52 protein-coding genes (1 of these 52 running past the window's edge) are annotated in these 56,433 nt (G+C 72.5%); 18 read left to right on the plus strand and 34 right to left on the minus strand.

The annotated features are described in order from the left end of the window. Positions 1-199: 199 nt before the first annotated feature. Positions 200-712 (minus strand): Lrp/AsnC family transcriptional regulator, encoded by a 513-nt coding sequence (locus FF100_RS12750; RefSeq protein ID WP_246102048.1) that lies wholly within the window; start codon positions 710-712, stop codon positions 200-202. A 455-nt stretch (positions 713-1,167) separates the two neighbouring features. On the opposite strand from FF100_RS12750, the gene FF100_RS12755 reads away from it, so the two are divergent. The 7 genes from FF100_RS12755 to FF100_RS12785 all read left to right on the plus strand — a co-directional run bounded on the left by FF100_RS12755 (position 1,168) and on the right by FF100_RS12785 (position 9,482). Continuing rightward, positions 1,168-2,415, plus strand: a complete 1,248-nt coding sequence (locus FF100_RS12755) for a 3-methyl-2-oxobutanoate dehydrogenase (2-methylpropanoyl-transferring) subunit alpha (RefSeq protein ID WP_139036048.1) — start codon at positions 1,168-1,170, stop codon at positions 2,413-2,415. 1 nt (position 2,416) lies between these two features. Then, on the plus strand, positions 2,417-3,430 hold the full coding sequence (locus tag FF100_RS12760) for an alpha-ketoacid dehydrogenase subunit beta (protein WP_139036049.1): 1,014 nt from the start codon (positions 2,417-2,419) through the stop codon (positions 3,428-3,430). Between the two features lie 3 nt (positions 3,431-3,433). Continuing rightward, positions 3,434-4,831, plus strand: a complete 1,398-nt coding sequence (locus FF100_RS12765) for a dihydrolipoamide acetyltransferase family protein (RefSeq protein WP_139036050.1) — start codon at positions 3,434-3,436, stop codon at positions 4,829-4,831. 3 nt (positions 4,832-4,834) lie between these two features. Beyond that, the gene (gene lpdA / locus FF100_RS12770) at positions 4,835-6,229 is read left to right on the plus strand and encodes a dihydrolipoyl dehydrogenase (protein WP_139036051.1); all 1,395 of its coding nucleotides are present in this window, start codon (positions 4,835-4,837) and stop codon (positions 6,227-6,229) included. A 513-nt stretch (positions 6,230-6,742) separates the two neighbouring features. Beyond that, a complete protein-coding gene (locus FF100_RS12775) occupies positions 6,743-7,879 on the plus strand; it encodes a helix-turn-helix transcriptional regulator (protein WP_139036052.1) in 1,137 nt (378 codons plus the stop codon). Positions 7,880-7,971: 92 nt separating this feature from the next. Next, complete coding sequence (locus tag FF100_RS12780) at positions 7,972-8,295, plus strand: hypothetical protein (RefSeq protein WP_139036053.1); 324 nt, start codon at positions 7,972-7,974, stop codon at positions 8,293-8,295. 143 nt (positions 8,296-8,438) lie between these two features. Next, positions 8,439-9,482, plus strand: coding sequence for a DUF3616 domain-containing protein (locus FF100_RS12785; RefSeq protein ID WP_139036054.1), 1,044 nt, complete (start codon positions 8,439-8,441; stop codon positions 9,480-9,482). A gap of 426 nt (positions 9,483-9,908) precedes the next feature. Here the strand turns inward: FF100_RS12785 and FF100_RS12790 are convergent, their stop codons facing one another. The 19 genes from FF100_RS12790 to bchF form a co-directional block, all read right to left on the minus strand. Next, entirely contained in the window at positions 9,909-10,988 is a 1,080-nt protein-coding gene (locus FF100_RS12790; RefSeq protein WP_139036055.1) for a phytoene/squalene synthase family protein, read from the minus strand. Next, on the minus strand, positions 10,969-12,495 hold the full coding sequence (gene crtI / locus FF100_RS12795; RefSeq protein ID WP_139036056.1) for a phytoene desaturase family protein: 1,527 nt from the start codon (positions 12,493-12,495) through the stop codon (positions 10,969-10,971). The genes FF100_RS12790 and crtI overlap by 20 nt, the downstream gene beginning before the upstream one ends. Before the next feature lie 86 nt (positions 12,496-12,581). Beyond that, positions 12,582-13,466 (minus strand): alpha/beta fold hydrolase BchO, encoded by an 885-nt coding sequence (bchO, locus tag FF100_RS12800; RefSeq protein ID WP_139036057.1) that lies wholly within the window; start codon positions 13,464-13,466, stop codon positions 12,582-12,584. Positions 13,467-13,471: 5 nt separating this feature from the next. After that, the gene (locus FF100_RS12805; RefSeq protein WP_246102049.1) at positions 13,472-15,202 is read right to left on the minus strand and encodes a magnesium chelatase subunit D; all 1,731 of its coding nucleotides are present in this window, start codon (positions 15,200-15,202) and stop codon (positions 13,472-13,474) included. After that, on the minus strand, positions 15,199-16,236 hold the full coding sequence (gene bchI / locus FF100_RS37580) for a magnesium chelatase ATPase subunit I (protein WP_281287279.1): 1,038 nt from the start codon (positions 16,234-16,236) through the stop codon (positions 15,199-15,201). Before bchI ends, FF100_RS12805 begins: the two co-directional genes overlap by 4 nt. 229 nt (positions 16,237-16,465) lie before the next feature. Then, positions 16,466-17,677: a 5-aminolevulinate synthase gene (gene hemA, locus FF100_RS12815; protein WP_139036060.1), complete on the minus strand. Its 1,212-nt coding sequence runs from the start codon at positions 17,675-17,677 to the stop codon at positions 16,466-16,468. A 44-nt stretch (positions 17,678-17,721) separates the two neighbouring features. Next, a complete protein-coding gene (puhE, locus tag FF100_RS12820; RefSeq protein ID WP_139036061.1) occupies positions 17,722-18,504 on the minus strand; it encodes a putative photosynthetic complex assembly protein PuhE in 783 nt (260 codons plus the stop codon). A gap of 7 nt (positions 18,505-18,511) precedes the next feature. Further along, the gene (acsF, locus tag FF100_RS12825; protein ID WP_139036062.1) at positions 18,512-19,573 is read right to left on the minus strand and encodes a magnesium-protoporphyrin IX monomethyl ester (oxidative) cyclase; all 1,062 of its coding nucleotides are present in this window, start codon (positions 19,571-19,573) and stop codon (positions 18,512-18,514) included. Further along, on the minus strand, positions 19,570-19,869 hold the full coding sequence (locus FF100_RS12830; RefSeq protein ID WP_139036198.1) for a hypothetical protein: 300 nt from the start codon (positions 19,867-19,869) through the stop codon (positions 19,570-19,572). The genes acsF and FF100_RS12830 overlap by 4 nt, the downstream gene beginning before the upstream one ends. Then, the gene (gene puhC, locus FF100_RS12835) at positions 19,869-20,318 is read right to left on the minus strand and encodes a photosynthetic complex assembly protein PuhC (RefSeq protein ID WP_139036063.1); all 450 of its coding nucleotides are present in this window, start codon (positions 20,316-20,318) and stop codon (positions 19,869-19,871) included. The genes FF100_RS12830 and puhC overlap by 1 nt, the downstream gene beginning before the upstream one ends. 10 nt (positions 20,319-20,328) lie before the next feature. Beyond that, positions 20,329-20,952, minus strand: a complete 624-nt coding sequence (gene puhB, locus FF100_RS12840) for a photosynthetic complex putative assembly protein PuhB (RefSeq protein WP_246102050.1) — start codon at positions 20,950-20,952, stop codon at positions 20,329-20,331. 14 nt (positions 20,953-20,966) lie between these two features. Further along, positions 20,967-21,758, minus strand: coding sequence for a photosynthetic reaction center subunit H (gene puhA / locus FF100_RS12845; protein ID WP_139036065.1), 792 nt, complete (start codon positions 21,756-21,758; stop codon positions 20,967-20,969). A gap of 12 nt (positions 21,759-21,770) precedes the next feature. Next, entirely contained in the window at positions 21,771-23,177 is a 1,407-nt protein-coding gene (locus FF100_RS12850; RefSeq protein WP_139036066.1) for a BCD family MFS transporter, read from the minus strand. Next, positions 23,174-23,875, minus strand: a complete 702-nt coding sequence (bchM, locus tag FF100_RS12855) for a magnesium protoporphyrin IX methyltransferase (protein WP_139036067.1) — start codon at positions 23,873-23,875, stop codon at positions 23,174-23,176. The genes FF100_RS12850 and bchM overlap by 4 nt, the downstream gene beginning before the upstream one ends. After that, positions 23,875-24,768, minus strand: coding sequence for a ferredoxin:protochlorophyllide reductase (ATP-dependent) iron-sulfur ATP-binding protein (gene bchL / locus FF100_RS12860; protein ID WP_048427102.1), 894 nt, complete (start codon positions 24,766-24,768; stop codon positions 23,875-23,877). The genes bchM and bchL overlap by 1 nt, the downstream gene beginning before the upstream one ends. Then, on the minus strand, positions 24,765-28,472 hold the full coding sequence (locus FF100_RS12865; RefSeq protein WP_139036068.1) for a magnesium chelatase subunit H: 3,708 nt from the start codon (positions 28,470-28,472) through the stop codon (positions 24,765-24,767). The genes bchL and FF100_RS12865 overlap by 4 nt, the downstream gene beginning before the upstream one ends. Next, entirely contained in the window at positions 28,447-29,982 is a 1,536-nt protein-coding gene (bchB, locus tag FF100_RS12870; protein WP_139036069.1) for a ferredoxin:protochlorophyllide reductase (ATP-dependent) subunit B, read from the minus strand. The genes FF100_RS12865 and bchB overlap by 26 nt, the downstream gene beginning before the upstream one ends. 4 nt (positions 29,983-29,986) lie before the next feature. Continuing rightward, positions 29,987-31,261 carry a ferredoxin:protochlorophyllide reductase (ATP-dependent) subunit N gene (locus FF100_RS12875; protein ID WP_139036070.1) on the minus strand — a complete coding sequence of 425 codons (1,275 nt, stop codon included), beginning with the start codon at positions 31,259-31,261 and terminating at the stop codon, positions 29,987-29,989. After that, complete coding sequence (gene bchF / locus FF100_RS12880) at positions 31,258-31,749, minus strand: 2-vinyl bacteriochlorophyllide hydratase (protein ID WP_139036071.1); 492 nt, start codon at positions 31,747-31,749, stop codon at positions 31,258-31,260. Before bchF ends, FF100_RS12875 begins: the two co-directional genes overlap by 4 nt. Before the next feature lie 268 nt (positions 31,750-32,017). Between bchF and FF100_RS12885 the strand changes: the two genes are divergently transcribed. The 8 genes from FF100_RS12885 (at position 32,018) to FF100_RS12920 (ending at position 40,588) form a co-directional block, all read left to right on the plus strand. Further along, positions 32,018-32,917, plus strand: a complete 900-nt coding sequence (locus tag FF100_RS12885) for a cobalamin B12-binding domain-containing protein (RefSeq protein ID WP_246102051.1) — start codon at positions 32,018-32,020, stop codon at positions 32,915-32,917. 80 nt (positions 32,918-32,997) lie between these two features. Continuing rightward, on the plus strand, positions 32,998-34,410 hold the full coding sequence (gene ppsR, locus FF100_RS12890) for a transcriptional regulator PpsR (RefSeq protein WP_139036072.1): 1,413 nt from the start codon (positions 32,998-33,000) through the stop codon (positions 34,408-34,410). A gap of 197 nt (positions 34,411-34,607) precedes the next feature. Next, entirely contained in the window at positions 34,608-35,420 is an 813-nt protein-coding gene (gene chlG, locus FF100_RS12895; protein ID WP_246102067.1) for a chlorophyll synthase ChlG, read from the plus strand. Then, complete coding sequence (locus tag FF100_RS12900; RefSeq protein ID WP_246102052.1) at positions 35,417-36,769, plus strand: BCD family MFS transporter; 1,353 nt, start codon at positions 35,417-35,419, stop codon at positions 36,767-36,769. Before chlG ends, FF100_RS12900 begins: the two co-directional genes overlap by 4 nt. A gap of 45 nt (positions 36,770-36,814) precedes the next feature. Beyond that, entirely contained in the window at positions 36,815-38,008 is a 1,194-nt protein-coding gene (locus FF100_RS12905) for a geranylgeranyl diphosphate reductase (protein WP_246102053.1), read from the plus strand. Then, positions 38,005-38,493, plus strand: coding sequence for a TspO/MBR family protein (locus FF100_RS12910; protein ID WP_139036074.1), 489 nt, complete (start codon positions 38,005-38,007; stop codon positions 38,491-38,493). Before FF100_RS12905 ends, FF100_RS12910 begins: the two co-directional genes overlap by 4 nt. 234 nt (positions 38,494-38,727) lie before the next feature. Beyond that, complete coding sequence (locus FF100_RS12915; RefSeq protein WP_139036075.1) at positions 38,728-38,997, plus strand: hypothetical protein; 270 nt, start codon at positions 38,728-38,730, stop codon at positions 38,995-38,997. Between the two features lie 31 nt (positions 38,998-39,028). Next, the gene (locus tag FF100_RS12920) at positions 39,029-40,588 is read left to right on the plus strand and encodes a c-type cytochrome (protein ID WP_139036076.1); all 1,560 of its coding nucleotides are present in this window, start codon (positions 39,029-39,031) and stop codon (positions 40,586-40,588) included. 258 nt (positions 40,589-40,846) lie between these two features. Here FF100_RS12920 and FF100_RS37030 read toward each other — a convergent pair whose 3' ends face one another. The 13 genes from FF100_RS37030 to FF100_RS12980 form a co-directional block, all read right to left on the minus strand. Next, a complete protein-coding gene (locus FF100_RS37030) occupies positions 40,847-41,023 on the minus strand; it encodes a hypothetical protein (RefSeq protein ID WP_167450828.1) in 177 nt (58 codons plus the stop codon). Positions 41,024-41,334: 311 nt separating this feature from the next. Next, positions 41,335-42,381, minus strand: coding sequence for a photosynthetic reaction center cytochrome PufC (pufC, locus tag FF100_RS12925; protein ID WP_139036077.1), 1,047 nt, complete (start codon positions 42,379-42,381; stop codon positions 41,335-41,337). Further along, entirely contained in the window at positions 42,378-43,358 is a 981-nt protein-coding gene (gene pufM / locus FF100_RS12930) for a photosynthetic reaction center subunit M (RefSeq protein ID WP_139036078.1), read from the minus strand. Before pufM ends, pufC begins: the two co-directional genes overlap by 4 nt. 60 nt (positions 43,359-43,418) lie before the next feature. Next, the gene (pufL, locus tag FF100_RS12935; RefSeq protein ID WP_139036079.1) at positions 43,419-44,243 is read right to left on the minus strand and encodes a photosynthetic reaction center subunit L; all 825 of its coding nucleotides are present in this window, start codon (positions 44,241-44,243) and stop codon (positions 43,419-43,421) included. A gap of 123 nt (positions 44,244-44,366) precedes the next feature. Continuing rightward, positions 44,367-44,546, minus strand: coding sequence for a light-harvesting antenna LH1, alpha subunit (gene pufA, locus FF100_RS12940; RefSeq protein ID WP_139036202.1), 180 nt, complete (start codon positions 44,544-44,546; stop codon positions 44,367-44,369). 16 nt (positions 44,547-44,562) lie between these two features. Continuing rightward, positions 44,563-44,793 (minus strand): light-harvesting antenna LH1, beta subunit, encoded by a 231-nt coding sequence (gene pufB, locus FF100_RS12945; RefSeq protein ID WP_139036080.1) that lies wholly within the window; start codon positions 44,791-44,793, stop codon positions 44,563-44,565. Between the two features lie 129 nt (positions 44,794-44,922). Further along, positions 44,923-45,147 carry a hypothetical protein gene (locus tag FF100_RS12950; RefSeq protein WP_139036081.1) on the minus strand — a complete coding sequence of 75 codons (225 nt, stop codon included), beginning with the start codon at positions 45,145-45,147 and terminating at the stop codon, positions 44,923-44,925. Between the two features lie 92 nt (positions 45,148-45,239). Next, positions 45,240-46,700 (minus strand): chlorophyllide a reductase subunit Z, encoded by a 1,461-nt coding sequence (gene bchZ / locus FF100_RS12955; RefSeq protein ID WP_139036082.1) that lies wholly within the window; start codon positions 46,698-46,700, stop codon positions 45,240-45,242. Beyond that, positions 46,700-48,232, minus strand: coding sequence for a chlorophyllide a reductase subunit Y (gene bchY / locus FF100_RS12960; protein WP_139036083.1), 1,533 nt, complete (start codon positions 48,230-48,232; stop codon positions 46,700-46,702). Before bchY ends, bchZ begins: the two co-directional genes overlap by 1 nt. Before the next feature lie 2 nt (positions 48,233-48,234). Further along, entirely contained in the window at positions 48,235-49,236 is a 1,002-nt protein-coding gene (locus tag FF100_RS12965; RefSeq protein WP_139036084.1) for a chlorophyllide a reductase iron protein subunit X, read from the minus strand. Then, complete coding sequence (bchC, locus tag FF100_RS12970; RefSeq protein ID WP_139036085.1) at positions 49,233-50,168, minus strand: chlorophyll synthesis pathway protein BchC; 936 nt, start codon at positions 50,166-50,168, stop codon at positions 49,233-49,235. Before bchC ends, FF100_RS12965 begins: the two co-directional genes overlap by 4 nt. Before the next feature lie 115 nt (positions 50,169-50,283). After that, positions 50,284-51,435 carry a methyltransferase gene (locus tag FF100_RS12975; protein ID WP_139036086.1) on the minus strand — a complete coding sequence of 384 codons (1,152 nt, stop codon included), beginning with the start codon at positions 51,433-51,435 and terminating at the stop codon, positions 50,284-50,286. Between the two features lie 208 nt (positions 51,436-51,643). Beyond that, positions 51,644-52,516: a polyprenyl synthetase family protein gene (locus FF100_RS12980; RefSeq protein ID WP_139036087.1), complete on the minus strand. Its 873-nt coding sequence runs from the start codon at positions 52,514-52,516 to the stop codon at positions 51,644-51,646. A gap of 84 nt (positions 52,517-52,600) precedes the next feature. Between FF100_RS12980 and crtD the strand changes: the two genes are divergently transcribed. The 3 genes from crtD to FF100_RS12995 are packed head-to-tail and all read left to right on the plus strand — an operon-like array spanning position 52,601 to position 55,564. Then, a complete protein-coding gene (crtD, locus tag FF100_RS12985) occupies positions 52,601-54,082 on the plus strand; it encodes a 1-hydroxycarotenoid 3,4-desaturase CrtD (RefSeq protein ID WP_139036088.1) in 1,482 nt (493 codons plus the stop codon). Further along, a complete protein-coding gene (locus FF100_RS12990; RefSeq protein WP_139036089.1) occupies positions 54,079-54,978 on the plus strand; it encodes a carotenoid 1,2-hydratase in 900 nt (299 codons plus the stop codon). The genes crtD and FF100_RS12990 overlap by 4 nt, the downstream gene beginning before the upstream one ends. 58 nt (positions 54,979-55,036) lie before the next feature. Continuing rightward, positions 55,037-55,564, plus strand: a complete 528-nt coding sequence (locus FF100_RS12995) for a phosphate-starvation-inducible PsiE family protein (RefSeq protein WP_246102054.1) — start codon at positions 55,037-55,039, stop codon at positions 55,562-55,564. Positions 55,565-56,341: 777 nt separating this feature from the next. Here the strand turns inward: FF100_RS12995 and FF100_RS13000 are convergent. Further along, a protein-coding gene (locus FF100_RS13000; RefSeq protein ID WP_139036090.1) for an alpha/beta fold hydrolase crosses the window boundary here: on the minus strand, positions 56,342-56,433 show its 3' portion. It continues 982 nt past the right edge of the window; only the last 92 of its 1,074 coding nucleotides appear in the window; its start codon lies off the right edge, out of view; the stop codon is at positions 56,342-56,344.

Below are 56,433 nucleotides of genomic sequence, written 5' to 3' on the forward strand. Positions count from 1 at the left end.
CCGCGCGCGGCCCCAGCGTCGGGCTCTGGCGGCCCGTGTCGTGCGCGGCATTGGTGCACTAATATTTTAGCGCGTCAAGCCTGCGATGACTTGAACGAGCAGGGCTGGGGATTGTCCGCTGCAATGAAGCCGGCCTCGTCGCAGAATTCGAGATACAAACCGGAAATCTTGAAGCGATGTCCCGCGCTGACGCTTCGGTCTACGGCCCGTGCCGGCCAATCGCCACCGGATCCACGGAGACCTCCTGCTTGAGGGTGCGGAGCGCGAAGACCGAGCGCGACTGGCGGATGCCGCGGATCCGGTAGAGCTTTTCGCGCAGGAACCGCTCGTAATGCGCGGTGCCGCTGACCGCGACCTTGATCATGTAATCGTACTCGCCGCTCACCAGATGCGCCTCCAGCACCTCCGGGATGCGCAGGATCTCGGCGCCGAAGGCCTCCAGCACCGCATCGTCGTGCTTGTCGAGCGTCACCTCGACGAAGACCACGTCCGGGATGCCGAGCGCCCGGTGGTCGAGCACGGCGACGTAGTCGCGGATCAGCCCCGCCTCCTCCAGGCGCCGCAGCCGCGTCCAGCACGGCGATTGCGACAGGCCGACCCGCTCGGCCAGGCTCGCGATGGTCAGTCGCCCGTCGGCCCGCAGGGCGCCGAGAATCCTCCGGTCGATCTCGTCGAGCCGGTGCGGCTCCGCCCCCCGCTGGGGGGCCTGCACCCGCGCAGAACGCCTGTTCGGTGTATCGCCGTTCGATGCCATCGCGCGTTCTCCGAAAGCCTTCCTTACGCGCGAAAATCGGCGAGGACCATCCGGCCGGACCGGGCTACAGTCGGGTCGAACCAAGCGTCGCGGGAGGACGCGCATGGCTCTCGGCCAGGGGCATCCAGAGCATTGCCCGACGAAGCGGATACCGGTTCGTCGAAGACGATGCGGCACCGTCGAAGGTCGTGCTGCGCGATTGCAGCACCACGGTACACGACACGGGAGGTTGCGCGGCGCGGGAGTACGACCGACGCGCACGAGCTCTCCCCCGCAGAGGGGGAAGGGTTCCCGGCGGCCGACGCTCCCCCGCACAGCCTCCTGTGATGTCGAGGCGCGGGTCGGCGCGTCTCCTGCCTGATCGGCCAGTCATCCTTTCCGTCCGCGCTCCCTCTCCCGCAAGGGCCTCAACCATGCCTCCAGACCCCGTGAGCCCTCCCCCTCCCTTGAGCCTGCACGTCCCCGAGCCGGCCGTCCGCCCCGGCGGCAATCCAAGCTTCTCCGATCTCGACATCCCGGAGGCCGGCGCCGTCCGCCGGCCCGAGGTCGATGTCGCGGCGGCCGAGATCCGCGACCTCGCCTACACGCTGATCCGGGTGCTCGACGCCGACGGCAAGGCGGTCGGCCCCTGGGCCGGCTCGCTCACCGACGACGAGCTGCTCGCCGGGCTTCGCGACATGATGAAGCTGCGCGCCTTCGATGCCCGCATGCTGATGGCCCAGCGCCAGGGCAAGACCTCGTTCTACATGCAGCATCTCGGTGAGGAGGCGGTGAGCACCGCCTTCCGCCGGGCGCTCGAACCCGGCGACATGAACTTCCCGACCTACCGGCAGGCGGGGCTGCTCATCGCCGGCGGCTACCCGCTCGTCGACATGATGTGCCAGATCTACTCGAACGAGGCCGATCCGCTGCACGGCCGGCAATTGCCGGTGATGTACTCGGCGAAGGACCACGGTTTCTTCTCGATCTCCGGCAATCTCGCGACCCAGTACGTCCAGGCGGTCGGCTGGGCGATGGCCTCGGCGATCAAGAACGACACCAAGATCGCCGCCGCCTGGATCGGCGACGGCTCGACCGCCGAGTCGGACTTCCACGCCGCCCTCGTCTTCGCCTCGACCTACCGGGCGCCGGTGGTGCTCAACGTCGTCAACAATCAGTGGGCGATCTCGACCTTCCAGGGCTTCGCCCGCGGCGGCTCCTCGACCTTCGCGGCGCGCGGCCACGGCTTCGGGATCCCGGCTCTGCGCGTCGACGGCAACGACTACCTCGCCGTCCACGCGGTGGCGAAATGGGCGGTGGAGCGGGCCCGGCGCAACCTCGGGCCGACCATCGTCGAATACGTCACGTACCGCGCCGGCGCGCACTCGACCTCCGACGACCCCTCCGCCTACCGGCCGAAAACCGAGTTCGACGCCTGGCCCCTCGGCGATCCGGTGCGGCGGCTGAAGGATCACCTGATCGCCCGCGGCGCCTGGTCGGAAGAGCGCCACCGCCAGGGCGAGGCCGAGATCCTCGACGAGGTGGTGGCGGCCCAGCGCGAGGCCGAGACCCACGGCACGCTGCATGCCGGCGGCAAGCCTTCGCCGCGCGACATGTTCGAGGGAGTCTTCGCCGAGATGCCCCCCCACCTGCGCCGCCAGCGCCAGCAGGCGGGGTACTGAGATGCCGCGCCGCACGATGATCGAGGCCATCCGCGACGCGATGGCCGTTTCGATGGAACGCGACGACAACGTGGTCGTGTTCGGGGAGGATGTCGGCTATTTCGGCGGCGTCTTCCGCTGCACTCAGGGGCTCCAGGCCCGCTTCGGCAAGAGCCGCTGCTTCGACGCGCCGATCAGCGAGCTCGGCATCGTCGGCGCCGCCGTCGGCATGGCGGCCTACGGGCTCAAGCCCTGCGTCGAGATCCAGTTCGCCGACTACATGTACCCGGCCTACGACCAGATCGTGTCCGAGGCCGCGCGCCTGCGCTACCGCTCCGGCGGCCAGTTCACCGCCCCGATGGTGGTGCGGATGCCGACGGGAGGCGGCATCTTCGGCGGCCAGACCCACAGCCAGAGCCCCGAGGCGCTGTTCACCCACGTCGCCGGCCTCAAGACCGTGGTGCCGTCGAACCCCTACGACGCCAAGGGCCTCTTGATCGCCGCGATCGAGGATCCCGACCCGGTGATCTTCCTCGAGCCCAAGCGCCTCTATAACGGCCCGTTCGACGGCCACCACGACCGGCCGGTGACCCCGTGGGCCCGCCACGACCTCGGCGAGGTGCCGGACGGGCACTACACCGTGCCGCTCGGCAAGGCGGCGATCCGGCGCGAGGGCTCGGCCGTCACGGTGCTCGCCTACGGCACCATCGTGCACGTGGCCGAGGCCGCCGCCGCGGAGACCGGGATCGACGCGGAGGTCATCGACCTGCGCACGCTGCTTCCCCTCGACATGGAGACGATCGAGGCCTCGGTGCGCAAGACCGGGCGCTGCGTCATCGCGCATGAGGCGACCCTGACCTCGGGCTTCGGCGCCGAGCTGGCGGCGCTGGTGCAGGAATCCTGCTTCTACCACCTGGAGGCGCCGATCGTCCGGGTCGCGGGCTGGGACACGCCCTACCCGCACGCCCAGGAATGGGCCTACTTCCCGGGCCCCGAGCGCGTCGGCCGGGCCCTTCGCGCCGCGCTGGAGGGCTGATCCATGGGCTTTCGCATCGTCAAGCTCCCGGATATCGGCGAGGGCGTGGCCGAGGCCGAGGTCTCGGCCTGGCACGTCAAGGTCGGCGACGTGGTCCGCGAGGACCAGCCGCTCGCCGACGTGATGACCGACAAGGCGACCGTCGAGATCCCCTCGCCGGTGAGCGGCACGGTCGCGGCGCTCGGCGCCGAGGCCGGCCAGATGCTGGCGGTCGGGGCCGAGCTGGTGCGGCTCGAGGTCGAAGGCGGCGAGACCGCACCCCAGGCCGCGGCGACGCCCGAGGCTGGGGTCGCGGTGACCCCCGAGGTCGCGCAGGCGCAGGACCAGGCCGCCGGGACGCCCGCCGCCGCCCTGGTCCCGGCCGCGGACGGCCTGGAGCCGGCGCCGCCCGCATCCAAGCCCGCCGCGGCGCCCAAACCGCCGGAGCCGCCGAAGCCCGCGCCGGCCAAGCCCGCGCCAGCCGCCGCCCCTCCCCCGCGCCCCGCCGCGGCGGCCCCATCGTCCGGCCCGCCACGTCCCGCCAGCGAGAAGCCGGTCGCCTCTCCCGCCGTGCGCCGCCGGGCGCTCGACGCCGGCATCGACCTGCGCCAGGTCCGCGGCACCGGACCCGCCGGCCGCATCGGCCATGACGACCTCGACGCCTTCCTGAGCGCCCCGCCCGAGGAGGCGGCTCCCGCTCCCGCCGGCCGCGCCCCGCGCACGGGCGTGGAGGAGATCAAGGTCATCGGCCTGCGCCGGCGCATCGCCCAGCGCATGGCCGACGCCAAGCGCCGCGTCGCCCACTTCTCCTACGTCGAGGAGGTGGACGTGACGGCGGTGGAGGAGCTGCGCGCCGCCCTCAACCAGCGCCACGGCGCCAGTCGCCCCAAGCTGACCCTGATCCCGTTCCTGGTCCAGGCCCTGGTGCGTAGCCTCCCGGACTTCCCGCAGATGAACGCCCATTACGACGACGAGGCGGAGGTGATCCATCGCCATGCCGGCATCCATGTCGGCATTGCGACCCAGACCCCGTCGGGCCTGATGGTGCCGGTGCTCCGCCACGCCGAGACCCGGGACGTCTGGAACGCGGCGGCCGAGGTGCGGCGCCTGGCCGACGCCGCCCGCAATGGCCTCGCCGCCCGCGACGAGCTGTCGGGCTCGACCATCACCCTCACGTCGCTCGGCGCCCTCGGCGGCATCGTGACGACGCCGGTGATCAACCGGCCGGAAGTGGCGATCATCGGGGTCAACAAGCAGGTGATGCGCCCGGTCTGGCGCGACGGCGCCTTCGTGCCGCGCCTGACGATGAACCTCTCGGCGTCCTTCGACCACCGGGTGGTCGACGGCTACGACGCGGCCCTGTTCGTGCAGGCGCTGAAGGGCCTGCTCGAGACGCCCGCGACCCTGTTCATGGAGGCCTGATCGTTGAGCGAGATCACCACCAAGCTCCTGGTGCTCGGCGGCGGCCCGGGCGGCTACGTCGCGGCGATCCGGGCCGGCCAGCACGGCATCGACACCGTGCTGGTCGAGGAGAACCGGTTGGGCGGCACCTGCCTCAATGTCGGCTGCATCCCCTCGAAGGCGATGATCCACGCGGCCGAGGCCTATCACGCGGCCGTGCTGCAGGCCGGGGATGCCTCGCCCTTCGGCCTCTCGTCCGGGCCGCCGCAGCTCGACTTCGCCCGCACGCTCGCCTGGAAGGACGGCATCGTCGGGCGGCTCAACACCGGGGTGGCGTCGCTCCTCAAGCGCGGCGGGGTCAAGATCCTGCGCGGGCGCGGGCGGATGGTCGACGGCAAGACCTGCCTCGTCGAGACCGATACCGGCCCCGAGCGGGTGCGGGCCGAGCACGTGATCCTCGCCACCGGCTCGGTCCCGGCAGCGCTCCCCCACCTCCCGTTCGGCGGGCGGGTGATCTCCTCGACCGAGGCCCTGTCGCTGCCAAAGGTCCCGGCCACGATGGCGGTGGTGGGGGCGGGCTATATCGGGCTCGAACTCGGCACCGCCTTCGCCAAGCTCGGCGCCACGGTGACGGTGGTCGAGATGGCGGAGCGGATCCTGCCGGCCTACGACGCCGAGCTGACCCGCCCCGTGGCGCGCCGCTTGAGCGGCCTCGGGATCGAGGTGCTGCTCGGCGCCAAGGCCACCGGCCTGTCGGCCGCCGGCGATGCGCTCGACGTCGAGATCGGCGGCGAAGCCCGGACGATCCCGGCGGAGGTGATCCTGGTCGCGGTCGGCCGCAAGGCACGCACGCACGATTTCGGGCTCGACCGGCTCGACCTCGACATGAGCGGGCCGTTCATCCGCATCGACGAGCGCTGCGCCACCTCGATGCGCAACGTCTGGGCGGTCGGCGACGTCACCGGAGAGCCGATGCTGGCCCACCGCGCCATGGCGCAGGGCGAGATGGTGGCCGACCTCGTGGCGGGCCGCCGCCGCGCCTTCCACAAGGTGGCGGTCCCGGCGGTCTGCTTCACCGATCCGGAGGTGGTCTCGGCCGGGCTCTCGCCGGACGAGGCGAGGGCCGCGGGCCACGAGATCCGCACCGGCCTGTTTCCCTTCGCCGCCAATGGCCGCGCCATGACGCTCGGCGCCGAGGACGGCTTCGTGCGGGTGACGGCGCGGGCCGACAACCACCTGCTGCTCGGCATCCAGGCGGTGGGCGACGGGGTCTCGGAGCTGGCGGCGGGGTTCGGCCTCGCCCTTGAGATGGGCGCGCGGCTGGAGGACGTCGCCGGCACGATCCACGCCCATCCGACCCTCGGCGAAGCGTTTCACGAGGCGAACCTGCGGGCGCTCGGCGAGGCGCTGCACATCTGACGCGGCCGGCGGCCGGCGCCTGCCCGGAGGGGCAGGGCTTCCCCCTATCGCGCGCAGGCGAAGGCCGGATTCTGCCGGAAAGGTGGCCAGATTCCGCTTCGCTTCGCCTCCTCGTAATATCCATCGCATCCTGCAGCATAGCGCGGGTCCGCCCGTGCCACGCAGGCCTGATGGACGTCCTGGCAGCTCCGCATGGCTGCCTGGACTGGACGACCTTGCTGTGCCGATGCATCGGCAGCCGGCAGAACGACCAACATCATCACTACGGATCCGCGGATCATCGCCGCCACCCTCCTCACTCGACCTCATCACCCTAGAGTTAAGCCCCGTTTCCGCATCCCCTATCTGAAGGAAGGGAAGCAAGACGCGTCATCGCCTCCTGGGAACGGCGCCCAGAGGGCCGAATGCATTGTCCGTCGACGTCGTCTGATTGTTCCGCTGCTGCGCGCAACAGCGTAAGGAAGGCCGGACGCCATCCAAACGCCGCCGGGCGGCCATGCATCACGGGCCAGCATGTCGCTCGACGACGATCTCAGCCGCCTGATCCTGCGCATCCACGGGGTGCCCCTGGGCGAGGAATCGTGGATCTCGGTGGCCGGCGCCGTGGCCGAGCGCCTCGGTGCCTATGGGGTCGCGGCGATCCTGCACCGGGCCGACCGCCCCGAGGTCCTGGCCTCCGCGATGACGGGGTATCGCGACCTGCCCTTCGACCGCATCCTGTCCGAGTACGCCGAGCACTATCACACCCGGAACCCCCAGGCCCTGTTCGAACGGGCGCATCCGGGGGCCGACCACTACCTCGACGGCCTCGATCCGGTCTTCACCTCGGAGAACTACCCGGATTTTTCGCGATGGGAGGCCGACCGGATCGGCATCCGCTATCACGCCACCGGTTATTGCCGCCCGGACGAGGGCCTGACCTACGCCTTCGCCTTCTCGGGCTCGGAGCGGACCGGCCCGCTCTCGAGCGAGCAAGTCGTGCTGTTCCACGAACTGATGCGCCACCTGCGCCGCGCCGTGGCGACGGCCCACCGCCTCGGCACGCTCACCGATGCGCCATTGTTGGAGGACGGGCTGGAAGTCCACCTCGAGGGGCTGACCGATCCGGCCGCGATCCTGAACAGCGATGGCGGGCTGGCCTTCGCCAACGCGGCGCTGCTCGCCCTGGCCCGGGCCCGCGACGGATTCGTGGTGACGACGAGCCAGGTGCGGCTGCTGCGTCCGGCCGACCAGCTCCGTTTCGTCCAGCTCTGCGCCGCCACCCGGGCGCTCGCGGCCGTGACCACGGAGGGCGACCGGTTCCTCGTGGTCGCCCGCCCGGATGGCCGGCGGCCCTGCATCGTCACCGTGTCGCCCCTGTCCCACGGACCGGCGCTCCCCGGCGCTCCCCGGCGAATGCTCGTGAGCGTGACCGATCTCGACCGCGGCCGGGACGTCGCGCCCGAGCGTCTCGTGGCGGCCTTCGGCCTCACGCCGGGCGAGGCCGGGTTGGCGTCGCTGCTGTTCGCGCACGGCCATCTCGACGCCGTGGCGGCGTTGCGCGGCGTGACCATCGCGACGGCCCGCAGCCAGCTCAAGAGCGTCTTCGCCAAGACCGGCGTGACGAGCCAGGGCGAGCTGATCACCCTGCTCGCCCGGATCTCGCGCTGACGATACGCTCGGTGGAGCACCGCAAGCGGAGTCGGCAATGCGTGGCTGGATGTGCGAGATCATCGCCCGTCCGTGTCGCGGAGGGACGAGGAGTGAGCGAGACGAAGCGCCGGGCCACGGCCGCGCAGATCCGGGAGCGCGCCTTCCTCGACGTGATGGAATGGCTCGAATACCGCGTCGCGATCTGCCGCGAGGGGCTGGAGCGCCACGCGGCCTCCCGCGGCGCCGACAGCCGGGCCGTCGCGCTGGAGCGCGCCGCGGCCTTCGAGGCCGAGCTGATCCTGCGCGAGATCGGCAAGCTGGCCGGGGTGCCGCCGCGCTCCAAGGCGTTCCGGCAGGCCGCCGAGGCGCGCCGCCGCTTCGTCGCCGAGCAGAGCCGCGACGCCGGCGACGGGGCCACACGGGAGGAGGCCTGACCTGCCGCGGCCGGACGCCCGCTCGCGGTGTTCGCCCGCGTGACGCAAAGAATCTGCACGCTCCGCATTGAAGGATTGCTTGGCCGCGTGAAATACTGCGAAGACGGTCCGCAGCGACGGGCCGCGACATCCGGAGGATCGCCATGACGGGCCTGGGCAATCTGCGCCTGGAGAAACTCGTGTCCGTGCTCGCCCTCTGTCTCGCGGCGCAAGGCGCGCGGGCCGAGGTGAAGGCGGGCCCGGTGCTGATGCATTGGGGCCTGTGCGAGGCCTCCGGCGCCGTCCCCTACCCCGCCGGCAGCTTCGGCGACCGCTTCCTGGTGGTGGACGACGAGGACACCACCCTGCGGCTCTACAAGGCCGACGAATCCGGCCCGCCGCTCGCCCTGAAGGGCGGCGAGCTCGACGCCGCGCTCGCCACCGGACGGCGCGAGGAGCCGGCCAAGGCCGACCTCGAAGCGCTGGCCTGGCTCGGCGGCGACCTGGTGCTGATGGGCTCGCATGCCCGCGACGCGGAGGGCCGCACCCGCGAGGCGTCGCGCCAGATGCTCGCCCTGTCGGTGGGCGGCGATCCGAAAGCGCCCGCCGTGACGCCGAAGGGCAAGGCGTTCCACGGCCTCGCCAAGGCGATCGCCGATCTCGACCCGGCGCTCTCGGAGCGCATCGCCGTCGATCAGGCGTCGAAGCCGAGCCTCAGCCCGCGACGGCGCGGCCTTTCCATCGAGGGCCTGAGCCCGGCCCCGGACGGGCGCGGCCTGCTCGTGGGCCTGCGCAACCCCCTCAATGCCGATAACGACGCCCTGGTGATCCCGTTCGAGAACCCGGCCGAGGTGCTGGCCGGCGGCGCAGGCCCGAAGCTCGCCAAGCCGATCGCCCTCGACCTCAAGGGCCGCGGCATCCGCGACATCGCCTATGCGCCGGGGATCAAGGCCTATTTCGTGATCGCGGGCGGCTCGGGCAGCGGCGGCGAATCGGCCGATCTCTACCGCTGGTCCGGCCAGGCCGGCGAGGCCCCGACCCGGGTCGCCGGCGTCGCCCAGGCGCTCGCGGCGATCCCCGACTTCCAGCCGGAAGGCCTGATCGTCGCGCCCGACGGCAAGAAGGTCCAGATCCTCAGCGACGACGCCGACATCTGCCCGGCACGCAAGCCGCAGGGGTTCCGGAGCGTGGTGCTGGAGCTGGAGTGACGGGCGACCCCGACCCGGCCCGCAGGCATCGGCCCCGCGACGGGGCCGACGGCTCTCCCGCTCTGCGTCATTCCGGGGCCGCGACGGCCGAGCCTGGACCCGGGGGGGCGCGACACGCCATCCCCAGGCACGGGTCCATCGGGACGAGACGGCCAGCGTCCCGCTCGATCGCGCCCCGACCTGAATGTCTGGATCCCGGGTTCCGCTCGCGCGGCCCGGGGACGACCCCGTGTATCGCGAGGCGCCGGGCAAACCGATGCTCTCGCGGCGGAACCAGGGCGGGCGCGCTGCCGTCCTGGCGTCCCGCCAGAACGGCGCTCGCGGCTCCCCGCCTGTCCCGCTGCGACACCCGGCGGTGCCGGACCCCGACGCCCGGCACGGCCCCGAAGGCCAGCCTGCGGTCGATCCGCGCGAACAGCCTTCCGCCTACGACGGAGCCGCGCCACCCAGGCGGTCGCGCTCGCGCAGGATCTCGATGAGGTCGAGGACGCGCACGACCCGCCCACCGAGATTCCACCAGGCGGGCCGCGGCGCGATGGCGGGCACCGGCATCGCCGCGACGGCCTCGAGCAGGAAGGCCGCCTCCGGCAGGGCCGGCCGGCCGGCGCGGCGGATCGCGGGCGTGGCGAGGGCGCGGGCGAGGAGTTGGAGCTTGCGGGAGCCCGGCACCCGCGCGCGGCGGCCGACCGGGTCGAGCCCGGACCGGGTCAGGTCGCGGCCGATCTCGGCGTAGATCAGCCCGGCGGCGCGCACCGCCGGGCGGCAGCCGGCCGGCAGTTGCGCGATGCCGGATTCCGCCCGGGCATAGAGCCCGTCGGCGGCGGCGAGCAGGCGGGCCACCACCCGGGCCAGGGCCGGGCTCGCCTCCGGCCGTGCCAGGAACGCCTCGGGGTCGATCCCGGCCTCGCGCAGCCACGCCTCCGGCAGGTAGAGGCGGCCGGCCCGGGCATCCTCGCCGACGTCGCGGGCGATGTTGGTGAATTGCATGGCGATGCCGAGGTCGCAGGCCCGCGCCAGGGCCTCGGGCGAGCGCACGCCCATCAGGAGCGTCATCATCGCCCCGACCGAGCCGGCGACCCGGGTCGCGTAGGCGGTGAGCGCAGGGAGATCCGGGTAGCGCCGCCCGGCGGCGTCCCAGGCGAGACCTTCGAGGAGCGCCGCCGGCAGCGCCTCCGGGATCGCGTGGCGGGCGACGATCTCGGCGAGTGCCCGGTCGGCGGGGGCGTCGGCCGGGCGGCCGGCATAGGCTGCGGCGAGGCGGGCCCGCAAGGCGGGCACCGCGTCGGCCCGGGCGCCCGCCCCGTCGACCGCATCGTCGGAGAGGCGGCAGAAGGCGTAGAGCCCGTAGGCATCGCGGCGGACGGGGGCCGGAAGCAGCCACGAGGCGGCGTAGAAGCTGCGCGAGCCGGTCCGGATCGCCGCCCGGCAGGCGGTATGGTCGGCGGAGCGGGCCAGGGACGCGGCGAAGGGCGTTCGAGGGCGCGCATCAGGCAAAGACGGCAGCATCCGGCACCACGCGATCGAGGATCTTCGAGGAGGACAAGACGCCCGGCAGCCCGGCCCCCGGATGGGTGCCGGCGCCGACGAGGTAGAGATGGCGCACCGCGCCGCTGCGGTTGTGCGGGCGGAAATACGCGCTCTGGGTCAGGATCGGCTCGAGCCCGAAGCCCGAGCCGCGGGTGGCGAGGAAGTCGTCGGCGAAATCCTGCGGCGTCGTCACCCGCGAGGTGACGAGGGCGTCCGACAGGCCCGGCAGCACGGTCGCCTCCAGCCGTGCGGCGATGCGCTGCCGGAACGGCTCGGCCAAAGCCGTCCAGTCCTGCCCGCCGGCGAGGTTCGGCACCGGGGCGAGCACGTAGAACGCATCGAAGCCCGGCGGGGCGACGCTCGGATCGGTGGCGGTCGGGCGGTGGAGGTAGAGGCTCATGTCCTCGGCCAGCACCTTGCGGGTGAAGATGTCGTCGAGGAGCCCGCGATAGCGCGGCCCGAGCAGGATCGTGTGGTGGGCCAGCTCCGGGTAGCGGCGGCGCGTGCCGAAGTACCAGACGAACAGCCCCATCGAGGAGTGCGCCCGGGAGAGCCGCCGCTCACGCCGGCCCCGCGCCTCCGGCGGCAGTAGGTCGAGCGCCGTGGCGACCGAATCGGCGTTCGACACCACCACGTCGGCCGCGATCGGCGTGCCGTCCGTCAGCGCGACACCCCGGGCAACGCCGTCCCGGACGAGGATGCGGGCGACCTCCGCGCCGCACCGCACCTCGCCGCCCTGGCCCTCGATCAGGTCGACCATCCCGCGCACCAGGGCGCCGGTGCCGCCGAGCGCCGAATGCACGCCCCAGCGCCGCTCCAGGGCGGCGATCAGGCAGTAGAGCGCGCTCGCCCGGAACGGCGAGCCGCCGATCAGCAGCGGGTGGAAGCTGAATGCCGTCCTCAGCTTCTCGTCGCGGAACACCGACGAGACCAAGCTATAGACGCTGCGGTGGCCGCCGAGGCGCAGGAGATCGGGGGCGATGCGGAGCATGTCGGTGACGCGCCCGAACGGCACCGCCCCGAGCTCCTCGAACCCGACCCGGCACAGCGCGTCGGAGAGCGCCATGAAGCGGTCGTAGGCGGGCGCCTCGCCGGGCGACAGGCGCTCCACCTCGGCACGCATCGCCTCGGCCTCGCCGCTCATCGCGAAGGTGGCGCCGTCGTCGAAGCGGATGCGGTAGAACGGCCGCATCGGCACCAGCGTGACGTCGTCGGCGAGGCGACGCCCGCACAGGGCCCACAGCTCCTCGAACAGGAACGGCGCGGTGACGATGGTCGGCCCGGCGTCGAAGGTGAAGCCGTCCTGGCGGTGGACCCGCGCCCGCCCGCCCGGCTGCTCCAGCCGCTCCAGCACGCTGACCCGGTAGCCCCGCGCGCCGAGCCGCAGGGCCGCCGCGAGCCCGCCGAAGCCGCTGCCGATCACCACCGCGCGGGGCCGGCGCCGGGCGGCGGTGACCCGCGGCGGCGCGTCGTCGAGTGTCAACATAAGTTGACACTATCATCGTGGTCGAACCGGGTGGCAAGCGGGAAATCCGGCGGTCGCGCATCGTCCTCGGCAAGGCCCGCGCACGCTCAGACCACCCCCTCCCGCTCCGCCCCGGCCCGGATCAGCCCCGCGACCAGTTCCGGCTTCTCCTCGTGCGCCAGGTGCCCCAGCCCGCGCAGCAGCTCGACCCGCGCCCGACCGCCGAGGCGGTCGGCGAGACCGAAGGAGACATCCGGCGCGATGGTACGGTCCTGGCCGCCGACGATCAGCAGCAGCGGGGTCCTGAGGCGCGGCAAGTCGCGATCGAGGGCGGTGAGGTCCCAGTTCGCCATCATGCCGAGCGCGCCGGCGACGTGGCCGGGGGACTGGAACAGGCGGCGGTAGAGGTCGAGGCCGGTGCGCTCGAGGGTCGACCCGGTGCCGCCGATCAGCCGCTCCACCGCCGCGCGATCGGCCGACCAGGCGAAGACCCGCGGCGTCACCGGGTTGAGGAACAGGGCGCGGGCCATCGCCGGGAAGAGGAAGCCGGCCATGCCGGGAAACGGCTTGAGCGCCGCGTTGAGCCCGACGAGGAGGCGGGGCGCCACGGCGCCGTCGAGGCAGAGCCGCGCCAGGATCGCCGCACCGGCGGAATGACCCACCGCAACGTCGGGCGTCGCGTCGAGGATGCGCAGCAGGTCGGCGAGCGCCCGGGCCATCCGCGGCAGCGACGGCGTCGGCAGCGGATCGGTGAAGCCGTGGCCCGGCAGGTCGGGGGCGATCACCCGGAACTCGCGGGCGAGCCGCGGCAGCAGCCCGCGCCAGGAATGGGTCGCCGCGCCGGTGCCGTGGAGCAGCAGCAGGACCGGGCCGGCGCCGGCCTCCTGCACGTGCCAGGTCAGGCCGCCGGCGGCGACGAAGCGGCTCGCCTCGCGGTTCGGCCAGTCGCGGCCCTCCCGGGCGAAGGCGGGCCTGTCGTCGGAGGGGGGCATCGTGCTCACCCCGGCGGGGCGGCCTCGCGCACGGCCCGGGTCAGGCGCGCGGCGTCGGCCTGCGGCATGGCGAGGTAGCGCGCCGCCATCGCGGCAGCGAGGGCGCGGGCGGCATCCTGCGGGCGGGCGGCGGTGTCGATCACCAGGGCGCGGGTGCCCTCCGCGGCCAGCACCCGGGCGGCCGCCAGGGCGTCCGCGGCGGCGAGCGCGCGGCCCGGCTGGCCGGAGCGGGCGATGTTGGCGCGCCCGTCGGTGAGGAGTAGCACCACGGGGCTCCGCCCGCCGCGGCGCTCGGCGGCGGCGAGTTTGCCCGCCGCCGCGATGCCGGCCGCGAGCGGCGTGCCGCCGCCGCCGGGCAGGGAGGCCAGTGCGCGCTTCGCCCGCACCAGCGAGCGGGTCGGGGCGAGCAGCAGGTCGGCCCCCTTGCCCCGGAAGGCCACGAGGGCGACGCGGTCGCGGCGCACGTAGCAGTCGGCGAGCAGCGATTCGACGGCGCCCTTCGCCTCGGCCAAGCGCTCCAACGCCGCGGAGCCGGAGGCATCGACCGCGAAGATCGTGGTGGTCTCGCGCCGCTGGATCAGGCGGCGGATGCGCAGATCCTCGGGCGTGACGCGAAGCCCGGCCTCGCCTTCCCCCCGGCGCAGGCGCTGCCAGGGCGCGGCGGCCCGCAGGGTCTCGATCAGGGCGAGGCGCCCGCGGCGCGGATCGCCCGGCCGGGCCCCGACCGGGCGGCCGCGTTGCGCCGCGGCGGCGGCTCCGCTGCGGCCGGCGCCGGGGAGGCGGCTGCCGGGCCGCTCCCCTGCGGCGAGGCGAGCGAGAAGGCCGGGGGGGAGGCTCGCTGCCGCGGCGGCGAGGATGCGGTCCGCCTCGCTCGCCGGTCCGGCCGGGCCGGCCGCGTCGCCGTCCGGCGGCGGCGCGGCCGGGCTCTCGTCGGGGGCCCCCGCGTGGTCAGGGGCCCACGCGCAGCCGCGCGGCGCGAGCACCAGGGCGACGGCAGCGCCGAGGTCCGGATCCGCGATCCTCTCCCGGCCGGCGAGGGCGGCGTGCAGCCGCGCCACCCGCAGGGCGAGGAGCGGCGCGCGCAACGAGGCGATGCCGAGCCGGGCCGCGACGGCGCACAGCGTCTCGGCGGCCTCCTCCGGGACGATCGGCCGGACCGCACGGGCCTCCGCGAGGCTCGGCGGCTGCGGCGTGGCGGCGAGCCCGCGCGGCGGGACGGCGTCGAGGTCGAGGTGGATCGCCGCGCGGTCGGCGAGGGGGGCGGGCACGGCTTCGTCCTCGCCCTCCCCTTCGTCGAGGAGCACCAGGCCGACCTGCGCCGGGTGCCGGGCCGAGATCCCATCACGGGCGACCTCGACGGTGCCGGTATCGAGCGCTTGCGCGATCCGCGCCGCGGTCGCGGGGCCGAGGCGCTCGGCCATCGGCGCCACCATCACGCCGCCATGGCTGCGGGCAAGCAGCCCCGCCTGCGCCACCGGCCGGCCGCTGCGCAGGGTCGCCGGCAGGTCGAGCCCGCCGAGGAGCGCGTCGTCCGCGATGCCGGCGGGCAGGCGCGTCACCGGCGCCCCGGCGGGCAGGAGGGCGTGCAGCCGCGCGAGCCAGGCCTCCCGCACCGGACCGGGCCGGGCACGGACCACGATCCCGGTCCCGGCCGGATCGAGGGCGACGAGGGCCGCCGCGAGGCAGGCCCGAGACCAGCCAGCCTCGATCCCGACCGGGTCCGGCGCGGCGCTCACCCGAGAACCTCGGCGAGCGCCCGGGCGATCCGCGCCTCGGATCCGGCCTCGTCGAGCGGGTTGCGCCGCAGGCGATGGCTCAGGCAGCTCGGGGCGACCTCGCGCAGATGGCCGAGGCTGACGGCCCCGGCGCCGTCGAGGCTCGCGAGCGCCCGGGCGGTGCGCATCAGGGTGAGTTCGCCGCGCAGGCCGTCGGTGCCGAGCGCGAGGCAGAGGCGGGCGGCGGCTTCGAGGATCGCGTCCGGCACGTCGACCTCGGGCAGGTGCGCCCGCGCCGCGAGGATCTGCCCGCCGAGCCTCGCCTCCTCGGCGGCCCATTCCGCCGCGAAGGCGGCGGGGTCCCGGTCGTAGGCGTCGCGGCGGCGCACGATCGCCACCCGGGTCGCGAGGTCGGTCGGGGTCGTCACCGTCACGGCGAGGCCGAAACGGTCGAGGAGCTGCGGCCGCAGCTCGCCCTCCTCCGGGTTGCCGCTGCCGACGAGGACGAAGCGCGCCGGGTGGCGCAGGCTCAGGCCCTCGCGCTCGACGGTGTTCACCCCCGAGGCCGCCACGTCGAGGAGCAGGTCGACGAGATGGTCCTCGAGCAGGTTGACCTCGTCGATATAGAGGAAGCCGCGATGGGCGCGGGCGAGCAGCCCCGGCTCGAACGCCTTCTCGCCGGCGCCGAGGGCCCGGCCGAGATCCAGCGCCCCGACGACCCGGTCCTCGGTGGCGCCGAGCGGCAGGTCGACCACCGGGACCGGCACGGTCTTGACCGTGAGGCCCTGGCCCCGGCGGGCAGCGCAGGCGGGGCAGAGCGCGGCGGCGTCCACCGGATCGCAGGAATAGGCGCAGCCCGCCACCGCCCGCATCGGCGGCAGCAAGGCGGCGAGCGCCCGCACGGCGGTGGACTTGCCGGTGCCGCGGTCGCCGAAGACCAGCACCCCGCCCACAGCCGGATCGACCGCCGCGATCAGCAGCGCGCGGCGCATCGCGTCCTGGCCGACGATGGCCGAGAACGGATAGGGCGGCCGGGGCGCCGCCTCGGGAACGATGGCCGGCGTCGCGAAGCCCGGTTTCGGGGCCCGCCGGGACAGGGCCGATGAGGTGGGCGCCACGGAGAATCCTCATGGGTGAGGGGTGGGTGCCAGGATCGGCCGGGGGAGCGGAAATGTCTAACGAAATTGACGACCGACATGGTTGACGATCGCGTCCATCACAGGCTGAAACGGTCGCGCGCATCAACCCTCCCCCGCGGAGGGGGAGGGTTCAGAGCGGTGGGCCCTACGCCGCCCGCGCCAGCCCGATCCGCCCCCAGATCGCCCCGAGCGCCGCCGCCAGATGGTCGATATCGGCGTCGCTGTGGAGCGGCGACGGGGTGATCCGCAGCCGCTCGGTGCCGCGCGCCACGGTGGGGTAGTTGATCGGCTGGACGTAGATCCCGAACTCGTCGAGCAGCGTGTCGCTGATCTGCTTGCACAACACCGGATCGCCGACCATCACCGGCACGATGTGGCTCGGATTATCGAGGAGCGGGATGCCGATGGCGGAGAGGCGCCGGCGCACCGCCGCGACCCGGTCCTGGTGGCGGGCGCGCTCGACCCCGCTCGCCTTGAGGTGGCGGATGCTCGCCGCCGCGCCCGCCGCGATGGCGGGCGGCAGCGAGGTGGTGAAGATGAAGCCGGAGGCGAAGCTGCGGACGAAGTCGCAGAGCGCCGCGGAGGCTGCGATATAGCCGCCGGAGACCGCGAAGGCCTTGCCGAGCGTGCCCTCGATCACGGTGAGGCGGTGCATCAGCCCCTCGCGCTCGGCGATGCCGCCGCCGCGCGGGCCGTAGAGGCCGACCGCATGGACCTCGTCGAGATAGGTCATGGCGCCGTGCGCCTCGGCGACGTCGCAGAGTTCGGCGAGCGGCGCGATGTCGCCGTCCATCGAGTAGACCGACTCGAAGGCGACGAGCTTCGGAAGATCGGGATCGACGAGGCGGAGCTTGCGGTCGAGGTCGGCCGGGTCGTTGTGGCGGAAGATGTGGCGCTCGGCGCGGCTGGAGCGGATGCCCTCGATCATCGAGGCGTGGTTGCCCTCGTCCGAGAACACCACGCAGCCCGGCAGCTTCGAGGCCAGGGTCCCGAGCCCGGCCCAGTTCGAGACGTAGCCCGAGGTGAAGAGAAGCGCCGCCTCCTTGCCGTGCAGGTCGGCAAGTTCCTGCTCCAGGAGGACGTGGTAGTGGTTGGTGCCCGAGATGTTGCGGGTGCCGCCGGCCCCCGCGCCGCAGCGGTCGATCGCCTCGTGCATCGCGCCCGTCACCGCCGGGTGCTGGCCCATGCCGAGATAGTCGTTCGAGCACCACACCGTCACCTCGCGGGTGCCGTGGGCACCGTGCTGCGTGGCGTAGGGGAACCGGCCGGCCTGCCGCTCGAGGTCGGTAAAGACCCGGTAGCGTCCCTCGCGGTGCAGGCCCTGAAGGGCGGCGGAGAACATCGTTTCGTAGTCCATCGAGCGTCCCCTTGTACGATCTTCTTCTGGTCGTGTTCTTGTATTTACGGCGCGGCGTCGGCGCCCGGGCGGCGGGCGGGCAGCCCCCAGCCCCAGAGCGCGGCCGAGGGCAGCGGCAGCATCAGGAACCCATGCTCCAGGATGGCGAGCGCCATCAGGGTCGCCATCATGGTGTGGCCGGAGCGCTTGAAGGCGGACGCGCTCTCGGTGACGGCGGGGTGCAGCAGCACCAGGAGGAAGCCGGTGGCGAGGATCATCGCCACCGGAAACAATGCGTTCATCGGCGCGCGGCGAAAGAAGCTGCCGAGATAGCGCAAGTGCTCGGGGAGAAACTCGGCGTTGAGGTTGCGCACGCCGAGGAACAGGTTGAGCCGGGCGCTGAGGTTCATCCCCCACAGCACCAGGTAGGTCCACAACGCCATCCGGTTCGGGCCGCCCGCAATCAGCCAGGCGATGGCGACGAACCCCAGGATGATCGCTGCCTCGTGCCAGAGGTTGGTCGCCGCCGCTGCGCCGAAGCGGGCGAGGCCCCGGTCGGTGGCCAAGCCCGGGGTGCGCCGGGGACCGGCGAGGTAGCCCATGTAGAAGGCCATCTCCTGCCAGCCCCAGACGATCAGCGCCGCCGTGAAGGCCGCGTAGGCCCCCGCCTCGCTCTCCTGGGTCGCACTCCATGCGATCACCCAAAGGGCACCCGCCAGCGCCAGGGTCGTCGCGCCGAAGCTCCAGGCATGGGTGCGGCGCGGCCGGTGGTTCAGCCAGAGGATCGCCCCGGTCAGGAACCACCAGATCACGACGGCGTAGAGAATCGGCGCGGCGTAGTCGGACATGCGGGCGCTACCAGGCGGGGCTGAGGCGGATCTGGGCGGGCATCGGGTTGGCCTTCGCCGGCATGACCATCAGCCGCCCGAAGGCCAGCGCCGCCCGCGCCGCGTGACCGGCATGCCGGAGCTTGCCGACGATCCCGCCCCGCGCCTTCGCCTCCTCGATGCCGCGGGCGCAAGCCAGCAGGCTTTCGAGGCCGGCCCGAAAGCCCGGATGGTCGATGTCGAGGGTGAGCGGGAACACCTGGCGCGAGATCTCCGAGGTGATGGCGAAGACCTGGAAATCGTATTCCTTCGGGTCGACCCCGAGCGCCTTGTGGAAGGCCGGCCGGCACTGGTCGCGCACGTACATCGTGCAGAACACCGCGAGCAGGAAGAACTTGATCCAGTAGTAGTTGACGCCGGTGAGCAGCTTCGGGTTGGCGCGCATCAAGAGCGCGAAGGCCTCGCCGTGGCGGAACTCGTCGTTGCACCACTTCTCGAACCACTTGAAGATCGGGTGGAAGCGCCTGTCCGGATGGCGCTCGAGGTGGCGGAAGATCGTGATGTAGCGGGCATAGCCGATCTTCTCCGACAGGTAGGTGGCGTAGAAGATGAATTTCGGCCGGAAATGGGTATATTTCTTCGCCTTGGTCAGGAAGCCGAGGTCGATGCCAACGCCAAAGTCCTTCAGCGTGTCGTTGATGAAGCCGGCATGCCGCGCCTCGTCGCGGCTCATGAAGCCGAACAGCTCGCGGATGTCCTTGTTCTTGGCGCGCTTGCGCATCTCGGCGTAGAGCACGCAGCCCGAGAACTCGGCGGTGATCGACGAGACCAGGAAGTCGAGGAACTCCTTGCGCAGTTCCGGGTCGAGGCCGGAGAGATCCAGGTCGAAGTCGGCATTGCGCACGAAATGGCGCTTGTTGGGGTCGGAGCGCATCTCGGCGATGAGCACGTCCCACTCCGCCCGCACCGGCTCGACGTCGGTGCGGTCGAGCTCCTCGAAGTTCGTGGTATAGAAGCGGGGGCTCAGGAAGGTGGTTTCCTGGGCCGACTTCGTGCTCTCGTTCGGGGTCTTCAGGGTCGTCGCGCTCATAGCCGCGTCCTTTCCGAGAAGCTGACTTCGTAGAGTTCGGTGAGCTCGAAATGGCCCGCGATGCGGGTCCACAGGCGCTCGACGGCGCCAGCGCGCACCACGGTCGCGGTACGGCGCACCACGATGCGCTCGCCGTAGGGCACGGAGGTCGGCGCGTCGTGCACCGTCACCTCGTCGCCCGGGGCGATCAGCAGGCCGCCATCGAGGACGACATGGGCGTGCAGGCTCTCGGCGGTCTGCTCGATCTCGACCGTGCACGGCACCTCGATGCGGCGTCGGCCGCCCAACCACTGCATCACGATGCGCCCCTCCCCTGTCCGAGCAGCCGCGCGAAGGCGACCGCGTTGTCGAGCCCGAAGGCTTCGAGGTTGATCCGCCGGCCCGACGCGACGTCGTCGAGCGTGAGCGTGCCGTTGTCCCAGCGGGTGAGCCGGAACGGCGGCGTTCGCGACAGGCCCTGGCGCAGGCGCGCCTGGGCCATCACCCGCAGGGTCGCGCGCAGGAACCCGTCCTCGCCCGGCTGCACCTCGGCGACGAGGCGGCCGCTCTCGGCATCGCGCAGGGACACCCGGCCGTCCGGCCGATCCTCCACCGCGAGGTCGAGCACCTGGACGGCTGAAGCCGGCGGCATCTGGGTGATCCCGACGCCGCTGGAGCGGCCGACCGCCACCGCGGCGAGCGAGAAGGCGACGAGGAGGCCGGCATTGCGCAGGAGCGCGCGGGGGACCGGGATGTCGCGGGCCATGACAATCCCCCTAGTGACCCGCTGCCGCGAGGCGGCCGGGCAGAGCGGGGCTGGCGACGGGGGCCGGCGGCAAGGCCTGAACCGGTTGGCCGTTCGCCTCGGCGAGCGCTGCGGCGATGCGCTTGGCGATGGCTTCGGCCTCCGGCACGCAGCGCAGCATCGGCTCGGGCCGGGTCAGGCGCCAGGGCCGGGCATGCGGCCACAGGTGCAGATAGGCGAGCCGAACGCTGGGCTTGAGCAGCAGGGGCAGGTCGCCGCTGCCGTCACTGAACCTGTGGAAGGCGGCGCCCTCGATCTCGCGCAGCGGCAGGTTCACGTCCATCTGCAGCGCGATGCCGATGCGCAGCATCAGCCGTGCGTCGGTCAGGGTGTAGACCGTGGTGCGGCAGGCGCCCCAGGCGAGCGCGAACAGGATGACGAGCGCCAGGACACCGGCGAGCAGCACCGGCCAGGCCGCCGCGACCCGCCCGGCGGAAACGGTCTGGACGAGGGCGAGGCCGCCGAAATACAGCGCGACGAGATCGACGTGGAAGGCGCGGCGCGCCAAGCTCAAGAGGGCCGGGCGGCCCTGCCACAGCAGGCGCTCGCCCTTCGGGAGAGGGCCGGGCAGCCCATGAGGGAGGAGGTCCGTCACAGCAGCGGCTCCCGTCACAGCAGCGGTTCTTGGCGGCGATCGGTGGCGTAGAGCGTGCCGGCGCCGTAATAGGCGATGACCCGCTCCTCCTCCCGCAGGGTGATGCTGTCGGGATCGCGCGGCTGCGGCACGCCGGCGAACTGGCGCGCGAGCAGGGCCGCGACGACGACCTTCTTGTGCTGGCTGAAGCGCTTCACGTCCGCGAAGGTCACCGGGATCAGCACGGTGCGGTCGCGGGCGCCCTCCAGCTCCATCTCGTAGTAGCGCGGCAGCGACTCGCCGCGGTCGATCCAGATCTCCGTGACGGTGCCGGCGAGCACGCCGTCGGCGCCGTAGACCGGCATGCCGCGCGGGTCGGGGTCGTCGGCCGCGACCGTGAACTCGTCGGCGACGCGCATCGGCACGATGCGGGTCTTGCCCTCCCAGGTCAGGTCCGGCCGCTCGGCGCGCAACGCGTAGGCGCCCGGGCCGACGCCGTCGGCGAGGCGGGAATCGTCGGTCGCCGTCGGGACGATCGGGGCGCCGGGCCAGGGCTCGACCTTGACCGCCTTGAGCTCGCCGACCGGGCCCTCGTGCGGGCGCGGCGCCAGCACCGCCGAGCCGTCGGCGAGCAGGAAGGTCTTGGGCGACGGGATGAACAGCCAGTCCCAGCCTTTCAGGCCGCCATGGACTTCCGATTCGAGGGGATAGCCTTCCCGGCGGTCCTCGCGGCGAAGGTAGAAGATGAGGCCGGCAAAGAAGATCCAGAACGCGTAGAGCACCACTTGCGCGACGTCGAGGTAGCTCGTGAGGGCACCCTTGGGCATGATGGCCTGCTCCTACGATAGGGCCGGACGGGCGGAGAGCGGGGCGCGATCGGGCCGGCGCACCAGCGGCCCGATCGCCACCAGGGTGGCGAAGAGGAGCCCGATCTCGATGTGGTAGACGACGAGGTAGCCGGTCGAGGCCTCGGACAACGCCTCGCCGAGGCGGCCCGAGACCGCGAGCGCCGAGCCGAGATCGCGCAGGATGCCGCTCGCCGCGATGGCCAACCCGGCGGCGCAGGCCTGGACCGCGCCCCAGGCCCCGAGGGCGAGGCCGGTCTGCTCCGGAGCGGCGCCGGCCATCGAGGCGGTGAGCGTGCCGTGGGCGAAGAGCCCGCCGCCCAGCCCGATCAGCGCGACGCCGCAGGCGAACAGGCCGCCGGAGCCGAGGGGCGCGGCGAAGACCACCGCCGAGAAGGCCGCGATGCCGACGACCGCGCCGGCCGCCGCGACCCGGAACGGATCGCCGCCGCGGTTGAGCCAGCGCGCCGCGATGAGCAGCCCCGCTCCACCGCCGATGGCGAGGACGGCCGTGAGCGCCGTCGTCGCGGCGACCGGGAGATGCAGGATCTGGCCGCCATAGGGTTCGAGCAGGATGTCCTGCATGCTGAACCCCGCGGTGCCGAGGCCGGTGGCGATGAGCCGACGGCGCGCCTGCGGCTCGGCGGCGTACGCCCCCCAGGCCTCGCCGAAGCGGCGGGCCGGCACGGATTGGCGGGAGGTGTCGCGCGGCTCCTGCTTCCACAGGGCGATGCCGTTGAGGATGAGGGTCGCGAGCGCAGCGCCCTGGATCACCTGGATCAGCCGGATCGCCGAGAAATGCGCCAGCGCCAGCCCGAACACCACGGCGCTCGCCATCATGCCGGCGAGGAGCATGGCGCAGAGAAGCGCCACCACCTTCGGGCGGGCGTGGGGCGGCGCGAGGTCGGTGGCGAGCGCGAGGCCGACGGTCTGCGTGGTGTGGAGGCCGGCCCCGACGAGCACGAAGGCCAAAGCCGCCGCCGCCTGGCCGATCACGATCGGCCCAGTGGTGTCCCCCGACAGGATCAGCAGCGCGAACGGCATGATGGCGAAGCCGCCGAACTGCAAGAGCGTGCCGAACCACAGGTAGGGCACGCGCCGCCAGCCCAGCACCGAGCGGTGGGTGTCGGAGCGGAAGCCGACCAGCGCCCGGAACGGGGCGGCGAGCAGCGGCAGCGACAGCATCACGGCGACGATCCAGGCCGGCACGTCCAGCTCGACGATCATCACCCGGTTGAGGGTGCCGATCAGCAGCACCGCCGCCATCCCGACCGTGACCTGGAACAGCGACAGGCGCAGCAGCCGGCCGAGGGGCAGCTCGGCGGTCGCGGCATCCGCGAAGGGCAGGTAGCGCGGCCCGAGATCCGCGAGCGCCCGGGCGAGGCGGCGAGCTTGGCTCATCGGCGTGCCAGCTCCAGGGCGTTGGAGAGATAGAAGCCGGAATTGATCCGCCGGCTCCGGGCGAGGGTGAAAGGCTGCAATCCCGGCTCGGCGGCGATGCGGCGGCGAAGGGAGCGCTCGCCGACCGGCTCGATCACCGGTGCCCGGTCGCCGCGGGGAAACAGGCGCCCGGCCATGTGCATGACGGTCAGGAGCGGCGTGCGCGGCGCCACCGTGAACAGCACCGAGGCCTCGGTGCGGCGGCTGAGCCGGTCGAGGGCCCTGACGATGTCGGGGGTGCGGTAATGGATCAGCGAATCCATCGCCACGACGTGGTCGAAGCGGCCCAAACCCTCGTCGAGCATGTCGCCGACCCGGAAATCGAGGCGGCCCGTGAGCCGCAGGCTGGCGGTGCGCTCGCGGGCGAGGCCGACCAGCGTCGGCGATACGTCGACGGCCACGACCTCGGCGCCCCGCCGCGCCGCCTCGACGGCGAGCGCGCCGGTGCCGCAGCCGGCATCGAGCAGGCGGCGCCCGGCGAGGTCGGCGGGCAGCCAGGACAGGAGCTCCGCCCGCATCGCGTCGCGGCCGGCCCGGACCGTGGCGCGGATCCGGCTCACCGGCGCATCCGAGGTCAGCCGCGCCCAGGCCTCGACGGCGGTGCGGTCGAAATAGGTTTCGAGCTGCGCCCGGCGGGCGGCGTAGGTGGGGCTGGTCATCAGTCAAACCCGAGGAACTCGAACAGATCCCGGTCCTTCATCGGCACCGCCGGAAGCGGGTCGACGCCGGCCCACAACTGCTCCGCCAGTTGCAGGTACTCGGCCTGCACCGCCAGCAATTCGGGCGAAGGATCCATCTCGAACAACGTCGCCTTCTTCAGGCGCGAGCGGCGCACCACGTCGAGATCCTGGAAATGCGCCAGGCGCTTCAAGCCGACCGCCGCGTTGAACCGGTCGATCTCGTCGGTCTTGGCCGAGCGGTTGGCGATGACGCCGCCGAGGCGCACGCCGTAATTCTTCGACTTGGCATGGATCGCCGCCACGATGCGGTTCATGGCGAAGATCGAGTCGAAGTCGTTCGCCGTGACGATCAGCGCCCGGTCGGCGTGCTGGAGCGGCGAGGCGAAGCCGCCGCAGACGACGTCGCCGAGCACGTCGAAGATCACCACGTCGGTGTCTTCGAGCAGGTGATGCTCCTTGAGGAGCTTCACCGTCTGGCCGACGACGTAGCCGCCGCAGCCGGTGCCCGCGGGCGGTCCCCCCGCCTCGACGCAGCGCACGCCGTTATAGCCCTCGACCACGAAATCCTCGACGCGCAGCTCCTCCGAGTGGAACTGCACCGCCTCCAGGGCATCGATGACGGTGGGGGCGAGGCGCTTCGTCAGGGTGAAGGTCGAATCGTGCTTCGGGTCGCAGCCGATCTGCAGGACCCGCTTGCCGAGCTTCGAGAACGCGACCGAGAGGTTGGACGAGGTCGTGCTCTTGCCGATGCCGCCCTTGCCGTAGACGGCGAAGACCTTGGCGGTCTCGATGCGGATGTCCGGATCGAGGGCGACCTGGAGGCTCCCCTCTTCCCGGCGCGCCGGCACGGGGTTTCGGATCGCGATGTTCATGCGGCGGCCTCCGCGGTGATGCCTTCGAGCCGGTCCTCCAGGGCCTCCTCGGCCCGGTCGAGGGCGGCACGGGTCTCGGGGTCGGGGGTCCAGAAGCCGCGCCGATGCGCCTCGATCAGGCGATGGGCGACCTTGGCCGAGGCGGCGGGATTGAGCGCCGCCATGCGCTCGCGCATCGCCTCGTCGAGGACGTAGGTCTCGGTGATGCGCTGATAGATCCAGGGCGCGACGCCGTCGGTGGTCGCCGACCAGCCGACCGTGTTGGTGAGGTGCTGGTCGATCTGGCGCACGCCCTCGTAGCCGTGGCCCAGCATCCCCTCGACCCATTTCGGGTTGAGCATCCGGGTGCGGGTCTCCAGCGCCACCTGCTCGGAGAGCGAGCGCACCCGGCCCTCGCCGCGGGTCTGGTCGCTGATATAGACCGGCACCGTGGCGCCCCGGGCCTTCGCCACGGCGCGGGCCATGCCGCCGAGCCCGTCGAAGTAATGGTCGACGCTGGTCACCCCGACCTCGACCGAATCGAGGTTCTGGTAGGCGAGGTCGACCCCCGCCAGCACCGCCTGCATCAGCGCGCGGCGGGGCTCGGGACGGCCGTCCCGGCCATACGCGAAGCTCTTGCGGCGCGAGAAGGTCTCGCACAGCTCGGTCTCGTCCTCCCAGCGTCCGGATTCGACGAGGTGGTTGAGGTTGGCGCCGTAGGCTCCTTCCGCGTTGCTGAAGACCCGGAGCGCCGCCGTCTCGAGGTCGATGCCCTGGGATGCCTGATGCGCCAGCGCGTGCTTGCGCACGAAGTTCATCGCCTCCGGCTCGTCGGCACTGGCCGCGAGGTAGGCGGCTTCCGCGAGCAGCCTTGTCTGGAGCGGCAGGAGATCGCGGAAGATGCCGGACAGGGTCGCGACGACGTCGATGCGCGGCCGCCCGAGGTCTTCGAGCGGGATCAGCACCGCGCCGCAGAGCCGGCCGTAGCCGTCGAAGCGCGGCGCGGCGCCCATCAGCGCCAGCGCCTGGGCCACCGGCGCGCCCTCGCTCTTCAGGTTGTCGCTGCCCCACAGCACGAGCGCGATGCTCTCCGGATAGGCGCCGCCTTCGGCGGCGTGGCGGGCGAGCAGCCGCTCGACCTGGGCGCGGCCGTCGGCCAGCGCGAAGGCGCTCGGGATCCGGTAGGGGTCGAAGCCGTGCAGGTTGCGCCCGGTCGGCAGGATCGCGGGCGCGCGCAGCACGTCGCCGCCGGCGACCGGGGCGATGAAGCGGCCGTCGAGGGCGCGCAGCAGGGCCGGGATCTCGTGGTCCTCGGCGAGCAGCCGGTCGGTCTCGGCCAGCGCCCGGAAGGCCGCGAGGGTCGCGTCGTCGGCGCCGGGCCCCGCCGCCTCTTCCGGCGCGGCGCCGGCGACCAGCCACGCGACCGCGGCGCGGTCCGGCGCGAGGCCGTGAACGGATTCGGCGAGCGCCAGCAGCAGGTCACCGCGCTCCTCCGGCGGGGTGCCCTGCCCGACCACGTGCAGCCCGTGCGGGATCAGGGTGTGTTCGAGCTCGATCAGGCGAACCGTGAGATCGGCGATGCGCGGTTCCGCATCGTCGCCCCAGCCGTCGCCCGCGGCGAGATCAAGGCCCGATGCCTGGCCGTGGATGAGGACGGCGAGCTTCGCCCGCTCGGCGGCATCCTCCGGCGGCAGGGCGCGGCGGCGTTCCAGCGACGCCTTGAGGTCGATGAGCCCGCGATAGAGCCCGGCCTGGGCGAGGCTCGGGGTCAGGTAGCTCACCAGCGTCGCGGCGGTGCGGCGCTTGGCGAGGGTGCCCTCCGACGGGTTGTTGGCGGCGTAGAGATAGATGTTGGGAAGCGCGCCGATCAGCCGCTCGGGCCAGCAGGCGGCGGAGAGCCCGGTCTGCTTGCCGGGCATGAATTCGAGCGCCCCGTGGGTGCCGAAATGCAGCACGGCGTCGGCACGAAAGTCCTCGCGCAGGTAGCGGTAGAAGGCCGAGAAGGCGTGGGTCGGCGCGAAACCCTGCTCGAACAGCAGGCGCATCGGGTCGCCCTCGTAGCCGAAGGCCGGCTGCACCCCGATGAAGACGTTTCCGAGTTGGGCGCCGAGCACCAGGATCGACCCGCCGTCGCTCTGGTGGCGGCCCGGCGCCGGGCCCCATTGCGCCTCGATGTCGGCGAGGTGGGCCTCGCGCCGCACGTGCTCGTCGGCCGGGATGCGGTGGGCGACGTTGGCTGGGGTGCCGTAGCGGGCGGCGTTGCCCGTGAGCACCCGGTCGCGCAGGGCATCGACGCTGTCGGGCATCTCGACCGCGTAGCCGTCCGCCTCGAGCCCCTGAAGCACGCGGTGCAGCGAGTCCCACACCGACAGGAAGGCGGCGGTGCCGGTGGCGCCGGCATTCGGGGGAAAGTTGAACAGCACCACCGCGACCCGGCGCTCGGACTTCGCGCGGGAGCGCAGGGACACGAGTCTGGCGACCCGGTCGGCGAGGCGCGCGGCGCGCTCGGGATGCACCGCCATGTCGCGGGACTCGGAGCCTCCGGCGGCGCGGCCGCCGAACACCATCGGGGCGGTGGCGCCATCCAGCTCGGGAATCGCCACCATCATGGTCGCCTCGACCGGCGACAGGCCGCGGGCGGAGGCCTCCCACTGCGCCAGGGTCTGGAACTCGACCGCCTGGGCGGCGAGGTAGGGCACGTCGAGCCGCGCCAGCATTGCGCTCGCGGCCGCCGCGTCGTTGTAGGCCGGGCCGCCGACGAGGGAGAAGCCGGTGAGCGAGACGAGCGCGTCGATCGCCGGCCGGCCGTCGCGCAGGAAGAACGCCTCCACCGCCGGGCGGTTGTCGAGCCCGCTGGCGAAGGCCGGCACCACCGTGAGCCCACGGGCCTCCAGCGCCGCGATCACCCCGTCGTAATGCGCGGTGTTGCCGGCGAGCACGTAGGAGCGCATCAGCAGCAAGCCGACCCGCCCGGCTCTCCCGGCCGCCGGCAGCCGGTCGAGACGCTCGGTCACCCGCTTGCCGAGCCGCGGGTGATAGAGGCCGGTCTCGGGATAGGCCAGCGGCTCGGCGGCGGAGAGGTACCGGCGCCAGGCGGCCCGCTCCCCGGCGGCGTAGCGGCCGGCGAGGAAGCGCACGAGGTTGACGACGTTCTCGTCCGAGCCGGCGAGCCAGTATTGTAGGGTCAGGAAATAGGCCCGCACGTCCTGGGCCGAGCCGGGGATGAAGCGCAGGATCCGGGGAATCTGGCGGATCAGCGCCATCTGGCGCGCGCCGCTCCCCTGCGCACCGCCGGGCCCCGCCTTGCCGCGCAGGCGCTTGAGGAAGTCGAGGGCGCCGCGCTGCGAGCCGTCCATGGCGAAGCGGTTCATCCGCGTCGTGCGCACCACCTCCGCCGCCGAGAGGCAGCCGACCATCGCATCGCAATGCGGGCGGCGGGCGAGCAATGCGGGGAGAACGGCGCGGACGTGCTCGTCCATGAACAGCATCGCCGAGAGCACGATGTCGGCCCGGGCGATGTCGGCCCGGCAGGATGCGAGGGCCGCCGGATCGGTGTCCCACTCGGCGGCGGCGTGGAAGCCGAGGATCAGGCCGGGCGCCGTCGTCGCCAGCACCCGGCGCGCCCGCTCCACCGCCCCGGCGAGGTGGTTGTCGAGGGTGACGATGACGACGCGCAGCTCCGGCAGCGCGCCCGGTCCGTCACCGGCTGAAATGCGCTTTGGCATCGTACAGGGTCTCGACGGTGATGAGCGGCAGCGACCGCTCGCGGGCGAAGCGTTCGGTGTTGTGGCGGGCCTTGCCGCGCACGAAGAACGGGACCTTCTTCAGCTCGCGCTCGGCCTCGATCGCCCAGATCATCGGGGCGGCGGCGGTCGCGGGTGCGGAGGTCACCACGGTCTCCGCCTCTTCCCAGGGTCGGCCGCCGAGATGCGACGGCGCCACCCCATCGTGGAATTCCGGATCGTCCCGGAACATCGCCAGCAGGTGCTCCTCCAGTCCCATCATCAGCGGGTGGACGAAGGTGTCGAACAGCACGTTCGCGCCCTCGAAGCCCATCTGCGGCGCGTGGCGGGCCGGCACGTCCTGCACGTGCATCGGCGCCGAAATGACCGCGCAGGGGATGCCGAGCCGCTTCGCGACGTGGCGCTCCATCTGGGTGCCGAGCACCAGTTCCGGCTGCGCCGCGGCGATCGCCGCCTCGACCGCGAGGTAGTCGTCGGTGACCAGCGCCTCGATCCCGTGGGTCGCGGCTTCGGCCCGCACCTCCCGGGCGAATTCGCGCGAATAGGTGCCGAGGCCGACGAGGGTGAAGCCGATCTCGCGGGTGGCGACCCGTGCCGCCGCGACCGCATGGGTGGCGTCGCCGAAGACGAAGACGCGCTTGCCCGTGAGATAGGTCGAATCGACCGAGCGCGAGTACCATGGCAGGCGCGAGCCTTGCGCCCCGAGGACCGGCGCAGGATCGAGCCCGGCGAGCGCCGCCACCGCCTCGATGAAGGCGGTGGTGCCCCTCACGCCGATCGGCGCGGTCTCGACGAAGGGCTGGCCGTGGCTGCGCTCCAGCCACTGCGCGGCGCTGCGCGCCACTTCCGGGTAGAGCACGACGTTGAAGGCGGCCTCGCTCAAGCGCGCGAGGTCGGCCGGCGTCGCGCCGAGCGGGGCGACGACGTTGACGGCGATGCCGAGTTCCGCGAGCAGCCCGCGCACTTCGCGCAGGTCGTCGCGGTGGCGGAAACCGAGCGAGGTCGGCCCGAGGATGTTGCAGCTCGCCCGCACCCGCTCCGCGACCGGGGCGGCGGGCGCCAGGGACCGCACCAGGCGGTAGAGGGTCTCGGAGGCGCCCCAGTTCTCCTTCTTCTGGTAGGCCGGCAGCTCCAGCGGAATCACCGGGATCGGCAGGCCCAGCGCCTGCGACAGCCCGGCCGGATCGTCCTGCAGCAACTCGGCGGTGCAGGAGGCGCCGACGATCATCGCCTGGGGGCGGAAGCGCTCGTAGGCGGCGGCGACCGCCTGCTTGAAGATCTCGGCGGTGTCGGCGCCGAGGTCGCGGGCCTGGAAGGTGGTGTAGGTCACCGGCGGGCGGGCGCCGTGCCGCTCGATCATGGTGAAGAGCAGGTCGGCGTAGGTGTCGCCCTGCGGCGCGTGCAGCACGTAGTGCAGGCCGCGCATCGCGGTGGCGACCCGCATCGCGCCGATATGGGGCGGTCCCTCGTAGGTCCAGAGCGTGAGCTGCATCGCCTCAGCCCTCCAGCCGCGCGCGGCGCGCGAGCGGGCGGGTGAACAGCCCGGCGAGGTCGCCGGCCTGCTCGTAGCCCTGGATCGGGGTGAACAGGAGCTCGATCGACCACTTGGTCGGCAGATCCTCGGCCTCGAGCGGGTTGGCGAGGCCGAGCCCGCAGACCGTGAGGTCCGGCCGCGCCGCCCGGCAGCGGTCGAGCTGGTCGTCGAGGCTCTGGCCTTCGACGAGTACCGTGCCGTCGGGCAGGAGCGCCAGTTCCTCCGCCATGTGTGAGCGGTGGAGGTAGGGCGTGCCGACCTCGATGAGGTCCGCGCCCATCTCCCGCGACAGGAAGCGGGCGAGCGGCACCTCCAGCTGCGAATCGGGGAAGAAGAACATCCGTCGCCCCGCGAGCCCGGCCCGGTGGGCCTGGAGGGCCCGCGCCGCCCGGGCGCGGCCGGCCTCCGTCACCGCGACGACGCGGGCCGGCGGGATCCCGAAGGCGCGGGCGGCCGCCGCGAGCCACAGGGTCGTGCCCTCGGCGCCGAGGGGGAACGGGGCCGGGATGCGGCTGGCGCCGCGATCCTCCAGCGCCCGGGCGGTGTCGGTGAGGAACGGCTGGGCGAGGAGGTAGCGGGTGTTCGGGCCCACCGGCGCCCGGTCGGCGGCGCGGCGCCCGGGCAGGAAGCGCACATCGGCGATGCCGAGATCGGCGAACAGCCGCGCGAACTGGTCCTCGACCACGTCGGCGAGCGCACCGACGACGAGGAGGGAAACATCGGTACCCGGGGCCAAGTCCGGCACCAGGGCGGCGAGGCAGGCATCCTCGCCTTGCGTGAAGGTGGTCTCGATGCCGCTGCCGGAATAGCTCAGCACCCGCACCTCCGGCGCGAAGGTGCCCGAGAGCCGGGCCGCGGCGCGGCCGAGATCGAGCTTGATCACCTCGGACGGGCAGGAGCCGACCAGGAACAGAAGGCGGATGTCCGGCCGGCGCTCCAGCAGGCGGCGCACCACCCGGTCCAGCTCCTCGTGCGCGTCGGCGAGGCCGGCGAGGTCGCGCTCCTCGATGATCGCGGTGGCGAAGCGCGGCTCGGCGAAGATCATCACGCCGGCGGCCGACTGGATCAGGTGGGCGCAGGTGCGCGAGCCGACGACCAGGAAGAACGCGTCCTGGATCTTGCGGTGCAGCCAGACGATGCCGGTGAGCCCGCAGAACACCGCCCGCTGGCCGCGCTCGTGACGGATCGCGGGCCCGCGGGGGACCGGGGACGGGAGGGGCGAGGCGAGCGCCGTCATCGCGCCGCCCCCATCGCGTAAGCGGGCGCCTGCAGCCGGGCGGCGCGCAGCTTCAGCAGGAACTGGCCGGCATTGACGAGGTAGGTGGCGTAGGCGCCGAGCGCCAGCAGCATCAGCCCGGTCGTGCCGAGCGCATCGGTGGCGAGCGCCACCAGATAGGCGGTGTGGAGCGCCAGCACCAGCATGCTGACCGCGTCCTCCCAGAAGAAGGCCGGGGCGAACAGGTAGCGTCCGAACACCGCCTTCTCCCACAGGGAGCCGGTGACCATGATGGCGTAGAGGGCCGCCGTCTTCGCCACCACCGAGGCGTTGGCGAGCCCAGCCCCCTCCCCGGTCGCCAGCGTGCGCGACACCAGGACGAGGCTCACCAGGAACACCGCGAACTGGAGCGGCGCCAGCACGCCTTGGACCAGGGTCCAGGGCGAGGCGTCGCGGCGGCGGCGCTCGGCCTCGCTGTAGAGAAACGGCCGGTCCATGGACGTCGCCATCGCGCCTGCCCTCGTCTCGCCCCGCGCTTCGCGGCAGATGCCGATGGGGGAAGCTAGGACCGCCGGCCTCCGAGTGTCAATCTGGATTGACACTTAAAAGCGATGACAGTTCGGCGAAGGCTCCACGAATGAGCCTTGCGGCGGCGCGCCGGACCTGTATCCTGGAATGAATCCGGATGACGTCGCCTTCGCGACGACGCTCCCAACGTAGAAAACCCGACACAACGTCGAAACATACCTGGTTTTCCAGTGCATCGGGGAGGTGCCGGTGGGAGATCAAGCACAGGCCGGCACCTTGCCGACCGACAGGCCCACCGCCCGCGAGCGGAGTTTCCGCGAGCGGTGCACTCTCGGCGGGAGCTCTGGTGGAGTATATCACCAGGCGCGCTGGCGGGACGACCTCGCGCAGGTCGTGGAAGCGGAGATCATCCCGCGGCTGATGCTCGCCCATCGTGGCGAGAGTCGCGGCGAAACTCGGCCGCCCCGTCCGTCCGGGCGCCTCGCCGATACCGACGACATCGGCCGCCTGGCCGCCCTGGTGCTGGCGCAACGGGACCGCGACGCGCTGCCGGAGATCCGCGCGCTCCTCGACGGCGGCATGACGCTCGCGGAGGTGCTGGTCGGCCTGATGGCGCCGACCGCCCGGCATATCGGCCGATTGTGGGAGGAGGATGCCTGCGACTTCGTCCAGGTGACGACCGCGATGGCGCGGCTGCGCCGCCTCGTCCACGACCTCGAGACCCTGTGCCTCGACCCGCGTCCGGTCGATCCGGCGAGCCGGCGGGTCCTGCTCGTGCCGGCCCCGGCCGAGACGCACACCTTCGGCCTGACGCTCGCGGCGCATTTCCTGGCCGAGGCCGGATGGGAGGTAACGACGAGCGTCGACAACCACCTCGCCGACGCCTTGGAGCGCCTGCGCGCCGAGTGGTTCGACGTGATCGGCCTGTCGCTCTCCTGCGACGTCTGCCTCGACCGGTTGGTCGCGTCGGTGCCGGTGCTGCGGCGCGCCTCGCGCAACCGCGACCTGCGGGTGATCGTCGGCGGGCCCGCCTTCCACGGGCGGCCCGACCGGGTCCGGCTCGTCGGCGCCGACGCGGCTGTCGACGACGCACGCGATGCGCCCGGAATCGTACAAAGCTTGCTTGATCTGCGGATTAGAGCCTGCTGAAAGACCTGTTCGATGCGGTCGGCGTGTGTTGGTGACCCGTGAACAGACCCGTGAGCCCTGCTGCGAAGGAAACTTTCGCGGTGCTGCGAGACGCCGTCTCCCGCCTGGATCCCCGGACGACGGGCAGCCTCGTCGCTGCTGCCAGCGACGTGTCCCTCGTCGTGGACGGCGACGGGGTGATCCGCGACGCCGCCTTCGGGGCCGACGGGCTCTCCGAGGAGGCCGGCGAGACCTGGCTCGGGCGGCGCTGGGTCGACACCGTGACGGTCGAGAGCCGCCCCAAGGTCCTGAGCCTCCTGGAGGATGCCGGGCCCGGCGCGGTGACGCGCTGGCGCCAGGTCAACCACCCCTCGGCGCAGGGCGGTGCCGACGTGCCGATCCGCTACGCGGCCCTGCGCATCCCCGACGACGACCGCATCATCGTCATCGGCCGCGACCTGCGGGCGCTCTCGGCGCTGCAGCAGCGGCTGGCCGAATCGCAGCAGGCGCTGGAGCGCGACTATGCCCGCCTGCGCGGCGCCGAGACGCGCTACCGGGTGCTGTTCCAGCTCGCCGGCGAGCCGATCCTGATCGTCGATGCCGGCACCCGCCGCATCACCGAGATCAACCCCGCCGCCGCCCGGCTCCTCGGGCGGGCGGTCAAGCGGATCGTCGGGCGCGACCTGATCGACCTGTTCGAGCCCGACGGCGCCCGCGCGGTCCAGTCGCTCCTCGTGGGCCTGCGCCTCACCGGCCAGGCCGAGGACCTCACCGCCCGCCTGGCGCAACGGCGCGGCGAGGCGCGGGTCTCCGCCTCGCTGTTCCGCGAGGAGGCGGGGACGAGCATCCTGGTGCGCCTCAACGTGCAGGCGCCGGCGGCCAGCCCGATCGCGGCGCGCTCCGGGGCGCTGGAGGTGATCGAGGCGATGCCCGAAGGCTTCGTCGTCACCGACCGCGACCGGCGCATCATCGGGGTCAACGCCGCCTTCCTCGACCTCGCGCAGCTCGCCACCGAGCACCAGGCCAAGGGCGAACCGCTCGAACGCTGGCTCGGCCGCGAGGGCAACGAGATCGGCGCCCTGTTCACGACCCTGGCCGAGCACGGCGCGGTGCGCCACTTCACCACCGTCATGCGCGGCGAGTTCGGCGCGGTCGACGAGGTCGAGGTCGCGGCGGTCTCGGTGCCGGGCGGCGAGCGGCCGTGCTTCGGCTTCACCCTGCGCACCCTGCCCCGCCGCGTCGCCGCTGCGGCGCCGGGCGGGCGCGAGCTGCCGCGCTCGGTCGAGCACATGACCGAGCTCGTCGGTCGCGTCTCGATGAAGGTGTTGGTGCGCGAGACCACCGACCTGATCGAGCGCCTGTGCATCGAGGCGGCGTTGCGCATCACCCACGACAACCGCGCCTCGGCGGCCGAGATGCTGGGGCTCAGCCGGCAAGGCTTCTACGCCAAGATGCGCCGCTACGGCCTGGGCGACCTCGATGGCGCCGAGGAGACCGAGGAGCGCGAGGAGTAGGCACGCACGGATGCGTGACCAACCGCGCGCGGGTGTAAAGTTTTCTTGACACTCTTCCGAGGGCGTCCCACCCTCGCGGCATGACGACCGAGCCTCTGATCAAACCCCTGATCACGCCGCCGGCGGTTCCCGCCCCAGTGGTTCCTGCGCCACTTGCGCTGCTGGAACTGCTGAAGCCGATCACCTGGTTCGCCCCGATGTGGGCCTTCGCCTGCGGGGTGGTCTCCTCGGGCGTCGCGGTCCAGGGCCGCTGGCCGGTGGCGATCGCCGGCATCCTGCTCGCCGGCCCGCTCGTCTGCGCCACCAGCCAGGCGGTGAACGACTGGTTCGACCGGCATGTCGACGCGATCAACGAGCCGGGGCGGCCGATCCCGTCGGGCCGCATCCCGGGGCGTTGGGGCCTCGCCATCGCCCTGGCCTGGACCGGGCTGTCGCTGGCCGTGGCCTCCACGCTCGGGCCGTGGGTGCTCGGGGCGGCGCTCTTCGGGCTCGCCCTCGCCTGGCTCTACAGCGCGCCGCCGGTGCGGTTGAAGCGCGACGGCTGGTGGGGCAACGCCGCCTGCGGCCTCGCCTACGAGGGACTGCCCTGGTTCACCGGCGCCGCCGTGATGGGGTCGGCCCTGCCGGACGGGCGGATCGTCGCGCTGGCGCTCCTCTACAGCCTCGGCGCCCACGGCATCATGACCCTCAACGACTTCAAAGCGATGGAGGGCGACCGGCGCACCGGCATCCGCTCGCTGCCGGTGCAACTCGGGGCGGAGGCCGCCGCGCGCCTCGCCTGCTGGGTGATGGCGGTGCCGCAGGCGGTGGTGGTGGCCCTGCTGATCGCCTGGGGGGCGCCGTGGCACGCCGCCCTCGTCGCCGTGCTCCTCGCCGGCCAGGGCGGGCTGATGCGCCGCTTCCTCGCCGATCCGCGCGGGCGGGCGGCCTGGTACAACGGCACCGGCACGCTGCTCTACGTGCTCGGCATGCTCACCGCGGCCCTGGCCCTGCGCGGAGGCCTCGCATGAGCACCCGTTCTCCGATGAGCGGCTGTTCCGGCTTCAGCTGGGTCACGATCCTACGCCTCGGCCTCGTCCAGACCGCGCTCGGCGCCATCGTGGTGCTGATCACCTCGACCCTCAACCGGGTGATGGTGGTGGAGCTGGCGCTGCCCGCCGCCCTGCCGGGCGGGCTGGTGGCCCTGCACTACGCCGTCCAGGCCCTGCGGCCACGCTGGGGCTACGGCTCGGATCTCGGGCGCCGCCGCACGCCTTGGATCGTCGGCGGCATGGCGCTGCTGGCCCTCGGCGGCGTCGGCGCCGCCCTTGGCACCGGGCTCGTCGCCGTGCAGCCGGAAGCGGGATTCGCGCTGCTCGTCGCCTCGTTCCTCGCGGTCGGCATCGGCGTCGGGGCCGCCGGGACCTCGCTGCTGGTCCTGCTCTCCACCGGCGTCGCCCCCCACCGACGAGGCGCCGCCGCGACGATCGTCTGGATCATGATGATCGCCGGCTTCGTCGTCACCGCGCCGGCCGCCGGGCACCTGCTCGACCCGTTCTCCTCGTCTCGCCTCGTCGCGGTCTCGGGCGGGGTGTCGCTGATCGCCTTCCTGGTCGCGGTGATCGCCCTGCGGGGCGTCGAGCCGGCGCGCTCCGCTGCCCCCGTCGGCCCCGGTCCGGCCCAGCCCTTCGCCCGGGTGCTGGCCGAGGTCTGGGCCGAGCCGGAGGCGCGCCGCTTCACCGTCTTCGTCTTCCTGGCGATGCTCGCCTACAGCGCGCAGGAGCTGATCCTCGAACCCTTCGCCGGCCTCGTCTTCGCGATGTCGCCGGGCGCGACCACCAAGCTCTCCGGCCTGCAGAACGGCGGCGTGCTCACCGGCATGGTGCTGGTCGCCCTCGTCACCGCCAACGGGCGCGGGCCGCTCGCCGCCTTGCGCCTCTGGACCGTGACCGGCTGCCTCGGCTCGGCCGCCGCGCTCGCCGGCATCGCGGCCTGCGGCTTTGCCGGGCCCGCCGCACCGCTGCGGGCCTGCGTCGCCGGGCTCGGCTTCTTCAACGGCATCTTCGCGGTCGCGGCGATCGGCCAGATGATGGCCCTCGCCGGCACCGGCGGCGCGCCCGATGGCGAGAGCCGCCACGGCACCCGCATGGGGGTGTGGGGCGCGGCGCAAGGGCTCGCCTTCGGGCTCGGCGGGTTCCTCGGCGCGGCGGGCGTCGACCTCGCGCGGCTCGCCTTCGGCACCGTGGTGCCGGCCTATGCGGCGGTCTTCGTCACCGAGGCGCTGGTGTTCCTCGCCGCGGCTGGGCTGGCCTGTCGCATCGGGGGACATGGCGCGGGCGCGCGACCGCTCGGCCCCCTGTCGGTGCAGCACGCGATCTGACGACCAACGATCCGGCCGGACCCGGCCCGGACGGGAGGCACGGCCATGGACGAGACGATCCCGGGCGAGATGATCCTCGATGCGGTGGTGGTGGGCGGGGGGCCGGCCGGGGCGACGGCGGCGACCGATCTGGCGCGGCTCGGGCGCCGGGTCGTGCTCCTCGACCGGGCCGGTCGCATCAAGCCCTGCGGCGGCGCGATCCCGCCCCGCCTGATCCGCGACTTCGCGATCCCCGACGAACTGCTGGTGGCGAAGATCCGCTCCGCCCGCATGGTCTCGCCCCGCGACCGGGCGGTCGACATGCCGGTCGGCGAGGGCTTCGTCGGCATGGTCGATCGCGGGCCCTTCGACGAGTGGCTGCGCGCGCAGGCCGCTCTCGCCGGCGCTGCGCGCGTGACCGGTACCTACCTGCGCCTCGCCCGCGCCGGCGACGGTCCGGTCACGGTGCATTACCGCACCGCCGACGGCGCCGAGGAGACCTTGCGCACCCGCCTCGTCATCGGGGCCGACGGCGCCAATTCGGCGGTCGGGCGCCAGGAGATCCCGGCGCATGCCCGGATGCGACAGGTCTTCGCCTACCACGAGATCGTGCGGACCCCGCCGGCCGGTGCCGTCGCGGCGACGCGCTGCGACGTCTACTACCAGGGCGTCCTGTCGCCGGATTTCTACGCCTGGATCTTCCCGCACGGCGACACGCTCAGCATCGGTACCGGCAGCGCCCGGAAAGGCTTCTCGCTGCGCGGCGCGGTCGGCCGGCTTCGCGCCGCGACCGGCCTCGACCGCGGCGAGACGCTGCGCCGCGAGGGCGCGCCCTTGCCGCTCAAGCCCCTTTCGCGCTTCGACAACGGCCGCGACGTGCTGCTCACCGGCGACGCCGCCGGCCTCGTCGCCCCGGCTTCGGGCGAGGGCATCTACTACGCGATGTTCGGCGGGCGCCTCGCCGCGGAGGCGGCGCACGCCTTCCTCGCCACCGGCGATTCCCGCGCTTTGAGCCAGGCGCGCCGCCGTTTCCTCAAGGCGCATGGCCGGGTGTTCTGGATCCTGCGGCTGATGCAGGGCGTCTGGTACCGCAATGACGGCTTGCGCGAACGCTTCGTCAGCATCTGCCGCGACCCCGACGTGCAGTCGCTCACCTGGGACGCCTACATGAACAAGGAACTGGTGCGGGCCAAACCCGCGGCGCACGCGCGGATCTTCTTCAAGGATCTCGCCCACCTGTTCCGCTGGGTCTCGCCGTGATCGACGCGCTCGGGGGCCGCTGGGGCCCGATCCTGGTGGCGGCCGCCTCGGCCATCGTGGTGGCAGGGGCGGGCGCGTGGCTCACCGCGCTCGGGCCCTGGTATCGCAGCCTCCAGGTCCCGTCCTGGAAGCCGCCCGACTGGGCGTTCGGTCCGGTCTGGACCACGATCTTCACGCTTGCCGCCATCGCCGGGGTGCTGTCCTGGAACGCCGCGCCGGAGGGCCCGCCCCGGACCTGGCTCATCGCCGCCTTCGCGCTGAACGGGGCGCTCAACATCGCCTGGAGCGGAGTGTTCTTCCGCCTGGAGCGGCCGGATTGGGCGCTCATCGAGGTGGTGGCGCTCTGGCTCTCGGTGGTGCTGCTGATCGTCGTGGTCGGGCGCCTGTCCGGCCTTGGGGCGGTGCTGCTGGTGCCCTACCTGGTCTGGGTCGGGATCGCAGCCTGTCTCAACTGGTCGATCGTGCGCCTCAACGGACCGTTCTGAACAGTCGTCGGCGACCGGGACGTACCGGACGCCCCCGACATCGCGCGGAGACTTCGCACCGCGGACGATCGGATCGCCCGATGCCGGACTGCCGCTGATGCGACATCGTGAACCGCGGCGCGTTTCCGGCGAACGGGCACCGTATTTTCGGGTTTTCAGCCATGGAACCCTGCGTCTCCTAGGTTACTTCCCCAATCGACTGCGCGTCTTCGGCGCGGGCAGGAGTATTCACACGTGCCGGATCTCCTCACGGGCGGCCACATCGTCGATGCCGCGCTGCTGATCGTCGCCGCGGAAGCCGGCCTGCTCCTCCTGTGGCGCCGCCGCGCCGGGCCGGGCCGGGGCGCCCTTCTCGTCAACCTCGCCTCGGGCGCCTGCCTGATGGCGGGCCTGCGCGCCGTGCTCGCGGGCGCGCCGGGATACTGGCTCGCCGCCGCGCTCGCCGGCGCCGGCGCCGCTCACGTCGCCGATCTCTGGCTGCGGCTGCGATCCGCGGCTCCCTGACCCCTCGCCCCTCACCCTCGGAGGAAGCCCCATGCGCCGCAGGTCCGTCATCCGTCGCACGCTCAAGACCCTGCTCGGCTCCAGCGCGCTCGCCCTCGCGGCCGGCACGGCGATGGCGCAGCCGGCCGCCTCGGACCTCGTCGAGAAGGGGCGCTACCTCGCCACCGCAGGCGATTGCGTCGCCTGCCACACCGCGCCGGGCGGCAAGCCGTTCGCGGGCGGGCTCTACATCAACTTCCCGGGCGGCATCGGCAAGCTCGCGACGCCGAACATCACCCCCGACAAGGAGACCGGCATCGGCAACTGGAGCGACGACGACTTCAAGCGCGCGATGCACCAGGGCATCAGCAAGAACGGCAGCTATCTCTACCCGGCCTTCCCGTTCCCCTGGTACACCCGCCTCACCGACGACGATGTGGCGGCGATCAAGGCCTACCTGTTCTCCCTCGAGCCGGTGAACGCGCCGCGCAAGCCCACGGACATCGCCTTCCCGTTCAGCATCCGCGAGGGGCTGCTCGCCTGGCGCCTCGCCTTCTTCACCGAGGGCCGCTTCAAGCCGGACCCGCAGGCGAGCGAGCAGGTCAATCGCGGCGCCTACCTGGTCGGCGGCCCGGGCCATTGCGGCGCCTGCCACAACGGCAGCAAGCTCGTCGGCGCCTCGCAATGGAGCGGCTACCTCGAGGGCGGCACGATCGACGGCTGGTACGCGCCGAACCTGTCGGGCGACGACAAGGAGGGCCTCGGCCTCTGGAACGAGGACCAGCTCTTCACCTACCTCAAGACCGGGGCGGCGCCCGGCCGGGCCGGCGTGGTCGCCGGGCCGATGCGCCAGGTGATCGAGGAGAGCCTGAGCAAGATGAGCGACGGCGACGTGCGCGCCATCGCCGCCTATCTCAAGACCCTGGCGCCGAAGCCGACCTACACGCCCGACGTGAAGTCCGACTTCAAGCAGGCCTCCGCGGCGCCGGGCGCCGACACCTACCTCAACCGCTGCGTCGCCTGTCACCGGCCGGACGGCCAGGGCATGCCGGGGGCGATCCCCGCGCTCGCCGGCAACGGCGCGGTGCTGGCCAAGGGCCCGGAGACGGTGATCCGGGTGATCCTCGGCGGCCTCGACGCCAAGGGCGAGTACGCGACCATGCCGGCGGTCGGCGTCGGCATGACCGACGCGGAGGTGGCGGCGGTGACGAACTACGTCCGCCAGACCTTCGGCAACGAGGCGCCGCCGACCGCCGAGCCCGGCCAGGTGGCGTCCTTGCGCAAGGAGACCCAGACGATGCTCGCCGGCAATGCGCCGTGCGAGACCGTCTCGAACCCGATGCTGGCCGAGGCGCTGAAGACGGCGGATGCGGCCGGCCAGCTCAAGGACCTCAAGGCCGAGCAGATGCTGCCCCGCATCTCGACCCTTCTGCCGGCCGTGCGCCAAGCCGCTCCACAGGTGAGCTCGGCCGACCTGGTCAACGGGTTGACGGCCACCTTCTGCCAAGTGGCGGACCACAAGGCGACCGGGCTCGACTGGCCGACGACGATCGGCAGCTTCGCGGGCGTGGTCTTCGGGCAGTTGAAGAGCCCGAGCCGGGCTGAGAAGTAAGTTTGTTCCTGGAGGGCCTTCGCGGCTCAACCCTCCCCCCTTTGCGGGGGAGGGTGGACCCTGCGTCAGCAGGGGCCGGGAGAGGGGCAGCGCGACGCTGTTCCAGCAGGCGCCCTTCATGAAGCGCGCGACCTCTCCGGAAGCGGCGTCCCCTCTCCCGGCCCGCTCCGCAGGCCACCCTCCCCCGCAGAGGGGGGGAGGGTTCTCACACGCGCGGCACGCCCTGACTTTCCGATATACTATGGCAAGCTCCCCGCCTCACTTCGGATCCACCCCGTGCTGCGGCCGCGGCGGACCGCCGTGGTGATCCGTGAAGCTCGAGCGCTCGCCGGTCTCCTTGGCGCGCTGGACGCGCATCCGCTGCCAGATCAGGAACAGAATCACCAGAGCGAAGGTCGTGAAGGCGAGCATGTAGATCAAGCCGGAATCGCCCATTGGTCGTTACCTCCTCGTAGAATGCCCTCATGGAGCCAAGGCTCACGGGGCGCGGTTGACGGGCGCATGGGCAGCAGGGCGCCATCGCACGTGTCAATCCAACTCCTCGAACCTGCCGATATGCCGATGCGGCAAATCGCCGTGAGATAATGCCACGATCATCGCCATGGCGGCGGGCCTTGGACACAGCCCGATTGCGAGCAATCGATTGCGCATCATCGTTCCAGAAGTACGAGACGCTCCGGTTCCTCTCGGAACCGGAGCGTCTTATGGCGGCGGCCGTGGGGACGCGCGCTGCATGGGCGTCGACGCTACTTGGTCTCCGGCATCGGCACCCCGGCGAGCTCCGGGTAGTCCTTGAGCATCTGTGCCCCGTTGAGGGGCTTCGCCAGGCCCTGGTGGCAGGTGGTGCAGTTGGCCTTCGGGGGATCGCCCTCGGGTCCGAGCCGGGCCTCGGGCAGGGCCGGGGTCAGTGGTTCGATGAAGTTGCCGTTGATGTCGCGCACCATCCGGATGCCGTGCCAGGCGGTGACGCGCTTCGGGGTGCTCTCCTCCCAGGAGAAGAAGGCGCGGCTGTTGTGGCAGAAGGTGCAGTTGACCCCGAGGCCCTCCGCCATGTGGATCATCAGGGCGTAGGTCTTCTCGGTGGTCTGGATCGGCTTCGACGGGCTTGTCGGCAGGGCCGTCCGGGCCGCGACCCGGATGGCGTTCTGGTCGACGTCCTTGTCGTCCAGCAGCCCCTGGAACGGGTCGTAGTTGAGCGAGGTCAGGCCGGCCTCGGGTGCCGGGTGGTTCTGGCCGCCGTCGCGGGCGGCAAAGCCCCGGGCGTGCGGGGGCCCGGGATTGTCGTACCAGACCGCCTTCGGAACCGGGTTTCCGCGGTGGCAGGTGTAGCAGGTCACGCCGGTCTGCCCGACATGGTTCTTCCAGTCCGCGTTGATGTGGCGGACCATCCGGAGCATCGAGCGCGCCACGGTCTTGGCGTAGACGCTGTCGTCGGCCATGTTCTCGACGTTGTGGCAATAGGCGCAGCCCTGCTCGGGGGCGACCCACTCGGTGATCGAGGCCATGACCCGGTTGAACTGGTCGGTCGAGAGGTCGGTCAGGACCTTGACGTTCTGGTAGGCCTGGGTGGCGAGTTCGCCGCCGGGCGGGACCGGGTCCTGCGGCGCCGGCGCGGCGTTCTCGCCGAGCTTGACGGCCAGCGTGCGGGGATTCTGCACCTGCACCATGCCGGTGCCGCGAAAGCCCGTCTGCTCGGAGCGGACCGGGGGCCGCTCCCAGCCCGCGGTGCCGAACATCGCGCCGGTGAGCAGAACCGCCACCACGACGCCGAGGATCTGGAGCGCGAGCTTCATGGCGTGCCTCCCGGGCTGGCGAGCGGATCCACCACCGGGCCGTAGATCTGCGGGTAGTGCGGCGCGACCCCGTGCTTGACCGCCCAGAGGTACCAGTTGTCGACGACCGTGCCGGTGAGCAGGATGCCGATGCCGCCGGTGAGCGTGGTCAGGAACGCGAACCACCACAGCCAGCGATGGACCGATTCCATCGTGGCGTTGAACCCCATGGTCCAGCGCCAGAACAGGGCGGCGCGCTCGGTGGCCGTCCCGCGATCGACGATCTGCTCGATCTCGCGCTCGCCGCCGTAGCGGCTCACCGCCAGGATGGTCGCGCCGTGCATGGCGAACAGCATCGTCGACCCGTACAGGAAGACGATCGAGAGCATGTGGAACGGGTTGTAGAACAGGTTGCCGTAGCGCAGCGAGAACGCCGCGGTCCAATCGAGGTGCGGGAAGATGCCGAACGGCACCGCCTCGCTCCAGCTCCCCATCAGGATCGGCCGGATGAAGCCGAGCACCAGGTAGAGCCAGATCGCCGAGGCGAAGGCCCAGGGCACGTGATAGCCCATGCCGAGGGCCCGGGCGCGCCGGAACAGCCGCACCCACCAGAGCAGGATCGAGGCGGTGAGGAAGAAGCCGGCGAGCAGCCACCACCCGCCCTCGGCGAGCGGCGGCAGGATCTTGAGCCCGTATTCGGGTCGGGGCGGTTCGAGGGCGAGCCAGGGCAGCTGGCGGATGAACTGGATCGGGTCCCAGTTCACCGAAGCCCACATGTTGAGGCCGATGATCTCGATGGCGATGAAGCCGCTCGCCAGCGACAGCGTGCCGAGGGTGCCGAGATAGATCGGGCCGATCTGGGCGTTGCCGACGAGGCCGGCGAGGTAGTTGAAGCCGCCCTTGCCGACGCGGTTCTCGATCTCCGGGATCTCGACGCCGGCCTCGGGGTGGAGCGGATGGACCTGAACCTGGGTGTAGATGTTCTGGTAATACCCCATGGCGGCGGATGCCTTCTGAAGGGTGGTCGCTCGAACGCAGCAGGAAACCGGAGCAGGAACTCAGCGCCAGATCGGCAGGCTCAGCCACCAGCCCCACCATTCGGGCCAGCCGCGGGTCCAGAACGGGCCGCTGATGACGATGCAGACGGCGCTCCAGAACCCGGCCGAGAGGGCGAGGAACAGGCCCAGCCGGTGGATGCCGATCGTCCCGATCGAGTAGCCGATCGTGTCGCGGAAGAAGGTGTCCTCGTGCTCGGGCGTCTTGACCACCTCGCCCTTCGGCGGGTTGGTCGAGGACAGGATCAGCGAGCCGTGCAGCGACAGCGCGAAGGTCGTCGTGAAGAAGAACGTCACGGCGAGCATGTGCGCCGGGTTGTAATGGAAGTGGAGATACTGGTAGCCGACGTTCGACACCCAATCGAGGTGGCTCAGGATCCCGTACGGAAAGCCGTGACCCCAGGCGCCCATCAGGAACGGGCGGACCACCACCAGGGTCACGTAGGCGAAGATCGCCACACCGAAGGCGACCGGCACGTGGTAGCCGATGCCGAGCTTGCGGCAGATCTCGACCTCGCGCAGGGCCCAGCAGGAGAAGGACCCGACGGCGCAGAAGGTGATGATCTGCCACAGCCCACCCTCGCGGAGGGGGGCGAGCGCCAGCCCGTATTTCAGGTCGGGCGGCGCGATGTTGATCTGCCAGATGTTCCAGGTCGGCCCGAGCGCGGCGCCCCAGACGATCAGGCCGGTGCCGAGCAGGGTGAAGAACAGCCCGAGCACCCCGAAGAAGCCGACGTAGAACGGTCCGACCCAGAAATCGAACAGGTCGCCGCCGAGCAGCGTGCCGCCGCGGACCCGGTATTTGCGCTCGAAATTCAGCATGGCCATGGGCGCGGCCCTCCCCGTCCGCGGTGAAAGCGTGGTGGCCGCGGGCGGGGCGTCAGGTCCGTCCGCGGTGCGAGGGCGCCCGGGGCAAGGGTGCCCGGAGATGGGCGTCCGGTCCGCCGGCCGTCAGGTCGGCAGGACGAGGCTCTGGGGGATTTCCGCCTTCTTCGCCGCCGGGCCCTCCAGCCAGTTGAACCGGTTGGTGCTGAGCAGGATGAAGTGGATCAGGAGCGCCAGCACGAACAGGAAGGTGAACAGGGCCACCAGCGTGCGGCGCGGGTCGAACAGCAGCCAGACCTTGTGCATGTTGGTCATTCCATCCTCACGAGATGAAGGGCAGGAGACTGGTGGCGGCGACCTTCACGCCGCTCTCCAGGGCGGAATAGCCGTTGGGCCCGGGCAGCCAGGGCCGCCACAGCCAGACGAGGAAATGCGCGACGACCGCGATCGCCGTGAAGATGATGAAGCTGGTGACGAAGATGCCGTGGAACTCCTTCGCCTCCTCTTCGGTGAGTCCTGACAGTACGCTGGGTTTGTCCATGCCGTTGGCCATTGCCGAACCTCCGGATGCGGATCCGCGCGGGGGCTCCCGCGCGGGTTTGCCCGGCCGCGACGGACGGGCGGTCTCTCCGCCGCCGGTGCGGCGGCGGAAACTCGGCCCCGGGAGGGGAAGGGACGGGCCCTACCCCATGAAGGCGAAGGGAATCGCCGAGAGCGCCATCGCCCGCGCCTCGCCGAAGACCGAGCGGCGGGGCATCGGCGCAGCCGCGCCGGGGCGCAGGCGCTGCAGCACGGCAGCGACGAGGAAGACCGGGTAGGTCGCCGCCAGGATGGCCCGGAATTGGACCGCCTCCGAACGGGACCGCGACACCGTGACGAACGGACGGGATAGGGTCTCGGCTCTCATGACGTCTGGTCTCCTCCCTGCTCGCGCTCCTCCGCGAGGCGTCTCGACGGGACCGGCGCTGAGCGGATGCCGCGCCGGCTGGCACGGCCCGGTCAGGCCGCAGCGAGCGCGGCGCGGGCGCGCTCGACGTAGAGGTCGGTCACCCGCTCGGCTCCGGCCCGGGCCGCCTCGCGCTCGGCGGCGTCGCGCAGGCGCTTGGCGAAGGAGATCCGCACCAGGACCGGGCTTTCCTCCACCGAGGCGTCGAGGCGCCGGCGGGCCTCGTCGTCCCACGGGAGTGCGCGATGGGCGCGGGCCGGCGTCGCCTCGACGGCGTCCATGTCGCGGGACAGCGGCAGGATGTGGAAGAGCGCGTCGAACAGCGCGTTGCAGACCTCCTGGACCAGGTAGGTCGCGCCCGAATAGCCCATGAACGGCGTGCCGGTGTGCCGCCGCACCACGGCGCCGGGAAACGAGGCCGGGATGTACACCGCCCTCCCCCCGGTCTCGGCGAGATACAGGCGCTCGTTGTAGGAACCGAACAGGACGAGCGGCGGCGTCTCGCGAATGGCGGTGCGCACCGCCGCGTTGTCGGGCTTGGCGCCGGCCTTGCGCGAGAATGCGAACCGGCAGGGCAGGCCCATCTCGTCCTGGAGGAAGTTCCGGAGGCCGCGGGCATAGGTGTCGGTCGCCACCACCCCGAAGCTCGCCGAGGCGAAGAAGTCCTGCGTCACCGAGCGCCACAGGTCCCACAGGGGCTTCAGCGTCGTGTGCTTCTCCCGCTCGATGAAGGGCTCGGGATCGAGGCCAAGGATTTCTCCCAGGACCCGTAGGAACTTGGTGGTGCTGTGCACGCCGATCGGCGCCTGGAGGTAGGGCCGGTCGAGCGCTTCGCAGAGCAGCCGCCCGAACTCGCGGTAGAGGCAGATATTGGCGTCGGCCTCGACGAGGCGCGGGATGTCGGCGAGGTGGGTGCCGAGGGGAAAGACCAGGTTCACCTCGGCGCCGATGCCCTCGACGAGGCGTCGGATCTCGGCGAGGTCGGAGGGCATGTTGAAGGTGCCGTAGGCCGGGCCGATCAGGTTGACCCGCGGCTTGACCCCCGGCGCCCGCTCCGGCCGGGGCGGGATCACGCCTTTCCTGGCCGCTTTCTTGGCGCCGTATTCGTGCCAGAGCCAGGACAGGGCGCGGTCGGCGGCCTGCCACTGGTCCTCGTCGATGGTGCGGGGCAGGAAGCGCTGGAGATTGGTGCCTTCCGGCGTGACGCCGCCGCCGATCATCTCGGCGATCGACCCGGTGACGACGACGCTCGGCTGCGCCGGGTCGAGGGTGGCGTGGGCGCGGCGCATCGCGCCCTCGGTGCCGTGGCGGCCCAGTTCCTCCTCGGCCAGGCCCGTGACGACGATCGGCAATTCATGCGGCGGCAGCGCGTCGGTGTAGTGCAGCACCGAGGTCACCGGCAGGTTCTCGCAGCCGACGGGACCGTCGATGACCACCTGCAGGCCCTTCACCGCGGTGAAGACGTAGACGGCACCCCAGTAGCCGCCGGCGCGGTCGTGATCGAGGACGAGCATCAGGCCATCTCCCCGATCGGCTTTTCCGGCGCGGGCCGCGTCACGGCGGCGCGCTTCCTCGGCACGTCCTCCCAGATGCCGGCGGCGTGGCCCTCGCCGACGCCGGCGAAGAACGACCGCATGGCGGCGAACCGCTCTCCTTGCGCCATGGCGCCGTTGACGACCTGCGCCAGGGAGCCGGCACCGGCGACGCCCATCAGCGGACGGGCCGAGATCAGGTTGGTGAAGTAGAGGGCCGGAATCGCCCTCTCCTTGGCCTTCTGCACCACCGGGGTGGTGCCGATGGCGAGATCAGGCCCGAATTCCTCGACCGCCGCGAGGTCCTGCTCGAGGGAGGCCCGGAACTGCACCCGGCAGCCCCGCGCCGCGAGCCAGTCGCGGTCGATCTCGGACATCGCCGTGCGCGGGCAGGCGGTGCCGACGTAAGGCACCTCGGCGCCGCTCTCGACGAGGAGGCGGGCCACCAGCAGCTCCGAGCCTTCGTAGCCGGTCAGCGTGATCCGGCCGCGGATCGGGTTGGCCGCGAGCGCAGCCCGGATCGCCGGCAGGAACCGGTTCTTGGCCGCCGCGACGGCGGCGGGCGCGACGCCGCAAGCATCGCCGATCGCGTCGAGCCAGGCCGCCGTGCCGTCATGGCCGACCGGGGCGGAGGCGACCGCCGGGCGGCCCGCCGCCGCGAACTCGCGTAAGCACGCGGTGTAGAACGGGTGGATCGCCGCCACGGCCGTGCAGTCGAGCGCGGCGTAGAGCTCGCGCCATTCCCGCGTCGGCACGACCGGCCCGGTCGCGAGCCCGAGCGGTTCGAGCAGCGCGCCGATCTGCATCGGATCGGCCGGGAACATCTCGCCCAGCAGCGCGACCGTCGGGCGCGCGCCGCGGCCTTGGCGCGGCGCCGCGACCGGGCCCTGCTCCACCTCGGCGCGGGCGACCTTCAGCATCGCGCCGGCGAGCACGTCCTTGGCCTCGGCATGGGTCGGCACGCCGAAGCCCGGCACGTCGATGCCGATGATGCGCACCCCGTCGATCTCCCGCGGCAGCAGCCGCAGCGGCACGCCGGAGGCGGTGGGGACGCAGAGGTTGATGACGACCACAGCATCGTGCAGCGCCGGGTCGGCGGTCGCGTGGACCGCGTCGCGGATGTCCTCGAACAGCTTGCCGGTGACCAGGGTCTCGGAGTTGAACGGCACGTAGCCGACGGTCCGGCGCGCGCCGTAGAAATGCGACGTGAAGGTGAGGCCGTAGACGCAGCAGGCCGAGCCCGACAGGATCGTGGCGGTGCGGCGCATCCTGAGGCCCACCCGGAGCGAGCCGAAGGCCGGGCACATGCTCTGCGGCTGGTCGTGCGGGCCGGTGGGGTAGTCGCGCTTCAGCGCGTCCAGGGTCTCGCCCATCCCGGCGGCCTGCGCCGCGCGGGCCATCGTCTCCTTGCCGGAATGGCAGCCGAGCCCGTCCTGGCGCGTCGCCTCCAGGTTGACCGGCGCGTCGACGGGTGTCCGGGCTCGCAGGGCTGCGAGGTCGAGGGAGGCGCCCATGGTCAGACCGCCTCGTAGACGACTTCGAGGGAGGGCCGGCGCTCGACCGCACGGCCACGCATATCCGCGTCGCTCGCCGGATCGAGCACCACGCCGCGCCCGACCGCCTCGCCCTTGAACAGGCCGAGCAGCGCGTCCTGGGAGAGCGGCGCCGGCCGGTGCGGCAGGGCGCCGGCGACGTTCTCGGCGAGTTCGGCGAAGAGCGGGCCCCAGCGCCCGTCCGGCCGGCCGATGATCTCGTAATTGGCGCTCTTCCTGCGGATGTCGTCGTCGGCCGGGATCGAGGCGAGGACCGGGATGCCGGCGGCCTCGGCGAAGGCTTGCGCCTCGCCGGTGCCGTCGTCCTTGTTGATGACGAGGCCACCGACGCCGACATTGCCGCCGAGCTTGCGGAAATACTCCACCGCCGAGCAGACGTTGTTGGCGACGTAGAGCGATTGCAGGTCGTTCGAGCCGACGACGATGACCTTCTGGCACATGTCGCGGGCGATCGGCAGGCCGAAGCCGCCGCAGACCACGTCGCCGAGGAAGTCGAGCAGGACGTAGTCGAAGCCCCATTCGTGGAAGCCGAGTTTCTCCAGCAGCTCGAAGCCGTGGATGATGCCGCGCCCGCCGCAGCCGCGGCCGACCTCCGGCCCGCCGAGCTCCATCGCGAACACCCCGTCGCGCTTGAAGCAGACGTCGCCGATCGCCACCGCCTCGCCGGCGAGCTTGCGCTTCGTCGAGGTCTCGATGATCGTCGGGCAGGCCCGGCCGCCGAACAGCAGCGAGGTCGTGTCGCTCTTCGGGTCGCAGCCGATCAGCAGCACCCGCTTGCCCTGCTGCGCCAGCATGTAGGACAGGTTGGCGAGGGTGAAGCTCTTGCCGATGCCGCCCTTGCCGTAGATCGCGATGATCTGGGTCTCGCGGGTCGCCGCCGTCGGGACAGGGTCCGCGGGAATCGCGGCCTCGGCCCGCAGGAGCGTGGCCTGCCGGAGAGCGGCGCCGTTCAGCGAAGCGTTCATGGCTGGGCTCTCCAATCGAGGATCATCTTGAGGCAGGCGGGATCGCTGAAGGCGGTGCGGTAGGCGGTCGACGCCTCTGCCGCCGGGCGGCGATGGGTGACGAGGCCGTCGAGGGACAGGGCGCCGCTGCCGGCGAGCGCCGCCACGGCGTCGAGGTCGCCGGGCTGCCACTGCGCCGCGACGCGGATCCGCGCCTCGCGCAGGAAGGCCGGCGGGAAGGCGAAGGCGAGCGGCGCCGCGTAGAAGCCGGCCAGCACCACCTCGCCGCCGGGCGCGAGCCGGGCGATCAGGGTATCGAGGAGGCCGGCATCGCCGCTCGCGTCGATGATGCGGGCGTAGGTCGTGTCGTCCTCTCCCGGATCGATCACCCTGTAGCCCGCTTCCCCTCCGCGTCGGGCGGGGTCGCGCTCCCACACGATGGGATCGAGACCGTCGATCCGCGCCAAGCGCGCCAGCAGCCGCCCGAGGACGCCGTGCCCGACGATGAGCTGGCGCCCCTGGCACCCGCTCCCGGCCAGCGCGTGGTGAGCCGTGGCGGCGAGCGCCAGCAGGACGCCGCGCTCGTGCAGGGCCTCGGGGATCGGCCGCAGCCGGTGGCCGGCGGAGACGAGGTGCGAGGCGGCGCCGCCGAACAGCCCGCGGACCGGACCGAAGCAGCGGGCGCCCGGCACGAACACCGTTTCGCCGACGCGGCGGCCGGATTCGGGGCCGGCCTCGACCACCCGGCCGACGGATTCGTAGCCCGGCACCAGCGGGTAGCCCATGCCGGGGAAATCCGGCATCCGGCCCGACCACAGCAGGCGTTCGGTGCCGGTGCTGATGCCGCTCCACGCGACCTCGACGGTCGCGTCGGCGGGACCGGGTGCGTCGAGAGCGAGTTCGGCGAGGCCGAGCCGTTCGGGACGGTCGAGGATCACGGCCTGCGCGTGCATGCGGTACGGCCTCCCGCCTGATGCGGATGAGTGCCGCTCGAAGCGGCAATCGTCATATTAGATGGACATCAATGTGCGTCAAGTTTGCTTTACACATTCGACGATGCGCAGCCGGTCACGGGGCCGTGGCGGCGAGCAGGCGCACCAGCATCGGGCGGCGGGTCCGCGGCTCGCGCACCCGGGCGAAGCCGGCCTCCCGGAGCAGGCCGGCGAGCTCGGCCGCCGTCCGAGGCCGGCCGCTGCCCATGGCGAGGAGGTAGAAGCCGAAATAGGCGCCGACCGGCTCGGCGCCCGGCGTGCCGGCCATCGGCTCGGCGACGAGCAGCGTGCCGCCCGGGCGGAGCGCCGCGCGGGCCGCCTTGAGGAGGGCGAGGGCGGGTTCGTCGTCGTGATCGTGCACGACGCGCACCAGCGAGGCGACATCGGCGCCCTGCGGCAGCCCGTGGTGGAAGCTGCCGCCGAGGGTGGTGGTGCGGCCCGTCAGCCCCGCTTCGGCGAAACGGCGCGCGGCGCGGTCCGCCACCGGCGGCAGGTCGAACAGGGTGACGCGCAAATCCGGGGCGCGCCGTGCCGCCTCGATCGCGAAGGCGCCCTCACCCCCGCCGATCTCCAGGAGATGGGCGTGGCGGGTCAGCGGATAGGCATCGAGGACGTCGCCGGCCACCAGCGCCTGCGAGGCGCCCATCAGGGCGCCGTAGGGCGCGACCGCCGCCTCCTCCACCTGTGCCGGATCGTCGGTGGCCGCATAGGCCCAATAGGTGGATAGCTGCGTCGGGCCGGCCTGTCCGCGCAGCAGTGCCACGGGATCCCGCAGGTCGTCGTAGAGCATGGCGTGGTGGGCGACCATCGCGGCGACGGAGGGGTTGCCGATGAGCGCCGCGCCGAGATCGCCCAGTGCGAAGCGGCCGTCCTTGAGCGCGGTCAGGAGTCCGAGCGAGGCGGCGGCGCGCAGGAGGCACAGGGTCCGGTCGGGGGCCAGGTCGAGGCGGCGGGACAGGTCGTCCGCCGTCATCGGGCCGTCGGCGAGGAGGCGGAACAGATCGACGCGGAGGCAGGCGGCCAGCACCTGCGCGTAGACGAAGCCGGCGCAGAGATCGAACAGGGCGCGGGCGTTGGCCTGCGCCACCGGCCGGGTGAGCGGGAAGGCGGCGGCGCAACGCTGGAAGCGCGGGCTGGCGATCAGGCGGTGGCGCCAGGCGAGGAGGCGGTCGCGCCAGGCGGGCGGGGCGACGGGAGGGACCGGGAGGACGCGCGGGCCGGGCCTCATGCCCCTCCCCCCTCTACGGGGAAGGGCAGGCCCCGGGTCAGCAGGGGCCGGGAGAGGGGACGCCGCCTCCGGAGAGGTCGCGACCGGGATGACGTGTGCCTCCCTGGATCCGCGCCGCGCTGCCCCTCTCCCGCCCCGCATCCGCGGGGCACCCTCCCCCGCAGAGGGGGGAGGATTCGGCGGGTGCGAGACCTCCCGGCCATCGCCCCTACGCCACCAGGCTCTGCGCCAGCCGCTCCGGCAGGAACAGCCGCGTCTGGGCCAGGATCTCGGCGCGGAGAGCGCCCACGCCGGGACAATCGGGGATCACCTCCATCGCCTCGTGGGCGAGGTCGGAGAGGCGGCGCATGGCCCCGTCCATGCCGAGCAGCGCCGCCGCGTTGGGCCGCCCGAGGGTCACGTCGCGCCCGACCGGCTTGCCGATCTCCTCCTGACGGCAGGCGACGTCGCGCAGATCATCGGCGACCTGGTAGGCCTCGCCGAGATACTCGCCCAGCAGCCGCCAGGCCATCGGCTCGGCCCCGGCGGCGGCGGCGCCCGTCACCGTGGAGGCGGCGAAGAGCGCGCCGGTCTTGGCCTGCTGATAGACCGAGAGCCCGACCTGCGGCTCGGATTCCCAGGCCTGGCCGGCCACGATGCCGGCGGGCGACCCGACCGCCCGCGCCACCAGCCCGACCAGAGCCGCGAGCCGTGTCGGCGAGCGCGCAGCGCCGCGGGCCAGGGTCTCGAAGGCGAGCACGATCAGGGCGTCGCCGGTGAGCACCGCCAGGGGCTCGCCGAAGGCGACGTGGACGCTGGGCTTGCGCCGGCGCTCCGCCGCGTCGTCGAAGCAGGGCAGGTCGTCATGGACCAGCGAGGCGCAGTGCAGGAGCTCGATCGCCGCGGCGGCGGCGTCCGAGGCGGCGGGATCGTCGTCGCCGCAGGCGCGGGCGACGGCGAGGCAGAGGCGCGGGCGAATGCGGTGCCCGCCCGGGAACACGGCGTAGCGGATCGCCTCCGCCAGGAGCGGCGGCGCGCCGGGCGCCTCCGCGAAGGCCACGGCCACGTCCAGGGTCCGCTCGATGCGCCGACCGTCATCCATGCGCCTCTCCCCTCTCTGTCATTTCGTTTGATCATCTCAAACTGTCAACTTAGATTGACATTGTTGCGACGGGAGATCAACGGCGTGGCGCAGGAGCGGGCAGTCGTGATCGGGGCGGGGATCGGCGGGCTGGTCGCCGCGCTGACCCTCGCCGCCAAGGGCCTGGCCGTGACCCTGGTCGAGACGGCCGCCGCGCCGGGCGGCAAGATGCGCCGGGTCCAGGCCGGCCCATGCCAGGTCGAGGCGGGCCCGACGGTCTTCACCATGCGGTGGGTCTTCGACGAGATCTTCGCGGAGTGCGGCGCCGATCTCGGCGAACGGGTGGATCTCGCGCCCGCTTCGGTGCTGGCCCGCCATGCCTGGAGCGCCGCCGAGCGCCTCGACCTCTTCGCCGATCCGGCCCGCTCCGAGGCGGCGATCGCCGCGTTCGCCGGTCCGCGCGAGGCGGAGGGGTTCCGGCGCTTCCGCGCCCGGGCGGCCGAGATCTACGCGACCCTGGAGGCACCGTTCATCCGCGGCCAGCGGCCGAGCCCGGTCGATCTCGCCCTGCGGGCCGGCCCCTCGGGGCTGCCCGGGCTGATGCGCATCCAGCCCTTCACCACGCTGTGGGCCGCGCTGGCGGAGCATTTCCGCGATCCGCGGCTGCGCCAGCTCTTCGGCCGCTACGCCACCTATTGCGGCTCCTCGCCCTTCGCCGCACCGGCGACCCTGATGCTCGTGGCCCATGTCGAGATGGAGGGCGTCTGGACCGTGGCGGGCGGGCTGTCGCGGCTCGCCGCCGCGGTCGCCGACCTCGCCGAAGAGCACGGGGCCGACTTCCGGTACGGCACGGCCGCGACCGAGATCGTGGTCGCGGGCGGTCGCGTCGCCGGGGTGATGCTCGAGACCGGCGAGCACCTGCCGGCGACCCGGGTGGTCGCCAATGTCGACGCGGCGGCACTGGCCGACGGGCTGTTCGGGCGGGCGGCCGCCGCCTGCGTCGCGCGGGTGCCGGCGGGCGAGCGCTCGCTCTCGGCGGTGACCTTCGCGGTGGCGGGCCGGCCGGAGGGGTTCGACCTCGTGCGCCACAACGTCTTCTTCTCGGGCGATTACGAGGCCGAGTTCGCCGACCTCACCCGGCACGGCCGCCTGCCGCGCGACCCCACCGTCTATGTCTGCGCGCAGGACCGGCAAGACGACGGGATTCCCGCGCAGGCTCCGGAAGCCCTGCTCTGCCTCGTCAACGCGCCGGCCTCCGGCACCGCCCCGACCCATGAGGAGATCGCCCGATGCCACGACACGATGAGCCGGCGGCTCTCCGCCTGCGGCCTGACGATCTCGGAAACGGCGCGGACCACGACGACACCGGCGGAGTTCGATCGGTTGTTCCCGGCGACGGGCGGGGCGCTGTACGGCCGGGCCTCGCACGGCTGGATGGCGTCGTTCCGCCGGCCGGGGGCGCGCACGCGGCTGCCGGGCCTCTACCTCGCGGGGGGGAGCGTCCATCCGGGGCCGGGGGTGCCGATGGCGGCGCAGTCGGGCCGGCTCGCGGCCGCGAGCGTGCTGCGGGACCTCGGTTCGACGTGAGCGTCCCCTCGGGCGGCTATGCCTGGTGGTATGTCGATGGGGTGAGCGACGACGGGCAGCACGGGATCACCGTCATCGCGTTCCTCGGCAGCGTGTTCTCGCCCTACTACGCCTGGAGCCGGCACAGGGACCCGATCGACCATTCCGCCGTCAACGTCGTCCTGTACGGGCGTCCGAAGGCCTGGGCGATGACCGAGCGGCGGCGCGGCAGCGTCTCCCGCGACGCGACCACGCTGTCGATCGGCCCGAGCGCGCTGCACTGGGACGGCACGGTGCTGACGATCCGGGTCGAGGAGGTGACGACCCCCCTGCCCTCGCGGCTCTCCGGCTCGATCCGGGTGCGGCCCTCCGGGATCACGCCCGGACCCTTCACCCTCGACGCGGAGGGGCGCCACCGCTGGTGGCCGCTCGCGCCCGCGTCGCGGATCGAGGTGGCGTTCGACCGGCCGTCCCTCCGCTGGAACGGCCACGCCTATTTCGACACCAACGACGGCGACGTCCCCCTGGAGGACTCGTTCCGGAGCTGGACGTGGTCGCGCTCGACCCTGACGCACGGCGCGGCGATCCTCTACGATGTCCTGCGCCGCGACGGCAGCCGCCAGGACCTGTCGCTGCGCTTTGCCCCCGACGGCACGCCGCAACCGATCGACCCGCCGGTCCCCGCCGCCCTGCCGCCGACGCTGTGGCGCCTGCAACGGGCGACCCGCAGCGACGACGGGCGGGCCGCGATGCTGCGCCGGTTCGAGGATGCGCCGTTCTACTCGCGCTCGCTGCTCGCGGCGCGGATCTGCGGCGAGGCGGTGCAGCCGGTGCACGAGGCCCTCGACCTCGACCGGTTCAGGAACCCGCTGGTGCGGGCGATGCTGCCGTTCCGCATGCCGCGCGACCTGCGCTGAGCGCCCCGCACCGATCCGCGCTGGCCGGCCCCGATTCCCGGCCCCTTTGGAGACGACGATGGTCGAGCACGCGAAACTGGAGAAGGCCGAGAAGGAGGGCGGGCGCCTGACGCGGCTCTCCGCCTTCGTGTTCCTGCACACCGAGCACGCGATCTACGCCGCCCTCGGCGTGCTCCTGGCGCTCACCGCCGTGATGGCGCTGGTCGACGCGGCGGGAATGACCGGCAAGGCGATCCTGGCGGTCGGCGGCGCCTCGCAGCTCCTCGACGTGGTCGACCGGCTGCTGTTCCTGCTGATGCTGGTCGAGATCCTGCACACGGTGCGGGTGTCGATGCGCTCCGGCCGGCTGACCTGCGAGCCGTTCCTGATCGTCGGGCTGATCGCCTCGATCCGCCGCGTCCTGGTGCTGACGCTCCAGACCGCCGAGCAGATGCACGCCACCGACTGGAGCCCGCAGAAGGAGGCCCTGTTCCGCGCCTCGATGATCGAGCTCGGGGTCCTGGCCGGGCTGATCCTGGTGATGGTGGTGTCGATCTTCCTGCTCCACCGCGCGCGGGACACGGGCGCGCCGGCGGGCGAGGAGTGAGCGGACGGGGCGGTCGCGCAACCCCCGCCGGCCGTCGGGCATTGTCGGGGTGATGGTCCCGGGAGGTTCGTGATGGGCTTGCTGTTCTTCCTCGTCTTCGTCTGTCCCTGGATCGTGGTGGCGCTCGTGGCGAGCCGCGGCTCGTTGATGAAGCCGAAGTCGTATTGAGGCGCCCTCGGCGCAGGCGAGACCGCCACCAGGGGCGGTGCCGGAGGGACTGCGCGCGAGGTGATGGACCAGGGGGCTGCTGGCGTCCTGGTTGGCCAGGAGGGCCGAGGCGGGCACGCGGGATGAACCACAGCGCGCCCGATAGGCTGCGGCGTCGAAACCCGACCCGCCGTCGAGGTCCCGCCGCGCATTGTGGCGCCGCAGATCCGCGGAAGGTCCCGGTCGGGGCCGATCCCGGCACCGTCGCGCTTCAGGCCGCCAGCGTTGTCGAACGCGGCGTTCGGTGCGTCACGCTGGCAGCGGCGGTGCTCCAGGTCGTGCCGCAGGGGCGAGGTGCCGGCGCGCAAGGCGGGGGTGGGCCGCCTCGCCGTCGATCTCGGCTCTGGCGGCGGGCGCATCTCGGACCTCGCGATCGTCGTCGCTGCCCCGCGGCCAGGGCACCGGCGGCGACCTCGGGCACCGCCTGCGCGCGCCTGGGTTTCCCGTCACCACCATGCGCCGACCGCTCTGCAACGAGGCATGGGACCCGCCCGGATTGCCGGCATCGGCCTCGCCGCGGGCTGGTGGCGAGGCCCACACGACCCGGGCGGGCAGGCTCCGGCCGAGAACCTACATGGCGCGTCTCGGCGCGGCCTGCAGGAAGTCCTGGAGCTGCTGCTTGTAGAACCGGGCGAAGCCCGTGGTGCCGTGGCCCGAGGTCT

Origin of the sequence: Methylobacterium terricola (assembly GCF_006151805.1) — a bacterium.
Taxonomy (GTDB): Bacteria; Pseudomonadota; Alphaproteobacteria; order Rhizobiales; family Beijerinckiaceae; genus Methylobacterium; species Methylobacterium terricola.

What these genes read in the sequence shown, in the direction of transcription:
- FF100_RS12995 (WP_246102054.1), top strand. Translation starts at nt 55,037, where the DNA reads ATGGTCGAGCACGCGAAACTGGAGAAGGCCGAGAAGGAGGGCGGGCGC.
- puhC (WP_139036063.1), bottom strand. Translation starts at nt 20,318, where the DNA reads ATGGCCCGCGACATCCCGGTCCCCCGCGCGCTCCTGCGCAATGCCGGC.
- FF100_RS12965 (WP_139036084.1), bottom strand. Translation starts at nt 49,236, where the DNA reads ATGAACGCTTCGCTGAACGGCGCCGCTCTCCGGCAGGCCACGCTCCTG.
- pufC (WP_139036077.1), bottom strand. Translation starts at nt 42,381, where the DNA reads ATGAAGCTCGCGCTCCAGATCCTCGGCGTCGTGGTGGCGGTTCTGCTC.
- pufL (WP_139036079.1), bottom strand. Translation starts at nt 44,243, where the DNA reads ATGGCCATGCTGAATTTCGAGCGCAAATACCGGGTCCGCGGCGGCACG.
- FF100_RS12850 (WP_139036066.1), bottom strand. Translation starts at nt 23,177, where the DNA reads ATGAGCCAAGCTCGCCGCCTCGCCCGGGCGCTCGCGGATCTCGGGCCG.
- chlG (WP_246102067.1), top strand. Translation starts at nt 34,608, where the DNA reads ATGTGGGCCTTCGCCTGCGGGGTGGTCTCCTCGGGCGTCGCGGTCCAG.
- acsF (WP_139036062.1), bottom strand. Translation starts at nt 19,573, where the DNA reads ATGAGCGCGACGACCCTGAAGACCCCGAACGAGAGCACGAAGTCGGCC.
- FF100_RS12760 (WP_139036049.1), top strand. Translation starts at nt 2,417, where the DNA reads ATGCCGCGCCGCACGATGATCGAGGCCATCCGCGACGCGATGGCCGTT.
- bchF (WP_139036071.1), bottom strand. Translation starts at nt 31,749, where the DNA reads ATGGCGACGTCCATGGACCGGCCGTTTCTCTACAGCGAGGCCGAGCGC.
- bchM (WP_139036067.1), bottom strand. Translation starts at nt 23,875, where the DNA reads ATGACCAGCCCCACCTACGCCGCCCGCCGGGCGCAGCTCGAAACCTAT.
- FF100_RS12755 (WP_139036048.1), top strand. Translation starts at nt 1,168, where the DNA reads ATGCCTCCAGACCCCGTGAGCCCTCCCCCTCCCTTGAGCCTGCACGTC.
- hemA (WP_139036060.1), bottom strand. Translation starts at nt 17,677, where the DNA reads ATGGACTACGAAACGATGTTCTCCGCCGCCCTTCAGGGCCTGCACCGC.
- bchB (WP_139036069.1), bottom strand. Translation starts at nt 29,982, where the DNA reads ATGCAGCTCACGCTCTGGACCTACGAGGGACCGCCCCATATCGGCGCG.
- FF100_RS12905 (WP_246102053.1), top strand. Translation starts at nt 36,815, where the DNA reads ATGGACGAGACGATCCCGGGCGAGATGATCCTCGATGCGGTGGTGGTG.
- FF100_RS12785 (WP_139036054.1), top strand. Translation starts at nt 8,439, where the DNA reads ATGACGGGCCTGGGCAATCTGCGCCTGGAGAAACTCGTGTCCGTGCTC.
- FF100_RS12900 (WP_246102052.1), top strand. Translation starts at nt 35,417, where the DNA reads ATGAGCACCCGTTCTCCGATGAGCGGCTGTTCCGGCTTCAGCTGGGTC.
- puhE (WP_139036061.1), bottom strand. Translation starts at nt 18,504, where the DNA reads ATGTCCGACTACGCCGCGCCGATTCTCTACGCCGTCGTGATCTGGTGG.
- bchY (WP_139036083.1), bottom strand. Translation starts at nt 48,232, where the DNA reads ATGGGCGCCTCCCTCGACCTCGCAGCCCTGCGAGCCCGGACACCCGTC.
- FF100_RS12950 (WP_139036081.1), bottom strand. Translation starts at nt 45,147, where the DNA reads ATGAGAGCCGAGACCCTATCCCGTCCGTTCGTCACGGTGTCGCGGTCC.
- pufM (WP_139036078.1), bottom strand. Translation starts at nt 43,358, where the DNA reads ATGGGGTATTACCAGAACATCTACACCCAGGTTCAGGTCCATCCGCTC.
- pufB (WP_139036080.1), bottom strand. Translation starts at nt 44,793, where the DNA reads ATGGCCAACGGCATGGACAAACCCAGCGTACTGTCAGGACTCACCGAA.
- FF100_RS12830 (WP_139036198.1), bottom strand. Translation starts at nt 19,869, where the DNA reads ATGCAGTGGTTGGGCGGCCGACGCCGCATCGAGGTGCCGTGCACGGTC.
- FF100_RS12920 (WP_139036076.1), top strand. Translation starts at nt 39,029, where the DNA reads ATGCGCCGCAGGTCCGTCATCCGTCGCACGCTCAAGACCCTGCTCGGC.
- bchC (WP_139036085.1), bottom strand. Translation starts at nt 50,168, where the DNA reads ATGCACGCGCAGGCCGTGATCCTCGACCGTCCCGAACGGCTCGGCCTC.
- FF100_RS12980 (WP_139036087.1), bottom strand. Translation starts at nt 52,516, where the DNA reads ATGGATGACGGTCGGCGCATCGAGCGGACCCTGGACGTGGCCGTGGCC.
- FF100_RS12775 (WP_139036052.1), top strand. Translation starts at nt 6,743, where the DNA reads ATGTCGCTCGACGACGATCTCAGCCGCCTGATCCTGCGCATCCACGGG.
- FF100_RS12975 (WP_139036086.1), bottom strand. Translation starts at nt 51,435, where the DNA reads ATGAGGCCCGGCCCGCGCGTCCTCCCGGTCCCTCCCGTCGCCCCGCCC.
- FF100_RS12865 (WP_139036068.1), bottom strand. Translation starts at nt 28,472, where the DNA reads ATGCCAAAGCGCATTTCAGCCGGTGACGGACCGGGCGCGCTGCCGGAG.
- crtI (WP_139036056.1), bottom strand. Translation starts at nt 12,495, where the DNA reads ATGTTGACACTCGACGACGCGCCGCCGCGGGTCACCGCCGCCCGGCGC.
- FF100_RS12875 (WP_139036070.1), bottom strand. Translation starts at nt 31,261, where the DNA reads ATGACGGCGCTCGCCTCGCCCCTCCCGTCCCCGGTCCCCCGCGGGCCC.
- FF100_RS37030 (WP_167450828.1), bottom strand. Translation starts at nt 41,023, where the DNA reads ATGGGCGATTCCGGCTTGATCTACATGCTCGCCTTCACGACCTTCGCT.
- bchO (WP_139036057.1), bottom strand. Translation starts at nt 13,466, where the DNA reads ATGCCCCCCTCCGACGACAGGCCCGCCTTCGCCCGGGAGGGCCGCGAC.
- FF100_RS12765 (WP_139036050.1), top strand. Translation starts at nt 3,434, where the DNA reads ATGGGCTTTCGCATCGTCAAGCTCCCGGATATCGGCGAGGGCGTGGCC.
- puhA (WP_139036065.1), bottom strand. Translation starts at nt 21,758, where the DNA reads ATGCCCAAGGGTGCCCTCACGAGCTACCTCGACGTCGCGCAAGTGGTG.
- bchZ (WP_139036082.1), bottom strand. Translation starts at nt 46,700, where the DNA reads ATGCTCGTCCTCGATCACGACCGCGCCGGCGGCTACTGGGGTGCCGTC.
- pufA (WP_139036202.1), bottom strand. Translation starts at nt 44,546, where the DNA reads ATGCACAAGGTCTGGCTGCTGTTCGACCCGCGCCGCACGCTGGTGGCC.
- FF100_RS12790 (WP_139036055.1), bottom strand. Translation starts at nt 10,988, where the DNA reads ATGCTGCCGTCTTTGCCTGATGCGCGCCCTCGAACGCCCTTCGCCGCG.
- bchL (WP_048427102.1), bottom strand. Translation starts at nt 24,768, where the DNA reads ATGAACATCGCGATCCGAAACCCCGTGCCGGCGCGCCGGGAAGAGGGG.